General features: G+C 40.4%; 53 protein-coding genes, 2 pseudogenes and 1 riboswitch (1 of these 56 only partly in view). Of the genes and pseudogenes, 44 read left to right on the forward strand and 11 right to left on the reverse strand.

The genetic code is table 11. From position 1 onward, the window contains the following. The 5 genes and pseudogenes from ORH16_RS10955 to ORH16_RS10975 all read left to right on the forward strand — a co-directional run. Positions 1–83, forward strand: partial view of a VWA domain-containing protein gene (locus ORH16_RS10955; RefSeq protein WP_265458850.1) — the 3' portion only. The gene continues 4,264 nt to the left of window position 1, outside the view; 83 of the gene's 4,347 nt are visible here — the last part of the coding sequence; its start codon lies off the left edge, out of view; it ends in the stop codon at positions 81–83. After that, the gene (locus tag ORH16_RS10960) at positions 76–1,056 is read left to right on the forward strand and encodes a pilin N-terminal domain-containing protein (protein ID WP_265458852.1); all 981 of its coding nucleotides are present in this window, start codon (positions 76–78) and stop codon (positions 1,054–1,056) included. The genes ORH16_RS10955 and ORH16_RS10960 overlap by 8 nt, the downstream gene beginning before the upstream one ends. A 48-nt stretch (positions 1,057–1,104) precedes the next feature. Continuing rightward, positions 1,105–1,317 carry a hypothetical protein gene (locus tag ORH16_RS10965; protein WP_265458854.1) on the forward strand — a complete coding sequence of 71 codons (213 nt, stop codon included), beginning with the start codon at positions 1,105–1,107 and terminating at the stop codon, positions 1,315–1,317. A gap of 148 nt (positions 1,318–1,465) precedes the next feature. Further along, a complete protein-coding gene (locus tag ORH16_RS10970) occupies positions 1,466–3,040 on the forward strand; it encodes a SpaH/EbpB family LPXTG-anchored major pilin (protein ID WP_265458856.1) in 1,575 nt (524 codons plus the stop codon). A 349-nt stretch (positions 3,041–3,389) separates the two neighbouring features. After that, positions 3,390–4,268, forward strand: a pseudogene (locus ORH16_RS10975) (class C sortase). Here the strand turns inward: ORH16_RS10975 and ORH16_RS10980 are convergent. The 3 genes from ORH16_RS10980 to ORH16_RS10990 form a co-directional block, all read right to left on the reverse strand. Beyond that, complete coding sequence (locus tag ORH16_RS10980; RefSeq protein WP_265458858.1) at positions 4,265–5,770, reverse strand: helix-turn-helix domain-containing protein; 1,506 nt, start codon at positions 5,768–5,770, stop codon at positions 4,265–4,267. The pseudogene ORH16_RS10975 and the gene ORH16_RS10980 overlap by 4 nt on opposite strands. Before the next feature lie 147 nt (positions 5,771–5,917). Further along, a complete protein-coding gene (locus ORH16_RS10985; protein ID WP_265458860.1) occupies positions 5,918–6,241 on the reverse strand; it encodes a DUF1827 family protein in 324 nt (107 codons plus the stop codon). Positions 6,242–6,521: 280 nt separating this feature from the next. Then, positions 6,522–8,777: an ATP-dependent Clp protease ATP-binding subunit gene (locus tag ORH16_RS10990; RefSeq protein ID WP_265458862.1), complete on the reverse strand. Its 2,256-nt coding sequence runs from the start codon at positions 8,775–8,777 to the stop codon at positions 6,522–6,524. Positions 8,778–9,041: 264 nt separating this feature from the next. Here ORH16_RS10990 and ORH16_RS10995 point away from each other — a divergent pair, with 264 nt between their 5' ends. The 5 genes from ORH16_RS10995 to ORH16_RS11015 all read left to right on the forward strand — a co-directional run bounded on the left by ORH16_RS10995 (position 9,042) and on the right by ORH16_RS11015 (position 14,382). Next, positions 9,042–9,257, forward strand: coding sequence for a hypothetical protein (locus tag ORH16_RS10995; RefSeq protein ID WP_265458864.1), 216 nt, complete (start codon positions 9,042–9,044; stop codon positions 9,255–9,257). A 393-nt stretch (positions 9,258–9,650) separates the two neighbouring features. Further along, the gene (locus tag ORH16_RS11000; protein WP_048603058.1) at positions 9,651–9,917 is read left to right on the forward strand and encodes a phosphocarrier protein HPr; all 267 of its coding nucleotides are present in this window, start codon (positions 9,651–9,653) and stop codon (positions 9,915–9,917) included. Further along, entirely contained in the window at positions 9,917–11,650 is a 1,734-nt protein-coding gene (ptsP, locus tag ORH16_RS11005) for a phosphoenolpyruvate--protein phosphotransferase (protein ID WP_265458866.1), read from the forward strand. Before ORH16_RS11000 ends, ptsP begins: the two co-directional genes overlap by 1 nt. Before the next feature lie 433 nt (positions 11,651–12,083). Next, positions 12,084–13,133 (forward strand): glycosyltransferase family 4 protein, encoded by a 1,050-nt coding sequence (locus tag ORH16_RS11010; RefSeq protein ID WP_265458868.1) that lies wholly within the window; start codon positions 12,084–12,086, stop codon positions 13,131–13,133. Between the two features lie 10 nt (positions 13,134–13,143). Further along, positions 13,144–14,382, forward strand: a complete 1,239-nt coding sequence (locus ORH16_RS11015; protein ID WP_265458870.1) for a glycosyltransferase family 4 protein — start codon at positions 13,144–13,146, stop codon at positions 14,380–14,382. A 230-nt stretch (positions 14,383–14,612) separates the two neighbouring features. Here ORH16_RS11015 and ORH16_RS11020 read toward each other — a convergent pair whose 3' ends face one another. Beyond that, on the reverse strand, positions 14,613–15,503 hold the full coding sequence (locus ORH16_RS11020) for an ArsR/SmtB family transcription factor (protein ID WP_265458872.1): 891 nt from the start codon (positions 15,501–15,503) through the stop codon (positions 14,613–14,615). Positions 15,504–15,759: 256 nt separating this feature from the next. On the opposite strand from ORH16_RS11020, the gene ORH16_RS11025 reads away from it, so the two are divergent. The 14 genes and pseudogenes from ORH16_RS11025 (at position 15,760) to ORH16_RS11090 (ending at position 31,223) form a co-directional block, all read left to right on the forward strand. Further along, positions 15,760–17,100, forward strand: a complete 1,341-nt coding sequence (locus ORH16_RS11025) for an ABC transporter substrate-binding protein (RefSeq protein WP_265458874.1) — start codon at positions 15,760–15,762, stop codon at positions 17,098–17,100. A gap of 104 nt (positions 17,101–17,204) precedes the next feature. Continuing rightward, entirely contained in the window at positions 17,205–18,116 is a 912-nt protein-coding gene (locus ORH16_RS11030; RefSeq protein WP_265458875.1) for a carbohydrate ABC transporter permease, read from the forward strand. Between the two features lie 12 nt (positions 18,117–18,128). Further along, on the forward strand, positions 18,129–18,962 hold the full coding sequence (locus tag ORH16_RS11035; protein WP_265458877.1) for a carbohydrate ABC transporter permease: 834 nt from the start codon (positions 18,129–18,131) through the stop codon (positions 18,960–18,962). 5 nt (positions 18,963–18,967) lie between these two features. After that, positions 18,968–19,600 (forward strand): DUF624 domain-containing protein, encoded by a 633-nt coding sequence (locus tag ORH16_RS11040; RefSeq protein WP_265458879.1) that lies wholly within the window; start codon positions 18,968–18,970, stop codon positions 19,598–19,600. Beyond that, positions 19,578–21,011: a glycoside hydrolase family 43 protein gene (locus ORH16_RS11045; protein WP_265458881.1), complete on the forward strand. Its 1,434-nt coding sequence runs from the start codon at positions 19,578–19,580 to the stop codon at positions 21,009–21,011. Before ORH16_RS11040 ends, ORH16_RS11045 begins: the two co-directional genes overlap by 23 nt. 2 nt (positions 21,012–21,013) lie before the next feature. Further along, entirely contained in the window at positions 21,014–21,991 is a 978-nt protein-coding gene (locus tag ORH16_RS11050) for a family 43 glycosylhydrolase (protein WP_265458883.1), read from the forward strand. 1 nt (position 21,992) lies between these two features. Next, positions 21,993–23,438 carry an alpha-N-arabinofuranosidase gene (locus ORH16_RS11055; RefSeq protein ID WP_265458885.1) on the forward strand — a complete coding sequence of 482 codons (1,446 nt, stop codon included), beginning with the start codon at positions 21,993–21,995 and terminating at the stop codon, positions 23,436–23,438. 1 nt (position 23,439) lies between these two features. After that, entirely contained in the window at positions 23,440–23,679 is a 240-nt protein-coding gene (locus ORH16_RS11060; protein ID WP_265458887.1) for a DUF6171 family protein, read from the forward strand. 56 nt (positions 23,680–23,735) lie between these two features. Next, positions 23,736–24,938: an arabinan endo-1,5-alpha-L-arabinosidase gene (locus tag ORH16_RS11065; protein WP_265458889.1), complete on the forward strand. Its 1,203-nt coding sequence runs from the start codon at positions 23,736–23,738 to the stop codon at positions 24,936–24,938. Then, positions 24,913–26,151 (forward strand): alpha-galactosidase, encoded by a 1,239-nt coding sequence (locus tag ORH16_RS11070; RefSeq protein ID WP_265458891.1) that lies wholly within the window; start codon positions 24,913–24,915, stop codon positions 26,149–26,151. Before ORH16_RS11065 ends, ORH16_RS11070 begins: the two co-directional genes overlap by 26 nt. Position 26,152: 1 nt before the next feature. Continuing rightward, a complete protein-coding gene (locus ORH16_RS11075; protein ID WP_265458893.1) occupies positions 26,153–28,087 on the forward strand; it encodes a glycoside hydrolase family 127 protein in 1,935 nt (644 codons plus the stop codon). 460 nt (positions 28,088–28,547) lie between these two features. Continuing rightward, the gene (locus ORH16_RS11080; RefSeq protein ID WP_265458894.1) at positions 28,548–29,921 is read left to right on the forward strand and encodes a DUF1576 domain-containing protein; all 1,374 of its coding nucleotides are present in this window, start codon (positions 28,548–28,550) and stop codon (positions 29,919–29,921) included. A 101-nt stretch (positions 29,922–30,022) separates the two neighbouring features. Beyond that, a pseudogene (locus ORH16_RS11085) lies at positions 30,023–30,889 on the forward strand (NAD(P)-dependent oxidoreductase); the annotation flags it as partial. Between the two features lie 103 nt (positions 30,890–30,992). Further along, the gene (locus tag ORH16_RS11090) at positions 30,993–31,223 is read left to right on the forward strand and encodes a YkuJ family protein (protein WP_265458896.1); all 231 of its coding nucleotides are present in this window, start codon (positions 30,993–30,995) and stop codon (positions 31,221–31,223) included. 46 nt (positions 31,224–31,269) lie between these two features. On the opposite strand, the gene ORH16_RS11095 is transcribed toward ORH16_RS11090, so the two are convergent. Genes ORH16_RS11095 through ORH16_RS11105 form a run of 3 tightly spaced genes read right to left on the reverse strand, consistent with a single transcriptional unit; the run spans position 31,270 to position 33,409 of the window. Continuing rightward, positions 31,270–32,100, reverse strand: coding sequence for an amino acid ABC transporter substrate-binding protein (locus ORH16_RS11095; protein WP_265458898.1), 831 nt, complete (start codon positions 32,098–32,100; stop codon positions 31,270–31,272). After that, the gene (locus ORH16_RS11100) at positions 32,090–32,752 is read right to left on the reverse strand and encodes an amino acid ABC transporter ATP-binding protein (RefSeq protein ID WP_265458900.1); all 663 of its coding nucleotides are present in this window, start codon (positions 32,750–32,752) and stop codon (positions 32,090–32,092) included. The genes ORH16_RS11095 and ORH16_RS11100 overlap by 11 nt, the downstream gene beginning before the upstream one ends. A gap of 9 nt (positions 32,753–32,761) precedes the next feature. Then, on the reverse strand, positions 32,762–33,409 hold the full coding sequence (locus ORH16_RS11105; protein ID WP_265458902.1) for an amino acid ABC transporter permease: 648 nt from the start codon (positions 33,407–33,409) through the stop codon (positions 32,762–32,764). A 298-nt stretch (positions 33,410–33,707) separates the two neighbouring features. On the opposite strand from ORH16_RS11105, the gene ORH16_RS11110 reads away from it, so the two are divergent. From ORH16_RS11110 to ORH16_RS11185, 16 genes are all read left to right on the forward strand, one after another. Then, entirely contained in the window at positions 33,708–34,385 is a 678-nt protein-coding gene (locus ORH16_RS11110) for a hypothetical protein (protein WP_265458904.1), read from the forward strand. A 256-nt stretch (positions 34,386–34,641) separates the two neighbouring features. Further along, positions 34,642–34,725: riboswitch (glycine riboswitch) on the forward strand. A gap of 61 nt (positions 34,726–34,786) precedes the next feature. Next, on the forward strand, positions 34,787–35,878 hold the full coding sequence (gene gcvT, locus ORH16_RS11115; protein WP_265458906.1) for a glycine cleavage system aminomethyltransferase GcvT: 1,092 nt from the start codon (positions 34,787–34,789) through the stop codon (positions 35,876–35,878). Positions 35,879–35,922: 44 nt separating this feature from the next. Next, positions 35,923–36,294: a glycine cleavage system protein GcvH gene (gcvH, locus tag ORH16_RS11120; RefSeq protein ID WP_265458908.1), complete on the forward strand. Its 372-nt coding sequence runs from the start codon at positions 35,923–35,925 to the stop codon at positions 36,292–36,294. A gap of 264 nt (positions 36,295–36,558) precedes the next feature. Next, positions 36,559–37,878: an aminomethyl-transferring glycine dehydrogenase subunit GcvPA gene (gene gcvPA / locus ORH16_RS11125; RefSeq protein WP_265458910.1), complete on the forward strand. Its 1,320-nt coding sequence runs from the start codon at positions 36,559–36,561 to the stop codon at positions 37,876–37,878. Between the two features lie 11 nt (positions 37,879–37,889). Then, positions 37,890–39,323 (forward strand): aminomethyl-transferring glycine dehydrogenase subunit GcvPB, encoded by a 1,434-nt coding sequence (gene gcvPB, locus ORH16_RS11130; protein ID WP_265458912.1) that lies wholly within the window; start codon positions 37,890–37,892, stop codon positions 39,321–39,323. Positions 39,324–39,550: 227 nt separating this feature from the next. Continuing rightward, a complete protein-coding gene (locus ORH16_RS11135; RefSeq protein ID WP_265458914.1) occupies positions 39,551–39,991 on the forward strand; it encodes a MarR family winged helix-turn-helix transcriptional regulator in 441 nt (146 codons plus the stop codon). A 9-nt stretch (positions 39,992–40,000) separates the two neighbouring features. Beyond that, positions 40,001–40,969: a beta-ketoacyl-ACP synthase III gene (locus ORH16_RS11140; protein WP_265458916.1), complete on the forward strand. Its 969-nt coding sequence runs from the start codon at positions 40,001–40,003 to the stop codon at positions 40,967–40,969. 61 nt (positions 40,970–41,030) lie between these two features. Further along, positions 41,031–41,261 carry an acyl carrier protein gene (locus ORH16_RS11145; protein WP_265458918.1) on the forward strand — a complete coding sequence of 77 codons (231 nt, stop codon included), beginning with the start codon at positions 41,031–41,033 and terminating at the stop codon, positions 41,259–41,261. Positions 41,262–41,432: 171 nt separating this feature from the next. Then, positions 41,433–42,374: an ACP S-malonyltransferase gene (gene fabD / locus ORH16_RS11150; protein WP_265458919.1), complete on the forward strand. Its 942-nt coding sequence runs from the start codon at positions 41,433–41,435 to the stop codon at positions 42,372–42,374. Then, on the forward strand, positions 42,364–43,101 hold the full coding sequence (fabG, locus tag ORH16_RS11155; RefSeq protein WP_265458920.1) for a 3-oxoacyl-[acyl-carrier-protein] reductase: 738 nt from the start codon (positions 42,364–42,366) through the stop codon (positions 43,099–43,101). The genes fabD and fabG overlap by 11 nt, the downstream gene beginning before the upstream one ends. A 64-nt stretch (positions 43,102–43,165) precedes the next feature. Then, positions 43,166–44,401 carry a beta-ketoacyl-ACP synthase II gene (fabF, locus tag ORH16_RS11160; protein ID WP_265458921.1) on the forward strand — a complete coding sequence of 412 codons (1,236 nt, stop codon included), beginning with the start codon at positions 43,166–43,168 and terminating at the stop codon, positions 44,399–44,401. Positions 44,402–44,517: 116 nt separating this feature from the next. Continuing rightward, positions 44,518–44,994, forward strand: coding sequence for an acetyl-CoA carboxylase biotin carboxyl carrier protein (gene accB, locus ORH16_RS11165; RefSeq protein ID WP_265458922.1), 477 nt, complete (start codon positions 44,518–44,520; stop codon positions 44,992–44,994). A 23-nt stretch (positions 44,995–45,017) separates the two neighbouring features. After that, positions 45,018–45,443 carry a 3-hydroxyacyl-ACP dehydratase FabZ gene (gene fabZ / locus ORH16_RS11170; RefSeq protein ID WP_265458923.1) on the forward strand — a complete coding sequence of 142 codons (426 nt, stop codon included), beginning with the start codon at positions 45,018–45,020 and terminating at the stop codon, positions 45,441–45,443. Positions 45,444–45,449: 6 nt separating this feature from the next. Then, positions 45,450–46,814, forward strand: coding sequence for an acetyl-CoA carboxylase biotin carboxylase subunit (locus ORH16_RS11175; RefSeq protein ID WP_265458924.1), 1,365 nt, complete (start codon positions 45,450–45,452; stop codon positions 46,812–46,814). A gap of 35 nt (positions 46,815–46,849) precedes the next feature. Beyond that, positions 46,850–47,713, forward strand: coding sequence for an acetyl-CoA carboxylase, carboxyltransferase subunit beta (accD, locus tag ORH16_RS11180; RefSeq protein WP_265458925.1), 864 nt, complete (start codon positions 46,850–46,852; stop codon positions 47,711–47,713). Further along, the gene (locus tag ORH16_RS11185) at positions 47,713–48,498 is read left to right on the forward strand and encodes an acetyl-CoA carboxylase carboxyl transferase subunit alpha (RefSeq protein WP_265458926.1); all 786 of its coding nucleotides are present in this window, start codon (positions 47,713–47,715) and stop codon (positions 48,496–48,498) included. The genes accD and ORH16_RS11185 overlap by 1 nt, the downstream gene beginning before the upstream one ends. A 183-nt stretch (positions 48,499–48,681) precedes the next feature. Here ORH16_RS11185 and ORH16_RS11190 read toward each other — a convergent pair whose 3' ends face one another. Further along, positions 48,682–51,156, reverse strand: a complete 2,475-nt coding sequence (locus tag ORH16_RS11190; RefSeq protein ID WP_265459227.1) for a transglycosylase domain-containing protein — start codon at positions 51,154–51,156, stop codon at positions 48,682–48,684. Positions 51,157–51,601: 445 nt separating this feature from the next. On the opposite strand from ORH16_RS11190, the gene tyrS reads away from it, so the two are divergent. The 3 genes from tyrS (at position 51,602) to ORH16_RS11205 (ending at position 54,822) form a co-directional block, all read left to right on the forward strand. Further along, complete coding sequence (gene tyrS, locus ORH16_RS11195) at positions 51,602–52,864, forward strand: tyrosine--tRNA ligase (protein WP_265458927.1); 1,263 nt, start codon at positions 51,602–51,604, stop codon at positions 52,862–52,864. A 98-nt stretch (positions 52,865–52,962) separates the two neighbouring features. Beyond that, entirely contained in the window at positions 52,963–53,862 is a 900-nt protein-coding gene (locus ORH16_RS11200; protein WP_322597302.1) for an AEC family transporter, read from the forward strand. Positions 53,863–53,931: 69 nt separating this feature from the next. Continuing rightward, on the forward strand, positions 53,932–54,822 hold the full coding sequence (locus tag ORH16_RS11205; protein WP_265458929.1) for a deoxyribonuclease IV: 891 nt from the start codon (positions 53,932–53,934) through the stop codon (positions 54,820–54,822). A 66-nt stretch (positions 54,823–54,888) separates the two neighbouring features. Here the strand turns inward: ORH16_RS11205 and ORH16_RS11210 are convergent, their stop codons facing one another. Beyond that, complete coding sequence (locus tag ORH16_RS11210) at positions 54,889–56,166, reverse strand: MFS transporter (protein WP_265458930.1); 1,278 nt, start codon at positions 56,164–56,166, stop codon at positions 54,889–54,891. Between the two features lie 332 nt (positions 56,167–56,498). Here ORH16_RS11210 and ORH16_RS11215 point away from each other — a divergent pair, with 332 nt between their 5' ends. Further along, on the forward strand, positions 56,499–56,849 hold the full coding sequence (locus ORH16_RS11215) for a cyclophilin-like fold protein (protein ID WP_265458931.1): 351 nt from the start codon (positions 56,499–56,501) through the stop codon (positions 56,847–56,849). Between the two features lie 90 nt (positions 56,850–56,939). On the opposite strand, the gene ORH16_RS11220 is transcribed toward ORH16_RS11215, so the two are convergent. Both ORH16_RS11220 and ORH16_RS11225 read right to left on the reverse strand, forming a co-directional pair. Continuing rightward, positions 56,940–57,131 (reverse strand): hypothetical protein, encoded by a 192-nt coding sequence (locus tag ORH16_RS11220; RefSeq protein ID WP_265458932.1) that lies wholly within the window; start codon positions 57,129–57,131, stop codon positions 56,940–56,942. Between the two features lie 21 nt (positions 57,132–57,152). Next, positions 57,153–57,491: a GNAT family N-acetyltransferase gene (locus ORH16_RS11225; protein ID WP_265458933.1), complete on the reverse strand. Its 339-nt coding sequence runs from the start codon at positions 57,489–57,491 to the stop codon at positions 57,153–57,155. Positions 57,492–57,671 lie beyond the last annotated feature (180 nt).

The following is a 57,671-nucleotide window of genomic DNA, read 5'->3' on the forward strand; positions in this document are numbered from 1 at the left end:
CAAGTGCTCTATTAGTCGGCTCGTTATTTATCGGCTGGCTAATTAAGTGGCTTAAAAGAGGGGAGGCTGGTGTTCATGATTAAAAAACTAGCAGGATTATTTTCTGCGATTCTAGTCCTTTTCTTAGCAATTGGCAGTAGCATCTTGCCGCAGGTTGCCAAAGCCGCAGAGGATGGGCAAGTTGAATTAATCATCCATAAACGAATATATCGGGATATCATGATGCCGGATATTGAACCTTATCAAAATACCGGTGTGGAAGTTCCAAAGGAGAATTGGGATGATGAAGATATCACCAATATGGCGATGCCATTTAATGGTGCCAACTTTCTAATCTATGATTTGACGGATTTTTATATGGCTACAGGACAAGATTCAGAAAGTTTCTTAGATGATTTTAACCAGCTATCAATGACAGCGGTTTTAGAACTGATTAAAGAGCAGGATTTCCCACTTGCTGGTGGACCGGTCAACACAGATGTAGATGCAGAATTTGGTGAAGGAATTGGCCGAGTGATGCTGAATCGATACAGCAATGAGAGCGATGCCGTGTATCTAGTAATGGAAACAACACCTGATCCAGATGTGCGTTTGAATGTTGATATTGAAAGACGTTCAGTGCCAATGGTCATGTTTTTACCAATTTTAAATCCGCTGACAAATGTTGAAGAATTGAAACAAATTCATCTCTACACAAAAAATATCGGCTATGTTCGAGATCCGTATTTTTTCAAATATGGAAAAACTGAAGGAAGTCAGGAACTTGGTGTGCCTTTACAGGGTGTAACTTTTGCAATGTATCGCTATGACGACACTGGCAATAAGCTCTACCTTGATGAAAGTGAGGTCAATTCACTGCAAAATGGCTGGACAGAATCTAGTGATCCTTTACAGGATACTAATGTGACAAAATTTGTTTCTGGCAGCGACGGTTTAGTCAGTACCCACCGCTTCTTTCCTTCTGGAACATACTATTTTGAGGAATTAAAGGCGGCTGAGGGCTACACGATTGAAGCGGAAGATCGGCGCATTGAAGTAATTGTTCCTCCTTCATGAGAGGATGAAGCAGGCAATCCGCTCTATGTGACCGTAAATGGTTATCGGATGAATGAAATGATTTCTGGAATGGTGCCGGAGATTTCATATCAAAAGCTAGAACCTCGTGTATACAACTATCGAAATACTAGTGAGGACAAGCCGACACCAACACCAACGGGGACAACGAAAGGGCCGACCAATAGCAAGAAATTTTTACAAACAGGGGAGGTCAAAAGTTCGTTGTTTGTTCTAGGGTTTCTCTTAATGCTACTGGCTTGATATCTTCGTCGGAAAACCAGAACTAGCAAACTCAGATAAGTGTGTGTCAGTTTCCTGTGCAGACCACTCCCTCCATAATGACGAAGAATTTGCACAGGATTCTCTTTAATAACAAAATTTGAATCAGTTAAGAAAGGATGACTAAAGAATGAAAAAGTCGAGAAAAATATTTGGGTGGATTGCCGCTTTGTTAATGCTGTTGCCTCTTTTAGTGGGAACGCTAGCTGTTCGTGGCCAGGCCGAAGAAGTGGGGCCACTTGACAAAATAGATATTACACTTCATAAGCTAGTTTTTGAAAACGACCTTCCAACAGAATTACCAAACAACGGTAAAGAAAATCCTCACATTGGAGGCAACCCATTATCAGGCGCAACCTTTGAGCTTTACGACGTTACCGATGGCTATGCATACGCGGTGAAAGAGTATGGCGTTGAAGAAGCCGTAAGAGAAATGCAAAAAAATTGGAATGCAGATTGGATGAAACTAGCTAATCCAATCGAGACTCAAACAACAGATGATGAAGGAATTGCCTTTTTTGAAAATATCGATACTAAAAATAGTGATCGCGATCGAGTCTTAATGTTTATTGAAAAATCTTCACCTTTAGGCATTACGAAACAGGCTGCACCGATGATTGTGGTCTTGCCTGTAATGCTTCCTGAGGATGATGGTTATAACACAGATATTCATCTGTATCCAAAAAATGCCAAAGTCGACTCAAAAAAAGAGATTATTGAAAACGGCGAGGCAATCGTGCCTAGAGATGATGAATATTTTGATTTTGAAATCGGTAAAGAAATTGACTACAGAATTACTGTTCCAATTCCAGCTAACATCGCTAAACAGAACACAGATGGCACACCAATCATTGAGAATTTTGTAGTTGAAGATACTCCTGAATTAGGTTTAGCATATGTTCCAGGAACAATTAAGGTTAGCGCAGGGTCAAATATTGAATTGTCAAATGATGATTTTGTCTTTACTCCAAAGGATGATAATAAAGGCTGGGCATTAAAATTAAAAACAGCTTTAGAAGATGACAAGGTAAATTTAGACTTGCTGACCAGATTGGACAACGCATCACCAAGAGAAATTACAATCACTTACACAATGGTGATTACTCCGGATGCGGTTCCAGACGTTTTTATTAATAATGAAGCGAAGATTATCATCGAGGATACCACAGGTAATAAATATGAAGAAAATGAAAAACCGCCATTTCCAGTCTTGACCGGTGGATATAAGTTCAAAAAACTTGATGGAACCAGTGAAGTCGGCTTGCAAGGTGCAGAATTTCTTTTGAAAAATTCTAAAGGAGAATATGCACAATTTCTAGATGCTTCTAAAACACCACAAGCAACATATGACAATAATAAAGCTCATTCCATTTCTTGGTTAACTGAGAAAGAGAGCGCAACTAAAATTGTCTCAACTGAAGATACTTTTGCCATTACTGGATTAGCAGAAGGTACCTATTACTTAGAAGAAGTAAAAGCACCTGATGGCTATGTATTACCAGAAGGAAGCAAAAACGTGACAGAATTTAAAGTTGCCAAGGGTAGTTTTGATGAGATGATTCTAGGAAGAATTCCTAACACCAAAAAAGGGGTATTACCAGCAACAGGCGGCATGGGTATCCTACTCTTCTTAGCAGCTGGCTCAGCAATGATGTCTGGAGCATATGTTTGGTATCGCAAGTCTAAAAATCAGCTTGAAGTTTAATACTTAACAGCCGAGAAGGGCAAGATAGCTCGACTTGTGGCAGCAGTTGTTTTAAAACAGAATGGAACTGCGGCGGCGGTAAAAAGTAATTGAGAAGCAAGCTTGCAGGGGAAATGTCTTGGTCCTTACACTTTTTCCTGCAAGAAAAAGACCTGATGATTTTTTCTCTAGGAGTTTCTAGAGTGGCAATCATTTGATGACGAGTTTATTGTTTATCTTTTACAAAAGCCGCTGCCGCAGTTTTTCTAATAGATTGCCTGGCAAATATCAAGCTAACGAGTGGAATCTTATACATAAAGAAGGTGAGAAAATGCGCTGGTTTAAAATTGAATTTATTTTAAAACTCTTGATGGCGTTTTTGTTTTTAGCAGGAGTAGCTGTTTTTTCTTATCCTTTTGTGGTTGATGGAATCAATAATGTCATCGACCAATATCGCATTGCCAGTTATCAAAAAGAAATTGCTGCTGATGAAAAGCAGCAGCAAAAGCTAGCTGAGATGAAGCAGCAAAATGCTGACAGCAGTAAAAAAAGTTACGTGCCGGGTATGGGTGAAGTAGTTGACCCCTTTGAGGCGGCAGTCAGCAACACAATTGATCCCACTAGGGAATATTTTGAAAGTCATACGATTGGTGCAATTTACATACCGGCGATTAATGTTAGTCTGCCGCTGTTCGATGAAACAAATGAGGCACTATTGGAAAAAGGTGCGACTCACCTGAAGGGAACTTCCTTTCCAGTTGGAGGGAACAATACCCATGCGGTGATTACCGGACACACCGGCATTCCTGAAAAAATGCTGTTTACGGATTTAGATAAGCTGAACAAAGAGGATAAATTTTACATCGACGTTTTAGGAGAACGTTTTGCCTATTAGATTTTTGAAATTCAGGTGGTGTTGCCAGAAGAAGTCGAGTCGATTGCAATCAGAGAAGGGGCGGAAATTGTCACTTTATTGACCTGTACGCCATATGGCATTAACAGTCATCGTCTCTTGGTGACGGGCAAACGAATCCCTTATCAGGCGGCGATGAGTCAAGAAATTAAACAAGCCGGCAACTATCATAGGAAACGTTTAATTGGCTTGCTTGTGGGCTTGGCAATTTTTCTAGCAATTTTTGCTTATTGGCTGTCTCGGAAAATTAAAAAATATCGACTGCATCAAAAAAATCCTGCTATCAACCAGCAGGATTCAGAACGTGTGAATGATAAAAAACGGGCATCTATTTAATTAGTGGAATCTGAAAGTTCTTCAGGGGCCAGTAGCTGCAATTTTTTTTGCAGATAAGCTTTTTTCAAGACTAGATAAAGCTCGCTGAGATAATCGTCGCCTTCAAAGCTGTTGGCGACAAAAATCTTTTCAGGAGGAATATCCTCTAAAAAGCTAGGGGAGCTGCTGATGTAAAAATCGCAGCTACGTTCTTCAACATTTGTTAATAATTCGGCATCAACGTAGTTCAAATCATATAGAAAGTTTTGAATTGCGTGGATCACCGCAAAATTCGGACCGGGAATCAGGCCAACTTTTAAACGGGCGGAACTATCGGTAATTTCTAGCTTTGGTAAAATAATCAAAGCGGAAAGATAGATTAAATCCTCCAACCGTTTCCCCAGCCATCTGAATTTTGCGGTTTTACTTTTTTCCTTGAGAAAATGATAAATATGTTTGTACAAAAACGGATAAAAAGTCTTCTGAGATTCGATACGTCCCATCATAAAGGCGGAAAGCAGCGGTACACTAGCAGAGGTCAAATCCTGATTATAGAAAACAACAAATAGATTGGCTTTCATCAGAGTCTGGGCTTCGTCATCAAATTCACCGTTCAATAAGCCACCTTTGATGTCGGCAATCAAATCATTAGCGAGTTCTTTAATATGCAGAATATTATCGTCAAAGGAATGCATCACAAAGGGCAGCCGCGGGTCTTTAATATCAAAATAATTCGGCCAATAAAAAATTGAAAAGCAGAGGTAATCCACTTCGGCAGCCTCGTGGCCGTGATAATCGATATTATCGCCGAAAAGTTGTGGATAAGGATTAGCGATATTAGGAAAATAGAGTTCTTCAAGTTTTTCATCATTGACGAAAAAGCCTTGCTGGTGACGTAAATGAGTGATGGCAGTCATCAATTTCCAGGCCTGTTGATTGGCTTGTTGTAAAAATAGATAGAGAAAATCCGATGGGGTGATGGAGCCGATAAAATCAACATTGGAAATAACATCTGCCCCATAGGAAATAAACCAGCAAACATTGAAATAAAAGACCCGCACAATCTTTTCTTCGCCGCTGATTTTAATTTGCGAGCGATTCATTTTTAAACCGATTTCCTGTAGATATTCTGATAAAGGAGTCAGCTTGCGGGCCAAGGAAGCACGGCTAGTAAAATTTTCCTTTAAGAATACTTCAGCGTTTTTTTCGGGTTCCAATAAAGAGGTCAGTACAAATTTATAAGGTAGACTTTGATTATATAAATAAGAGCGGTACCGCATGTACAAATCTGGATTATTGAAACAAATCAAATTGCCATTTTCATCCCATAGAGATTGAGTAATGCCAATCTTTTCAAGGTCGAATTGGATTTCTTCTAAGAGTGCTTGAAGACGGTTGTAGCTGATAGAAAAATTTTCCCGCAGATTAGCAGGGGTGACTAACGTCTGTTTACCCTTCGTTAAAAAACCATAAATTTGCAATTTTTTGCTTGCGACACTGTCTAGTAAAAGTTGTTCTAGCACGTTTCTCCCCCTCACTTTGCGAAAAACTAACAGTAGCTAAAAACAAATAAATCCACATCTGTTCCCAACAAGACAAAAAGCGACTAGCAGAAGTAGAAGTGGATGGATTTGTTACATAAATTGGATAAGAAAACAAACAGAGATTGTTTAAGAAGCATTGCTTTGGGCACTGGCGATGACTTTAGGAATGGAAATTTCAACTAGACCGGGAATTTCCATTGTGGTAATTTTTGCAGCGTCGTAAGAATTTTGCGGCAGCTTTTTCAAAAAACGCTCTTTGATTTCTGAAACCTCAGAGGGCAGAATATTTCTTTTTTTATTGATTAAAGCAATTTCATTATGTAGCGGAGCTTCCGTAAAAATAACTGTCGTATTACCAGCGGAATAAACTTTTACCACCTGAGCATCCGTTGTTTCCAGCTGATTTTTCACTAGGCGCGCATGGCTGTTGGTGACATTGACAAGTTTCATAGGTTCACCTCCTTGAGTAAGTTGTTAGAGTTTTTAGTAAGCACGGACTCTTATAAGAAAGAGTCATCGTTTAAGAAAGATTTATTTAGAGATGCTGGCTGCTTTTTTAAAGTGCCAGCCATGGAGATTTGACATTTCCATGTGAGTTCCCTATAGCATAATTATAATCATTTTTTAAGAATTAAAAAAGCCTTTTGCTTAAAAAAGTAGCCAACCTCAGTTAAGGTTAGCTACTTTAAGTTAATTTTAAGTGATTTAATCTGTTAGTGATAAATGAAACTTATTCGGCCTCAGGTTTTTCTTTGGCTAAACGTTCTGGCTTAGATGTCACAACAATATTGCCATCTTTGTCCAGTTTTGCTTTTAGCTCATGAATTTCAGGATGTTCTAGATAAAATTCAGCGATACCATCTTCAATTGTGTCTTGGATTGTCCGGCGCAATGGACGGGCTCCCATTTCTGGATTGTACCCAAGATCAACTAATTCTTCTTGAACGTTTTCTGGTACATCAATGTGTAACTTTTGCGGAGCCAACAAGCTGTTGACTTCATTAAGCATCAAGTGAACAATGGCCTTCAAGTTTTCTTTTGAAAGGGCACTAAATTCTACGATACCATCGAAGCGGTTCAAGAATTCTGGCGTGAAGTAATTGTTCAATTGATTTAAAACAGAGCGGGTTACCCCTTCACGGGCAGCACCAAAACCAACGTTGGCTTCGACATTTCCAGTACCAGCATTACTTGTCATAATGATGATAGTATCTTTAAAGCTAACTGTTCGGCCTTGCGCATCAGTCAAACGGCCGTCATCTAAAATTTGTAGGAACATGTGCAGCACATCTGGATGTGCTTTTTCAATTTCATCTAGTAAAATCAAGCTATAAGGATTGCGGCGCACTTGTTCTGTTAATTGACCGGCTTCATCATAGCCGACATAGCCTGGAGGCGAACCAATCAATTTAGAAACGCTGTGTTTTTCCATGTACTCACTCATATCAAAACGAATCATCGAATCTTCTGAGCCAAACATTTCTTTTGCGAGTTGTTTAGCCAACTCGGTTTTACCGACACCAGTAGGGCCGACAAATAAGAAGGAGCCGATTGGCCGGTTTTGTTTCCCTAGACCGACACGGTTACGACGAATTGCTTTGGCAACCTTGTCAATAGCTTCATTTTGACCAATGACATTGGCTTTTAAATCATCTGCCAAGTTAATCAATTGCGTTTGTTCTTTTTCCTTCAATTCGCCAACTGGAATACCAGTCCGTTGTTCGACGATGATTTCCATATCTTTTTCGGTAATCACCGGAGTTTCTTCTTCAGAAACCTGTTTGGATTTCATTTCTTCCAATTTATTAATTTGATCCCGATAATAAGCTGCCTTTTCAAAATCTTCTTCTTGAGAAGCCTTTTGTTTTTGAGCATCCGCTTCGGCTAATTTCCGTTCAATTGTTTTTGGATCAACAAATTGAATCGTCAAATTTTTCTTAGAACCAGTTTCATCTAATAAATCGATGGCTTTATCCGGCAAGAAACGATCTTGAATGTAGCGATTGGATAAGTTTGCGGCAGCTTTGATGGCATCATCCGTGTATTTTACGTGATGATAATCTTCATAGCGGCTTTGCAGCCCCTTCAAAATAGTAATCGTTTCAGCAACAGTCGGTTCATCGACCCGCACTGGTTGCATCCGCCGTTCTAAGGCAGCATCTTTTTCAATAATGCGGTATTCGTTTAAGGTTGTCGCTCCAACCATCTGCAATTCACCACGGGCTAATGCCGGTTTTAAAATATTACCCGCGTCCATATTGCCATCGCCGGCTGAACCTGCGCCAACAATTTCATGAACTTCATCAATAAACAAAATAACATTTTCAGCTGATTTGATTTCTTCAATCAGCTTTTGCATCCGTTCTTCAAATTGACCACGAATGCCTGTACCTTGAACTAATGACGCAACATCTAAACGAATGACTTCTTTTTCCAATAGCTTTTGCGGCACATCGCCGTCGACAATTTTTTGGGCTAGGCCTTCAACGACCGCTGTTTTACCAACACCGGGTTCGCCGATTAGGACGGGATTGTTTTTAGTCCGGCGATTTAAAATTTCAATGACCCGTTGAATTTCTTCATCCCGGCCGACAACTGGATCGACATTGCCTTCTCTAGCTTGCGCTGTGATATTGACGCCGTATTCACCTAATAGGCCGCTAGCTGCACCGGCACCACCACGGGGCGGACGGCCACCGTTATTGTTAAAGTTATTTCCGCCACCAAATTGCGTTGGCGGTGTTTGATCTGGACCGCCTTGTTGTTGCATTTGACGGGACATAGAACGGAAAAAATCATCCAAATTGTTAAAACCAAAGGGATCTTGTTGGGCCATTCTTGGTTGGTTATCAGTTGGATCATTCATCGTTTGATTTTTAATTTTTTGATAGCAGTTTTGGCAGTAATCCATTTGTTTTCTTTGACCATTGACGGTCGCGTATAAATGGATGGTTGCTTCATTAATGCCACAGTTTTGACAAAGCATACGAAGACACTTCCTTTCAAAAATTCCTTAAAAGTCATTTTACTTTTCATCAGAGAAAATGTAAAAGAAAAAGGATGATGGTCAATTTTAGTTACTGACCAAATTTGACCTTTTGTAGTTATTATACGATATTTTCTAAGAAGTGCAAGTATTTGGCTTGGTTTGCTTCTGTTATCAAATGCTTTTTTTGAATTTTATTTTCTGGTTCTTGTCCAATCAGCTTTTTTTATTTATGATAGAAAAAACAAACAGGAGGTGTCAAAGATGTTTGAAAATCCTTTTGCAGAAAAAATAACTGCCTTAAGAGCTGGTGAGCTTTCTGAAATCGTCGTCACCCGGGAAGAATTTTTAGTTTTTCGTGATGTCTGGAAGGAGTTACCAGATAAAAAAGATATTGTCGGTGAAGCGGGATTAGAAGGTAAAATTATTTATCGCTATCAGCCTGAAAGTCAGGTGGCAGCTGAGGAACCGACAGAATAACGTTCAGCAATCAACAGAGGTGTTGCCAGAATTTTTTTTTATTCAAACCTTATTTTAATAGAAATAGATTAAAAAAATTAGAAACAGGAGACGTAAATCCTGACAAAATTTTAAAATTTTTGCTAAGAAAGCAGATAGAAAAAAGCTTGCTGTTATAAAGGGGAGCACTTGAAATCGCCAGAAAAATCAAGTTTGTTTTTAAATAACGGCCTTTCTAAGTTTTTTGTGAAAAATTCCGCAAAAAGCCCTAGAGATTTCCCGAAAATCAATCGAAAATAGTTGTCTCTAGCGTAAAAAAATGGTAATCTTTTAAATTGAAGGGAATTTCTGTTTGAAGACTATTTAAAAAAAGAAAACCCTAACAATATGTAAACTCAAAGGAGCATGTTTATTATGGAAAAAAAAGACTTTCACGTAGTAGCTGAAACAGGGATCCACGCACGTCCTGCAACTTTATTGGTGCAAACAGCTAGCAAATTCAACTCAGATATCAACCTTGAATACAAAGGCAAATCTGTCAACTTAAAATCAATCATGGGCGTTATGTCTCTCGGTGTTGGCCAAGGTTCTGATGTAACTATCACTGCTGAAGGTGCTGACGAAGCAGATGCTATGGCAGCAATCGTTGACACAATGAAGAAAGAAGGACTTTCTGAATAATGGTTGAAATGCTAAAAGGGATTGCCGCAAGTGATGGCGTTGCTGTCGCTAAAGCTTACCTGCTAGTTCAACCTGATCTGTCCTTTAGTAAAGTTTCTGTTGACGATACTGCAGCTGAAGAAGCTCGTTTAGACAAAGCTTTGGCACAATCAACAGAAGACTTGCAAGCGATTCGGGAAAAAGCAGCGCAAAGTCTTGGTGAAGCAGAAGCGCAAGTATTTGACGCGCATTTAATGGTTTTGGCAGATCCAGAAATGGTTGGCCAAATTAAACAAAATATTACAGATAACAAAGTAAATGCAGAATCTGCTTTAAAAGAAGTAACGGATATGTACATTGGCATGTTTGAAGCAATGGACGATAACGCCTATATGCAAGAACGTGCTGCCGATATTCGTGACGTAACCAAGCGGATTTTAGCTCATTTGTTAGGAGTTACGCTACCAAATCCTTCTATGATTAATGAAGAAGTTGTCGTTGTTGCCCATGACTTGACACCAAGTGATACTGCACAATTAGACCGTAACTTTGTTAAAGCCTTTGTCACTGACATCGGCGGACGGACTTCTCACTCAGCTATTATGGCTCGGTCTCTAGAAATTCCAGCAATCGTTGGAACCAAAGAAATCACCGCTAAAGTGAAAGCTGGCGATGTTTTAGCAGTTAACGGCATTGAAGGGGACGTTATCGTCAACCCAACTGATGACCAAGCTGCTGAATTTAAAAAAGCTGGCGAAGCTTATGCGGCGCAAAAAGCTGAATGGGAAAAACTAAAAAATGCGGAAACTGTCACTGCTGACGGCAAGCATTTTGAATTGGCTGCCAACATTGGTACACCAAAAGATTTAGAAAGTGTTCATAATAACGGAGCGGAAGCCATCGGTTTATACCGGACGGAGTTCTTGTATATGGATGCGCCTGATTTCCCATCTGAAGACGACCAATTTGAAGCTTATAAAGCTGTGTTGGAAGGTATGGATGGCAAACCAGTTGTTGTTCGGACAATGGATATTGGTGGCGATAAGGAATTACCTTATTTGAAATTGCCTCATGAAATGAACCCATTCTTAGGCTATCGCGCTTTGCGCATTAGCTTATCAGAATTAGGCGACGATATGTTCCGCACGCAAATGCGGGCCTTGTTGCGGGCTTCTGTTCACGGCAATTTACGCATTATGTTCCCGATGGTTGCGACCTTGAAGGAATTTAGAGCGGCTCGTCAAATCTTTGATGAAGAAAAACAAAAATTAGTCGATACTGGTACGAAAGTTTCGGATACCATTCAAGTGGGTATCATGATTGAAATTCCAGCGGCAGCTGTTTTAGCTGACAAGTTCGCTAAAGAAGTTGATTTCTTCTCAGTTGGCACGAATGACTTAATTCAATACACAATGGCAGCCGACCGGATGAACGAACGGGTGTCTTACTTGTACCAACCTTATAACCCATCAATTTTACGTTTAATTAAAAACGTGATTGATGAAGCTCACGCTGAAGGCAAATGGGCAGGTATGTGTGGCGAAATGGCCGGCGACCAAACCGCTGTGCCAATTTTAATGGGGATGGGCTTAGATGAGTTCTCAATGAGTGCAACATCTATTCTAAAAACCCGCAGCTTAATGAAACGTCTTGACACAACTAAGATGACTGAACTTGCGAATCGTGCTCTTAACGATTGCGATACAATGGAAGAAGTTGTTGAATTGGTCAACGAATACGTGGCTGAAGCTTAAAATGAATTTGAAAGCTCTATTCTTTCTAGCATTTCGCTAGTGAGAATGGAGCTTTTTTTGTTTAATCTGATTTCAAAAAATTACTAAACCTCTTGCAACCGAAAATCTGAAATCCCAGAAAATTAGTACCCATTTTTTGACGTGCATTGTAATATCACCAACCCAGTGTCAGAGATAATTTATGATTTTAAAACAAAAAAATATTCTCTACTCGTAAGTGTCCTTAATTTTCCGACATTTCAGTAAATTTTCAAGCGAAAGCTTCACCTAACAATATTGTTAGAATGATTGTCAGAAATTGAATTATCCTTGATTTAATAGGGTTTTTTATGAAAATATGCTAATTTTTTTGAAAAACATCAGACTTTAGTTTGAGAGACAAAGTAACTTGCTATGCTATAATAACTGTGAACTACTGAAAGGAGGAGCAACCATGAAAGTGCTATTGTATTTCGAAGGTGAAAAAATCTTAGCTAAGTCTGGTATTGGTCGTGCCTTAGACCATCAAAAGCGTGCTCTCTCAGAAGTTGGTATTGAATATACACTTGATCCGAATTGTGAGGATTATGATATTTTGCATATCAACACTTATGGAATTAACAGTCATAATATGGTCGCTAAAGCGCGGCGAATGGGTAAGAAAGTCATTTATCATGCCCACTCAACGGAGGAGGATTTTAGGAATTCCTTCATTGGGTCCAATCAAATTTCGCCACTCGTCAGACGTTATCTAACTAGTTTATATACTCGAGCGGATTATTTAATTACTCCGACCAGCTATTCCAAATCACTTTTAGAAAATTATGGGATTCAAGTACCGATTACCGCAATCTCCAATGGCATTGACTTGGAGGAGTATCGGCCAGATACTCAAAAAGAAAAACTTTTTCGAGAGTATTTTCATTTAGCTCCAAATCAGAAAGTAATTATCTGTGTCGGATTATTCTTCGAACGAAAAGGAATTATCGACTTTGTCGAAATTGCCAGACAGATGCCGGAATATACGTTTATCTGGTTCGGTCATGTTGCAATGATGAGTATTCCTAAAAATATTCGTGATATTGTCAAAGAAAATCATCCTGAAAATGTGATCTTCCCTGGCTACATCAAAGGAGATATTATTGAAGGAGCCTACTCAGGTGCGGATTTATTTTTCTTTCCTTCTTACGAAGAGACAGAGGGTATCGTCGTTTTAGAGGCTTTAGCTAGTCGTCAGCAGGTTTTAGTTAGAGACATCCCGGTCTATCAGGACTGGTTAGTTGCCGGAGAAAATTGTTACATGGGTCAGTCTAATCGTGATTTTCGTCAATTGATTCAAGGAATCGTCGAAGAAGAGCTGCCGTCAACGGTCAAAGCGGGCTATTATACCGCCCAACAACGCAGCATCAGAGAAATCGGTTTTGAATTAAAAGCAGTTTATGAAAAAGTTTTGTACCAAGCGGATTATGCCAAAAAGAAAGAGCAGGTTCTGCAAAAGGGATAGGAGGCGCAACATGCGTATTGGATTTTTTACAGACACGTACTTCCCCCAAGTTAGTGGGGTCGCAACGTCAATCAAAACCTTAAAAGAAGAATTAGAAAAACACGGTCATGAGGTCTACATCTTTACCACTACCGATCCCAATGCCAGCGGAATTGAACCCAATATTATTCGGATGCCTAGCGTCCCTTTTGTTTCTTTTAAAGATCGGCGGGTCGTGGTTCGGGGCATGTGGTATGCGTATCTGATTGCCCGGGAATTAGAATTAGACTTAATTCATACCCATACTGAATTTGGTGCTGGCTTTTTAGGCAAGCTTGTCGGCAAAAAAATGCGCATTCCGGTGATTCATACCTATCACACCATGTATGAAGACTACCTGCATTATATCGCCCACGGCAAAGTGATTCGTCCAGTTCATGTCAAATACTTTTCAAGAATGTTCGTTAATCATTCAACCGGCGTCGTGTGCCCAAGTCAGCGGGTCATTGATAAACTGCGTAGCTACGGTGGCACTTCCCCAATGCGGATTATTCCAACCGGCATTGATGTGCGCAAATTTTCTGGTAGTAAAGTTACTGCTGAGGACACGCAAAAGCTGCGGGCTTCATTAGGCATTACTGAAGATCAGATTATGTTATTATCACTGAGTCGTTTATCTTATGAAAAAAATATTCAAGCCTTAATTCAAGGTTTACCGGCAGTTATTGAAAAACTGCCGCAAGTTAGAATGGTCATCGTCGGCAAAGGACCGTATCAAGAAGGTCTAGAAGAGATGGTCACAGAGTTAAATTTACAAGATTATGTCCAATTTACCGGTGAAATCAGTAACAATCATGTAACCCGCTATTATAAAGCCGCCGATTATTTTATTAGTGCTTCCCGCTCGGAAACCCAAGGCCTGACTTACACCGAAGCGATGGCCGCTGGAACTCAGTCCGTCTTATTAGGCAATGATTATTTAGAACAATTATTAAGCGATGTGACGCTCGGCGTTACCTACAAAACAGAAGCTGATTTTCCAACAGCTTTAGTAGATTACATTCACTCAGAGGTCAAAATGGACCCAGAAGTGTTAGCCAATAAAATGTATGAAATTTCCTCTGAACACTTTGGAGAATCAATTTTAGAATTTTACAATGATATGATTGAATACTACCAAGAACAAAGCTTTGAAAAAGAGTATGAAAAAGAGTTTGATCCCACATTTGAACGTTTAAAAGTAAAATTAACTTCTTTGCGTCAACGCTAAAATAAAAAATACTGCCTATAAAAGGCCCAGCTGTTAGAGCTAAATCTGACAGCTGGGCTTTTTTTAGACAGTTTTTGTTTAAGAAATATTTTTTGTCTAGTAGTAAATTCTATGCAAGGGACAATTTATTCAGTATGCAGATCCGTTCTGGTTTCATCAGCATCTGAGCTTTACAAAATTTCTAAAAGATTAAGTCTCAATAGAATTCATTTTTGTTTTCAAACAGTCGGCTAACTATAAAACATTTTGATTTTGATGTCCTGATCGTAATTACCAAAGCCTTTGCCAAATAAAGTGCAACCACCAACGTGTTCAGCATCTTCCTTGACTTCAATTTTTAAATGCCAAGTATCTTCTGTTGGGGGAATGTCGGAGATTTTAACGTCTGACAGGGGTTCACCGTCCATGTAAGTTCCGTGATCCATAATCCGAATTGTCTTCAAAAGACCGTATTGGTTTAAATTATCAACATACCAATCTGGATTGTATTTGCCGCGAATATCGGCGAAGTCTCCGGGACTAGTCCAAGTTCCCAATTCAATGCCATTTAAAGAAAAAGTAATATCAGAGGGCCAATTATTATTAGAAAAAGGAAACTCAGAAGAAATCTCCATTGAAATTTCCATCATCTCTAATTTTTCTGTCGTTGCTAAAAAGTTTGGTGTCTGGTATTCTACGAAGCCTTTTGTAAACCATAAAATCCGAGCATCCATTCGATGGGGATCCATAAAGTATTTTGGTTCATCAACCGGTCCAATAAATCCTTGCAAAGTAGCTAGTCCGCATGTCGGTTCAACATAATAATTTGTATAATGGCCGACTGGGATTGAATTTTCCTTTGTATCAAAGGCGTTAAAGATTTTTTCAGGGAAATTAATATCAATGTGGTCTACCCGCAGACTGGAAATTTTACTCTGGCCAACTTTTTCAGTCTTGATGATATTCGCTTCTTCCAATTTTTTTACGTGCATGGTGACGATAGCACTACTTAGGCCTAAAGCCTGAGCCAGTTCCTTGACGCTCATTTTATTTTTGGATAGCAGCTGAATAATATTAATTCTGACATTACTCGCCAGCGCTTCGTAAACCTTCAATGAATCCTGATTGATTTCTAATTGCATTTTCCATTCACCTCTATATTAAAGCGATTTCATAATTATGTTAACATATTTATTAATCACTGTAAATAATCAACTTGAATTTATTCATGATTAATAAATATATTAATTAAAATATAAAAATATTTTTGATAATTAGCAAAAATATTGTTGACAGCGTTTGCAATTTGTATTATTGTTTACGTGTAAGTTAGATGTGTTTGCAAATGCGTTAGATTATCTTCAGTGAATTACTATCTAAATAGGAGGAAGTCAAAGGATGAAAATCAAAAAAATACTTTTAGCGGGTGCAGTTTTGGGTTTGGCAGGCTTTACATTATCAGCTTGTGGTGGAGTAAGTTCAAGCTCCAGTGGTGACAGCGATTCTAAAGAACTAACCTTCATGTTCCGTGGCGGTGAAGATGAGAAAAAAGCCTATGAAGCAGCAATTAAACAATTTGAAGAAGCAGAGGGTGTTTCTGTAAAAATTATTGCAACAGATGCCGATCAATATGCTACTAAATTACAAGCAGCTATTTCAGGCGGAAATATGCCTGATGTATTTTATATCGAGCAAGGAAATGTTATGGCTTATGTTGACAATGGTGTTCTACTAGATATCACAGATGAGATTGAAAATTCAGATTTTGATTTAGCTAATGTTTGGGAATATGGTGTTGATAGTTATCGATATGACGGTGAGAAGGTGGGAGAAGGAGCACTATATGGTTTGCCTAAAGATGTGGGACCATTTGCATTAGGCTATAACAAGCAAATGTTTGAGGATGCCGGAATTGCACTTCCGGACAATGATACTCCGTACACTTGGGAGCAATTTGCTCAAGTTGCACAGGAATTGACAAAGGATACTGATGGGGATGGCAATTTAGATCAATGGGGAACAGGTTTCAACGTAAACTGGAGTTTACAGTCCTTTGTTTGGAGTAATGATGGTGATTGGATTAACGAAGACAAAGATACAGTCACTGTAGACACACCAGAATTTGCTGAGGCACTTCAATTCTTTGCTGATTTACAAAATGTTTACGAAGTAACTCCTTCCATCTCAGATTCTCAAACATTAGATACTTATCAAAGATGGATGAATGGTGAGATTGCTTTCTTCCCAGTCGGACCATGGGACATGAGCACATATGCCACCTTAGACTTTGAGTACGATTTGATGCCTTGGCCAGCAGGTTCAACTGGGGTTCCCGCAACTTATGTGGGTTCCTTAGGAATTGGAGTTTCAAGTAATACTGAATACCCTGACGATGCGGTTAAATTGGTTGAGTACCTGAGTGCCTCTGAGGAAGGACAACAGCAATTAGTTGATGCTGAGATTCAAATTCCCAATCTAATTGATATGGCAGAAACATGGGCATCTGATACAGCAACAGTTCCAGCCAATAAAGAAGAATTTTTACAAATTGTGCAAGATTATGGACGGGCGCTACCTGCAGCAACAACTTACAATGCTGAATGGTATGACGAATTCTTCATTAATATCCAACCAGTTTTAGATGGTGATCAGACTGCAGCAGATTATTTGCAGGAAGTTCAACCAAAAATGCAGCAAAAACTTGATGCCGCCTTGCAACAACAAGCAACAGCGAATTAATTTCTGATAGTAGTCAAAAAGCAAGGATTCTTGAAGGATTCCTACTTATATAATTTAGGAATCCTTCAAGTTGTTACTATCAACAAAGAAGTGGAGGTTTATCCATGAAACAATCAGGGGCAAATGTTGCCAGAAAAAGTAAACTGTATGCAAAAGAACATCGAGTTGCTTTCCTTTTTATTTTATTGCCAATTATTGGCTTTGTTCTCTTTTCTTTAATTCCGCTTTTCTATTCAGCCTATGCAGCATTTACAGACTGGAACGGTTTAGGAAGAATGAACTTTATCGGCCTTGATAATTTTATTAATCTATTTAAAGATGAATATTTTTATAAAACAATGTACAACACACTTTATCTAATGTTAGGAATTCCGATTGGCTTAATTCTATCCTTTATGTTGGCATCTGCGTTAAGCCGAGGCATCAAGGGAACAACTATCTTTAGAACGGTTTATTACATACCGGTTATTTCGTCTTTAGCAGCTATTTCAATTTTATGGCAGTGGGCTTATAACGGTGATTTTGGATTAGTGAACCAAGTGCTAGATTTGTTTGGTATCGATGGACCCAATTGGTTGCAAAATGCAACAACAGTTAAACCGGCAATTATTATTATGACAGTCTGGAAAGGTTTAGGTTATTCAATGTTGCTTTATTTAGCCGCTATTCAAAGTGTTCCTAAAACTTTTTACGAGGCTGCTGAATTAGACGGCGCATCCTCCTTCCAGAAATTCAAAAATATTACCTGGCCAATGGTAAAACCCGTTACTTTCTTTTTAGTAGTTACCAATATCATTGGCGGTTCACAAATTTTTACAGAAATTAATATCATGACACCGACTGGCGGTCCTGGTTATAGCAGTGCAACAGTTGTTTGGTATATTTGGCAGAAGGCTTTTGGCAATTGGCAAATGGGATACGCCAGTAGTATGGCGCTGATTTTAGCTGTCCTTGTATTTGCGATTACCGCTTTCCAATTTTATATGAACAATCGCTCAAGCTATAAGATAGATTAGGGGGGAGCAAAGATGAAAAAGAGCAAAATCAGTAGCATCATTATCGTGATAATTTTATCGATTGGTGCCATCGTAATGATTGGTCCCCTTCTTTGGATGGTGTCCACTTCATTAAAAGATCGAACAGGGGTTTTTCAATTGCCTCCGCAATGGATTCCCAACCCTATCAGGTTTGACGCTTATGAGCGTTTGGCCAATCTAGATACCCTTTTTTCAGGGATTAAGAATACTGTAATCGTCTCCCTTTCAGTGACGGTTGTTGGAACAATTACTTCAAGCTTGGCGGCGTTTTCCTTTGCTAAATTAAGGATGCCTCATAAGAATTTACTATTTTTAATCTTGTTAACAGCCTTGATGATTCCTTATCCAGCTGTAATGATTCCGCAATTTATGATGTTTTCAAAAATTGGTTGGGTGGATACATTATTGCCTCTGATTATCCCTGGAATGTTCGGGAATATAACGATGATCTTCTTTTTGAGACAATATTTATCCAATATTCCTGATTCAGTTGTTGAAGCAGCAAAAATCGACGGAGCCGGTTACTTGCAGACTTTTTTCAGACTAATCTTTCCATTGATTCGTCCAGCAGTAGCTGCTCAATTCATTTTATGGTTTATGGGAGCTTGGAACGACTATTTGGCACCATTAATCTATTTGAACAGTCCTGAAAAACAAACGTTGCAAGTTGTTATTGCTAATTTGAATGCAGCTTACGCCATTCAAACGGACTATCCATTAATCATGGCGGCTTCCGTAGTTTCTCTGTTACCAGTATTAATTGTGTTTATTATTTTCCAAAAACAAATCATTGAATCAGTGGCACTTTCTGGTTCGAAGGGATAATTCTTATGACGACAAAATTAATGAAGGGATTAAATGTAATTGTCATTTTAATTCTAGTCAATGTAATGTGGTTGATTGGAACTGCAGTGGGATTATTCATTGCTGGGCTAACTCCAAGTATGGTAGCTGCTGTAAAGATTCTAAGGAATCCTCAGTTATTTGCAGACTATAGCTCATATTTTGAACTGCTTAAACAATTTATCAGAGAATATATCAACGCTTTTCGTGTCTACAATTGGCGAATTTTAATCCCTTCTACAATCGCTTTATTACTTTATTTTGATTTGCTGATTATTCAGGGAAATGAACTGTTGCGGGCAATGCTTCAATGGCCGTTACTTATTCTGGCAAGTTATCTCTTTTTAAGTTTTATTAATTTGATAATGGCTGTGGATATTAGTCAAGAATCATGGATTAAAAAAATCAAATTCGCATTAGTAGCTCCTATCTTATTACCATTACAATCAATTTGCAGTTTACTAATGATTGTTGCATTTTTTGTTTTAGTTCTGGCTTATAATTGGTTATTTTTTGTAGCCATTTCGGTACTGCTTTATACGATGATCAGACTTTTATCCAGCGGCTATGAGCAGAAGGGACTGTTGGTGGTTGCCAATGAAACTTTCGCAGAAATTTAGCAGCTTGCTGTTGGCTACCTTGGCTTTAGCCGGTTGCGCTGATAACCAGCAGGTCACTCAAACTCTTGAAGATCCAGAGTTTGAAAATGTCAGCGTACATGATCCATCTATTATCAAAGATCAGGATGAATTTTATATTGTGGGTTCCCATGCGCAATTTGCGAAATCGACAGATTTGATGCATTGGGAACAAGAATCTAATTCTGTTGCTGAAGATAGTTTATTTGAAAATGTGCGACAAGAATTAGCTGACGAATTTGCCTATGCGAAGACGGACACAATGTGGGCGAGTGATATTTTCGAATCAAAGAATGGTAAATTCTATTTGTATTATTGTTTATGCCAAGGAACATCACCATTAGCAGTTTTAGGCGTTGCAGAATCTGAAAATGTCGACGGACCTTATAAGCAGGTCGAATCATTTTTATATTCGGGAAGTTCTCCTCAGTTTGGGGAGACATATGATGCAACAATCAATCCCAATGTCATTGATCCCCAAGCTTTTTACGATAATGAAGGGAAAATGTGGATGGTTTATGGTTCTTATTCAGGTGGTATATTTATTTTGGAAATGGATGATCAAACAGGCTTACCTGTTGATAGGGATTCCTATGGTACCCATCTAATTGGTGGAAACCATAGTCGTATTGAAGCACCATATATTCAGTATAACGAGCAAAATGAATATTACTATTTGTTTACTTCTTTTGGTGGACTGGATTCATACGGTGGCTATAACGTTCGTGTTGCTCGCTCAAAAAATCCCGATGGACCTTATGAAGATAGCCAAGGAAATCTGATGTCTGAAGTAAAAGGCGCAGAGGGAAGTTCTTTTGACGATACAAGTATTCAAGATTATGGTGTCAAACTGATAGGAAATTTACTCTATGAAAAGGACGATGGCTTAACCAATGCTGGCTACATCTCACCAGGACATAATTCATCATATTACGATGCAACTCAAGATCAATATTATTTGATTTTCCATACTCGTTTTCCAAATGCGGGCGAATTACATGAAATAAGAGTGCATCAGTATTATTTTACTGAAGATGGTTGGCCCATTATAAGTCCTTTACGTTTTGCGGATGAGTCGTTGGCAGACTATTCAAAAAAACAAGTGACAGGTAGCTACTCTTTGATTATCTTCACAAAGGATATATCTGATTGGCTAAATAAGCCTCAGACAATTGAACTAACTTCAAAGCAAACTATTACTGGTGATGTTGCCGGTGAGTGGACATTGTCAGAGGACAATCTGAATCAGGATTCAAGTGTTATCTTGAATGGAAAAAAATATAACGGAAAATTTATTTCAAATTGGGATGAAAATCAGGGACAACAAGTCATGACCTTCAGTGGAATGGCAGATGATGGGATTCCTGTATTTCTAGTTGGAAGAGGGGAATAAGTATGGAAGATAAGTTGCGCATTCAAAATCCCATCGTATTCGAAAGAGCAGACCCGTGGGTTTATTTGCACACAGATGGTTACTATTATTTTACTGGATCTGTCCCAGGTTATCAGGGAATCGAAGTCAGAAGGAGCCGGTCCATAAATGACTTGGAAAATGCTGAAAAAGTTTTGGTTTGGCACGCTCACGACACAGGACCTATGAGTCGCTTAATTTGGGCACCAGAAATCCATTTTTTAGATGGAAAGTGGTATATCTATTTTGCAGCAAGCGATGACGAAGATCTTCGGAATCGACATCATCATCATCGTATGTTTGTAATTGAAAATGCCAACGCCAATCCTTTTGAAGGCAGCTGGCAGGAAAAAGGCCAACTTAAAACGCAATTTGAAAGTTTTAGCTTGGATGGCACAGTTTTTACCTTGAAGGATAAACTCTATTATGTCTGGGCGCAACAAGATCCAAATATTCCAGGAAATTCAAATTTATATATTTCTGAGATGGCCAGTCCTTGGACTTTAAAGGGCAAGCAAACTTTAATCAGCATGCCGACAGAGCCTTGGGAAAAAATCGGCTTCAAGGTTAATGAAGGCCCAGCGGCTATTATCAGAAACGGCAAAGTTTTCATTACTTATTCGGGAAGTGCTACTGATGAAAATTACGCAATGGGATTGTTATGGGCGGATGAAAGCAGCGATTTATTAGATGGTTTCTCATGGCATAAAGAATTAAAGCCGGTCTTTGTCTCTTCAGAAAGACATCATCAATTTGGGCCGGGTCATAATTCATTTACGACTGGTCCAAATGGTGAGGATATTTTAATTTATCACGCACGTCCAGAAAAAAACCAGGAGGGAGATCCATTGAGTAATCCAAATCGGCATGCGATTGCCCAGCAATTTGACTGGAATGAGGCAGGATTTCCGGTCTTCGGTGAACCGGTAGAAAATACTCGAGAATTGGAAGTGAAAAACTAACATGTCTATCAAAATTTTAAACCAAAAATCAGGACCAACAATCAGTAAATATATCTATGGCCACTTTGCAGAACATTTGGGCCGGTGCATTTATGAAGGCCTTTATGTAGGAGCAGATTCGTCAATTCCCAATGTAAATGGCATGCGGACTGATGTGGTGGAAGCGTTGAAAAATATCAAAATTCCTGTGCTGCGTTGGCCGGGGGGCTGTTTTGCTGATGAATATCATTGGAAGGACGGCATCGGTGCCAAAGAGAACCGCAAAAAAATGATTAATACTCATTGGGGGGGCGTTGTAGAAAATAATCATTTCGGAACCCATGAATTTTTTGAATTGGTTAAGCAATTAGAGTGTGAAGCTTATGTCAATGGCAATGTCGGTAGCGGTACGGTTCAGGAAATGTCTGAATGGGTGGAGTATATTACGATGGCCGGCGTTTCACCGATGGCCGATTGGCGCAGAGAAAATGGGCGAGAAGAGCCGTGGGATATGAAATTTTTTGGCGTCGGCAATGAAAACTGGGGCTGTGGCGGCAATATGCGTCCTGAATATTATGCAGATTTATACCGTCGTTATCAAACGTATGTTAGACAATATGGCGACAAAAAAATTTATAAAGTTGCTGGTGGTGCCAATGTTGACGATTATCATTGGACTGACGTTTTAATGAAAAATGCCCATTGGCTGATGGATGGTCTGAGTTTACATTATTATGTGCATCCTCAAGGCTGGGAGAAAAAAGGTAGTGCCCTAGATTTTGATGAAGCAGAATGGTTTGCCACCTGTCAAAAGGCGGATCACATGGATGAGCTCATTACGCGTCACAGCACAATCATGGACCAATATGATCCAGAAAAACGCGTGGGCATCATTGTTGATGAATGGGGCACATGGTTTAGTGCTGAACCTGGCACAAATCCGGGCTTTTTATATCAACAAAATACGATTCGTGATGCAATGGTTGCAGCGATTACTTTAAATATTTTCCATAAACACGCAGAACGGGTGCACATGGCAAACATTGCACAAACGGTTAATGTTCTACAGGCAATGATTTTAACTGACGGCGACAAAATGATTAAAACACCAAGCTATCATGTTTTTGATTTATATAAAGAGCATCAAGATGCTGAGCGGGTGGATTTATATGGAAAGGCACCGGAAACAGTAACATACACTGCTTCGAAAAAAGACGGTGTCTTGCACCTATCTATTTGTAATTTTGCAGTCAGCGGTTCAGAAGAATTGAGTTTTGAGATGGAATCAACAATAAAAGCTGTTAAGTCAGCTCGCTTCATCACGGCTGATAAAATGAATCAGCACAATGATTTTGATACACCAGAAGAAATTACGATTCAAAACTTCCAAGATTTCGCAACAGCGGAGGAAAATCTGACTGTCACAGTTCCGGCGATGAGCGTTATTACGCTAGCAATTCAATTGTAAAATGGCTTGCCGAGGATGCGATATTAAGACGGAAGTGGAGTCAGCCGATGTTGCTCGCTTAATTGCCGAGCAACTGGCTTTAGAAATAAATTTAATTCATCCAGAAATTGCTGAACAACGTAAAACAATTTGTGAAGCTTGCCCGTTTCGTTTTAAAGAAACCTGTGGCAAGTGTGGTTGCTTTTATGAATTTCGGGCAAATTTAGCGAATAAAGATTGTCCAGCTGGTTTCTGGCAATAAAAAATAAGCTTGGGACATCCAGTTGGAGGTGCCAAGCCTTTTTAGTAGGTGAACAAATGGAAGATGTCAGAGGGGTTCATGACCCAACGATTATTGAAGCAAATCAGCAATTCTATTTATTTTCAACGGACACACAACAACCGCCAACTCAAGGTGTGCCAATTCGGATATCGAAAAACTTATCCGAGTGGCATTTTGCCGGTTCTGCTTTAAAAGGAGTGCCGCAAGAAGCACAGGAGTGGAGCCAAGCACAAGGGCTTTGGGCTCCGGATGTGGTTCAAGTCGGTGCAGAATTTCGCATGTATTATTCGGCTTCAACTTTTGGCAGCACAACCTCGCTGATTGGTCTGGCAACAGCTGCTGATCCCAGCGGTCCCTGGACTGATCAAGGGGCAGTAGTTAAAACTAGCTCAAAACTTGCTGACCATAATGCAATTGATGCGAATTTCACTTTGGATCGTGAGGGAAATCAATGGTTAGTCTATGGGTCATTTTTTGGTGGGATTTATTTAGCAAAAATTAATCCGGCAACAGGTAAATTATTAAACTCAGAGGATTACGGAATAAAAATTGCTCAGCGGCCGCAAACAGTTGATGGGGCAATTGAAGGGCCGTTTATTTATTATCATCCTGAAACAGATTATTTTTATTTATTTGTTTCCTTTGATTCTTTAAACGATAGCTATAATATCCGGGTGAGTCGGGCTCGGGAAATCACCGGACCTTATCTTGATTTAGCTGGCCGGAAAATGACAGATTTTGCCTCCCCACCAAGAGAAATTGGTGTTAAACTTTTAGGGAGTTATCAATTTGCTAACGAAAGTCCTGTTTATGGACCGGGGCATAACTCTATCTTAAAGACAACTTCAGGAGAGTTATTTATAGTCCATCATTATCGACGGCGGCCGTTTTCAGATGAATTTTACTTAGGGATTCGTAAACTTTTTTGGTTGGATAATGGCTGGCCGATAGTGGCTGCTGCAACAATTGGTGAAGGTGATGAAATAGAAGATATAAATGTCGCAACAGGAGTTTGGGAAGTGGTGACGTTTGATTATACTGAGACGTTGAAAAAAAGTGTCACCCAAGAAGTAAAAATTAAACAACAGAATGATAAGTATTACTGGAATGAAATGCAAATTATTCCTTATAGTATCAATCAGCAACTTTATTTTTCTGGATTAAATCATCAGGGCGTTGCTGTTTTTGGAAAAAAAGTTAAGGAGGCTAACAATGAAATCACCAAAAGGCTGGAATAGCTGGGATAGTTACGGTGCCTCAGTGACAGAAGCTGAGGTTAAACAAAACGCTGTCTGGTTGCAAGAAAACTTACTAGAATTTGGCTGGGATTATGTCGTTGTCGATATTCAATGGTACGAGCCGACAGCTGATTCTTCTTTGTACCATAATTTTGCCCATTTAACGATGGATCAGTTTGGTCGGCTACAGCCGGCTGTCAATCGTTTTCCATCAGCAGCTGGCGAAAAAGGCTTTAAACCGTTGTCGGATTTTGTTCATGATTTGGGTTTGAAGTTTGGCATTCACATTATGCGGGGGATTCCCAGAGAAGCAGTGCATCAGCACTTGCCGATTTTTGGTATAGATAAAACGGCGGATCAAATTGCTCAAAATAATATTTGTCCGTGGAATGCTGATATGTATGGTGTCGATGTTAGTCAGCCGGCTGGACAGGCGTATTATGACAATCTTATACAAATGTATGCTGATTGGGGCGTTGACTTTATTAAAGTCGATGACATTGCCGATTCAAAAATTTATCACGGTGCCCACAAAGAGGAGATTGCAGCTTTAGCTCAAGCCATAAAAAAATGTGGTCGAGAAATTGTCTTGTCCCTATCACCGGGACCGGCTCATTTAGAAGACGGCAGTTTCTTGCAGCAGCACGCCAATATGTGGCACTTAACTGATGACTTTTGGGACAATTGGCCGCAGCTTTATCAAATGTTTGAAAAATGTGAGCAGTGGGCACCGCTGATTGCAAACGGCAGTTATCCAGATTGTGATATGCTGCCGCTGGGACATATCGGGATTCGTTCCGTTGATGGTAGTGGCGGCAATCGTCAAAGTAATTTTACACCTGCTGAGCAACAGACAATGATGACCTTATGGGGGATTTTTCAATCGCCACTGATGTTCGGCGGTGAGCTGACAGATATGAATGAAATGACTTATCGCCTATTAACGAATAAAGACTACTTAAAAATGCACGAAAGTCTAAACTATCAACGACAAATTTTCCGGGAAAACGAATGGGTTATCTGGTTTGGAAAAAGCGCTGATACTGAGTATTACGCTATTTTTAATTTGGCGGATGAAGAACGCCAGTTACCAGATGACTTACTGTCCGTTTATTTTTCAGGAACAAACTATTTTGATATTTGGCAGGGGGCAACTTGGCAGTCTGGAAAATTACCGGCCCACGGTGCAGCTTTATTACGAAAGGAAAATTAGCATGCGGGAATTCTCATTAAAAGAAATTAAGATGCAGGATGATTTTTGGCGTGGCTATCAAAAATTAGTTGCCAAAGAAACTATTCCTTATCAATATCAAGTTCTAAATGATGAAATTGAAGTGGATGTTCAAGCCGAACGGCAAGACAATAATTTACCAGCCGGAAAAAGTCATGCACTAGCTAATTTGCGAATTGCTGCTGGGCAGGAAAACGGTGAACATTTTGGCTGGTTTTTTCAAGATAGTGATGTGTATAAATGGTTAGAATCATTAGCCTATAGTTTGTTGAACCAATCCGATGCGGCGTTAGAAAAGTTAGCAGATGAAGTGATAGACTTGATTGCAGAGGCGCAAGAGGCAGATGGCTACTTGAACACCTTTTTCCAGTTGACTCGCCCAAATTTAAAATACCGACAATTATATTTTAGCCACGAGTTGTATTGTGCGGGACATCTGATTGAGGCAGCGATTGCTTATGATTTAGCTACCGGCAAAACAAAGCTGTTGGCAATTGCTGAAAAATTTGTCGAGCATATTGCGGCTCATTTTGGAGCTGAGTCACAAAAAATTCAAGGGGCAGACGGCCATCAAGAAATTGAATTGGCCTTGGTGCGTTTGTATGAGCATACGGGAAACCAAGACTATTTAGACTTGGCGGATTTCTTTATCGAAGTGCGGGGGAAAGACCCTGATTTTTATGCAAAGGAAATTGCTGAAAATATCGAATTGGGTTTATCGACTGAAACGCCACTGGTCAATTTAGAATATTTGCAGGCTTATACCCAGCCTAAATATCAAACCCAAGCGAAGGGACATGCTGTACGGATGCTTTACATGGCCAGTGGGATGGCAAAAATTGCCCAGCATACGGCTGATAAACATTTACTAGCAGCCTGTGAAATAATTTGGCAAGACATTGCAGAAACAAAAATGTATATCACTGGCGGCGTCGGCTCAACGGTGCAAGGGGAGGCCTTCACGAGTTCTTATGATTTGCCTAATGAGACCATGTATTGTGAAACGTGCACAGCCATCGCCTTGGCGAATTTTTCCTTTGAAATGTTCAAATTGACAAGGCGGCATCAGTATCTGGAAACAATGGAGCGGGCCCTTTACAATTGCGTTTTAGCCGGCGCCGCAATTGACGGCAAGCATTTCTTTTATGTAAATCCGCTGTCGATTAACCCCGACCATTGTGCTGAAAATCCTGATTTAGGACATGTCAAACCACAACGTCCTGATTGGTTGGGTTGCGCCTGTTGCCCGCCAAATTTTGCCCGGACAGTTGCCAGCGTTCAACATTATTTTTATACAAGAGCTGAAGAAACGCTGTATGTAAATTTATTTGGAGCTAGTCAAATTGTGACGGCTGATTTTCAGTTGCAACAGAAAACTGAATTTCCTTATGACAATCAGATTAGCTTGACTTATCAGGGAATACCGCAAAAAATTATTTTACGGAAGCCAAGCTGGTGGCAAAATCTTGAAGTAAAGACAACTGGAAAGTACCGTGAGTTTGCTGAGTATTTAGAATTTCAAGCGGCAAATAAACTAGAAATTCAGCTTACGTTTTCACAACCAGTTAAAGCTATGATTGCTAACCCCTTGCTTCAACAGGCAATTAACCAGACAGCAATTCAGCGGGGCCCGTTTGTCTATTGTCTAGAGGAGCCGGGAAATGAATTTTCTGTGGAGCTCTGTCATTTGCAGCCAGAAAATTTAGCGGCCGAAGTCTTTGAAACTGCTGATATTTTACCGCGGACGCTGAATATTAAAGTGCAGGGGACTGCTAGTAAACGCTGGCAGGAAAAACTTTTGTACCAAGAATATTTTAAATCTGAAACGGCGGCAGTGTGGCATTTAATTCCTTATCATCTGTGGGGAAATCGGGGATTAACTAAGATGAAAGTGTGGTTGCCGCTACAATCATCTTAATTTTTAATAGTCTGAAGCTTTAGAAAGAGGCAATCTGGCAATTATTAAATTTTTAGTAGCCAAATTTAAAGCTTCAGACTATTTTTGCAAAAAACCACATAAAGAACAATAATTATTAAAAAAAGTGACTATTTTTAGATAAAAAAGATTGCAATGTAAAACGTTTTCTTAGTATAATCAAAGAGAACTCGGATTTGTATAATTTCGCTGAAACGACATTTATTGCCTGTTCCAGCTTTTTTTATGTCTCTGTGGGTTTTAGTAAGAGTCAGCTAAACTTGAAAACGGACGCTTTATCTGTGAATAAAAATGACAAGCCTGTTGGCGAGTAAATTTTCTACATACATAACCGTTTTTAAATCAAGCGACTGTTCACGTTCAATCTATGTCCAAAATAAACCATTTGTTTACAAATAAAAAGGAGGTGCAATGGAAAAAATTTATCTCAATAGGAGGTTCTATGGAAACTAACTTTAGCCAGAGAATCGCTATTTTCAAAAGAGGCGATTACTTTGACAATCAAAAATTAACTGTCATTTTTACGACAGTCTACACATTATCTTTGCTAGCTTTTGGCATGATCCTGTCAAAGCCGCTGGAAATTCTCAAGGGTCTCAGCAAAATATTTAATTCCCCCAGTCACTTAATTACCGACTATTTCGCATTGACTAACTTTGGAAGCGTTTTTATAAATAGCGGGTTATTGACGCTGCTGAGTTTGATTATTGCAATTCGCATTAAAGTGCCAATGGATACAAAATTTGTCGCAGCTATTTTTTCCGTCTCCGGCTTTTCATTTTTCGGGAAAAACTTATTCAATTCGCTGCCAATTATCATCGGCATCTGGCTGTATTCAAAAGCCGTCAATCAACCTCTTAATAAACATTTCAACACGGCCTTATTCGGCAGTTCACTTTCGCCTGTGATTAGCTATCTAGCTTTCGGTCTAAAGTTACCATTAGCAGCAGGGATCTTCGTCGGCTTAATCGTCGGTATCTTAATGGGCTTTTTCCTACCGCTCTTAGCGGATCATTTCTTTCATTTCCATAAAGGCTACAATTTGTACAATGTTGGCTTTGCTTCAGGAATTATCAGCATGTTTATCATGGGTGTGCTCACAATTTTCGGACAAACGGTTGAAACAGTCAATCTAATTTCCGACACTGCTCAACAACCAATTTTAATTTTTTTAATCGGACTTTGTCTAACGATGATTTTAGTCGGCGCTTTGAATTATCATATTGAAGTTGGCAAAAATCAAAAAGTCTTTGACCGGGAAAAACATCATGTGGCTGTCGGCTTAATCAACATGGGCGCCTTGGGAATTTTTCTGATTGCCTATATCATCCTGATCGGCGGTGATTTCAACGGGCCAATTCTCGGCAGCATCTTGACCATCATCGGTTTTGCGCCTTTAGGCATACGCGTAAACAAGGCTTGGCCAATCCTTTGTGGCGCCTTTTTAGCGAAACTATTCGGCATTGTTGACATCGCTAGCTGCAGTGCAATCATGTCTGCGCTATTCGCACTAGGGCTGACACCATTGAGTCGACGGTTTGGTATTTTTGCCGGCATGATCGCTGGAGTGTTGCACATTTCGATTGTCGGCAATATCTTTTTCCTGCATGGCGGCTTAAACCTCTATAATAATGGCTTTACCTGTGGCTTCGTGGCAGCTTTTCTGTTGCCGATTTTTGAGTATCTTAAAACTAGCCAGCTTTTTATAAAAGTTGCCAGACAAGGGCTGACTCTTCAAACTACTATTAAAAGAATTCCAGGAGAGCTATTTAAACGGCTAAAAATTAATATGAATATTAAAAAGCGTTTGTCATAAAAACGCTGAGTTTTCTACCTTTCCCTTTGCCAATAATTTCATCTGGCGTATACTAAAATGGTACAAAAAAATGTGAAAAATAATCAGTAGGAAAGGAAGTTTGGCAAATGAAAATTGGTTTTATCGGAACAGGTGTCATGGGGGCGGCAATTGTCCGCAACTTGATGGCAGCAGATTATTCTGTCAATGTTTATAATCGGACGCAAAGTAAGACAGATGCGCTTGTAGCGGAAGGGGCAGTCTGGTATGACAACCCTAAAGAAATTACGGCGGCCAGCGATGTTGTCTTTACGATGGTTGGTTATCCCAGTGACGTTGAAGAAACTTATTATGGTCCAGTGGGCATTTTTGCAACGGATGTAACGGGTAAAATATTAATTGATATGACGACTAGTACACCAACTTTGGCTGAGAAAATTGGCAAAACGGCAGCTGAAAAAGGTGGTGAAGCGCTGGATGCACCAGTTTCTGGTGGCGATGTTGGTGCCAAGAATGGGACGCTGACCATTATGACAGGTGGTTCAAAAGAAGCTTACGATGTAGCCTTGCCAATCTTTGAAAAAATTGGCAAAACAATTTCCCGCCAAGGAAATTCTGGAGCTGGTCAACATACCAAAATGGCCAATCAAATTATGATTGCTGGTACGATGTTAGGTATGTCAGAAATGCTGGTGTATGCTAAGGCTGCTGGTTTAGATTTGCAGGATGTTATGGCAGCATTAGGCGGCGGCGGGGCAGCCAATTGGTCGATGCAAAATTATGGCCCACGGATTTTGAAAAATGATTTTGAACCGGGCTTTTTCATTAAGCATTTTATTAAAGATTTGCGGATTGCGTTAGATGAAGCAAAAAAAATGCAGCTTGATTTGCCGATGACGACCTTAGCCGAAAAACTTTATGACCGACTGGCCAACGAAGGCTTGGAAAATGAAGGAACGCAGGCGCTGATTAAGTATTGGTGGAAATAATTGCCGATTATTTTAAGAAATTACTCAAAACTGTAGAAATGTAATGCATGTTGCAGACTCTTTTGATACAATAATACAGAAATGATAAGGAGGAGGCGCCTGTATGAAACATTCACAACTGGTGGCAATTATTAAACGTCTTGAAGCGATGACGGAAGCCACAGATAACGAAGTACAAGTTCGCCGTTTTGAAAAAGACGGAGTTGAAAAATGTACGGTTACCTATGATCAATCCACAGATACTTTTGAACTTACTGAAAGTGACAGCAATCAAAGCTATCAATTTGATAATATTGATATTGTAGCCATGGAAATTTATGATTTAATTCAATAAAACTTTCCAAAAAGAGCAATTCCTACGTGTGAGGAATTGCTCTTTTTCATTTCGGCGAAACGTCTTCACCAAACCATTTATCTGAGATTTCTAAAAATTTCCCATTACTCTGCAAAGTTTTTAAGGCATCATTAATTTTGGCTACTAAAGTGGTGTCTGTCTTTCTAGCACCGACCGCAAAGTCCTCAGTCACAAAGCCGCCCTCCAATAAATTATAATTCTCCAAATCACCAGTTTGACTTAAATAATAATTGGCGTAGACACGGTCAATTAGAAGGCCATCAATTCTTTGATGTTCTAAATCAATAAAGGCTTCATTAAAGCTGCTGTACAAAACAGCATCCTCATCGGCCACCAAATTTTTTAGAATTTCCGGCTGCTGGGTGAAGGCATCATAGCCAGAGGAACCTGTTTGTGCCCCTAAGACTTTGCCCTGCATATCGGTAAAGCTTGTAATGCCGGAATCTTTGCGGGTAATTAAAACCTGATCGTTTTCCATGTAGGTATCAGAAAATAAGACTTTCTCTTCACGGGCGGGTGTCACCGAGTAGCCGTTCCAAATTAAATCTATGGTGCCATTGGTCAGCTCCATTTCCTTTAAGGACCAATCAATCGGTTGAAAATCTACCTCGATGCCGTATTCCGCAAAAACGGCAGTCGCCAAATCAACATCAAAGCCAACTAGATAGCCGTCTTGATCACGAAATCCCATTGGCACAAAGGTATCATCTAAACCGATAGTGACTTTGCCGCTGTTTTGAATCGTTTCCCAAGTGTCACCGTTTGTATTTTTTAAGATACCGCAGCTGCTGAGAAAAACCAGCAAAAGTAATAGCAGGCTGCCAAAAATTTTTTTGCTGCGGATTTTATTTTTCATTGTCACTCAGCTCCTCAGTCTCTAGTGGCTGAACCCGCAACAGTTGATCTCCAATATGTTCAGCAAAATCCCAGTCATGGGTTACGACGATTTGCGTCATCTTGGCATTTTTCATCGACAAAATTAATTGCTCCACCTGCTGGCGCAATTCCGGATCAAGGGCGCTGGTGGGTTCATCATAGGCGAGAACTTTTGGATTCATGGAAAGGGCCCGAGCTATCGCTAGCCGCTGTTTTTGCCCGCCGGATAATTGAAAAGGATAGCTTGTTAATAAATCCTCGATGCCTAAAAGTTGAGCTAACTCACGAGCTTCTGCCTCGCTAGCATTTTTGTCTTTTTTTAAAACGAGTTTAGGCGCCAAAGTAATATTCTCTAAAGCATTTAGATGCGGGAATAATTGGAAATCTTGAAAAACGACACCGACAACCTGCTCTGTGGGATTGCCGTCAGCCAAATTATATGAAGTGCCATCTAAAACTAATTCGCCGCTGTCTGCGGATTCTAAACCGGCTAAAATTCGCAGGAGGGTAGTCTTGCCGCCGCCGGAGGGACCGACAATTGCCAAAATTTCTCCTTCAGGAATTTCCAGATTTAAATCACGAATCACATTTTTGCTGCCGAAACTTTTGTTGATATTTTTTAAAGTAATCATGGTAAACTCCTAACGATAATAATTTAAGCGGCTCTCGACTTGTTTTAAAAGGACTGTCAAAAGTCCCGTCATCACTAAATAAATCACACCGACACCGATTAAGGGCAGCAAAGTTGCATCCCGTTCCATTGCGATTTGGCCAGCTCGCATCACATCGCCCAACCCTAAGATGTAAATTAAAGAGGAATCCTTGACCAAATTGATGACCTCATTGCCGACTGAGGGCAGGACAATCTTAAAAACTTGCGGAATAATAATTCGGCACACCGTTTGAAAGCTGGAGAGGCGTAGGACCTTAGCCGCCTCGTATTGCCCCTTTGGTATCGATTGAATTCCACCACGGAAAATTTCTGCAAAATAAGCGGCATAGTTGATAATAAAAGTGACCACGGCAGCATCAAACCGGTCACTGAAGACAATACCGATACTCGGTAGACCATAGAAAACAAAGATTAATTGCAATAGTAAGGGAGTTCCCCGCACAATCCATACATATAATTGCAGTAAATAGTTCAAGGGCTTAAATTTGATTGCTAAACCGAATGACAGCAGCAGGCCTAAAATCAGTGAACCGACTAAAGTCAATCCGAATAGCTGTAGCGTAGTCACCGCGCCCCGCAATAATTGGGGCATCACGCCTATTAAATATGAAAACATCGCAAATCCTCCTAAAATTTACCCAGACGAATGTAAAATGAAAACTTAATTTTTTTGGAAAATGAAAATCTTCTCAGATAATTTTTGCCGTCACTTTGCCATCTAGCTCACTTATTATACATAATATTAAAATTAAATTAAAGAATAAAATTTCCTTACAGAGAAATTTTCAGAAAAAAGAATAAAAAATTTGGCGACACTATTGGTAATTCTGTTTATTTAATTTGTTCAAACTGTCGAAATTATTTAAATTAGAGGTAACAAGTGCTTGAGAAAACAGAAAAGCGGAGGATGAAAAATGGCACAGGCTCTAGTGGAAACAATTTTTGATGTATGTTATTTGGTGGGGGTTATTTCAGTTGGTATCTTGATGGCAACCAAAGGAAGAAATGAAAGTATTGTTAAAAAATTTGGCTTGATGGCAATTTTACTGGGAGCAGGAGATTCTTTTCACCTAGTTCCCCGAATGTATGCCTTATGGACAACGGGTTTAGAGGCTAACGCTGCGGCTTTAGGAATCGGCAAGTTTATCACCTCGATTACGATGACGATTTTTTATTTGATTCTCTATTACATTTGGCGGGAATACTTTGCTATTAAAGGAAGAAATGGGTTGACCATAAGTATGTGGGCTCTGACTATTATCAGAATTGCTCTGTGTCTTTTGCCGCAAAATGCTTGGCTGGATTATCAACAGCCGTTGCTATTTGGTATCTTACGCAATATTCCTTTTGCCGTGATGGGAATTATCATCATTGTGATTTTTGCCCAGGAGGTTAAAAAACAAGAGGATAAGATTTTCAGATTTATGCCGTTAGCGGTAACACTCTCCTTTGGTTTTTATGTTCCGGTGGTCTTATTCAGCAGCAGTCTGCCGTTATTGGGAATGCTAATGATTCCTAAAACCTTGGCATATGTCTGGGTGGTGCTCATGGGCTGGCAGTTATACAAACAGAGTCAAATGGTCCTAAATTAAGTCAACCTGAAACTTCACTATTTAGTTAGTTGGAGTTTCTTTTTTTTATAAAAGCAGACCTTATCACCAATTCCTTAAAATTTTTTTAAGCATTTTTAGTGAAAAAAATCCAAAAGTTATTTAAAATAGAAGTAACTAGTTCCATTATCAAATATATTGGGTGAGGGTTATGGGAGAGAGCTACTTTGGCGCCGAAGGAATAAATCGAGTTGCGCAGAACAACTCGATGAAGATCTCAGGCAAAAGGACCGTAATCTGACAAACCTCTGGAAAGTGCACATACACCGAAGGAGCAATCTAGTTTAGAGAATCTCTCAGGTCAATCAACAGAGGACGACTGCATATTTTTTTATGCTGTCGTCCTTTTTTGCTGGCTAAAAATTGAAAGCGAGGGGAAGACCATGCCAAAACACACACCGTTATACGAGGAGCACAAAAAAGCTGCCGGAAAAATGGTGGAATTTGCCGGTTATGAATTGCCGGTGCAATATCCAACAGGGGTCATCAAAGAACATCTGGCTGTGCGGGAAACCGCCGGGCTCTTCGATGTCTCCCACATGGGGGAAGTAATTTTTGAAGGAACAGACGCACTAGCCAATTTGCAGCAGCTTTTGACCAATGATTTTTCAACATTGGCAGTTGGCAAGGTACGTTACACCTTGATGTGTAACGAGGACGGTGGTGTTTTAGATGATTTACTGGTCTACCGTTTAAATGAAGACAAATTTTTAATTGTCTTAAATGCTGCTAATAGAGAAAAAGATGTCGCTTGGATGGAAAGTCATTTGTTTGGTGATGTGAAGTTTGCCGATATTTCTGATGAAGTAGCGCAAGTTGCTTTGCAAGGGCCTGTGGCAAAAGAAATTTTGAGCCAGTTGACAGCTAGCGAAAATTTGCCCGAAAAATATTATTCCTTTAAAGAAGGCGTTTTACTCGCTGGTGTCAGTTGTTTAATTTCTCAAACAGGTTACACCGGCTCATTTGGTTACGAAATATATTGTCAGGCCAGTGACGCTCTTAAATTGTGGCAGGCTATTTTACAGGCAGGTTCAGAGTTTGCATTAATTCCAGCTGGCTTAGCGGCCCGTGACACTCTGCGTTTGGAAGCTGCGATGCCGTTGTACGGACATGAGATGGATGAAACCATCACTCCGTTTGAAGCTGATTTAGGCTTTGGCGTGAAGCTGGCGAAGGCTGATTTTATCGGCAAGCAGGCTTTGACTGATAAGGAGAAGCCAGAAAAAACTAGAGTTGGATTGGAAGTTGTTGGCAAGGGTATTGCTAGAGAGCATGTCGAAATTTTTGCTAAAGATGGTCAGCCAATTGGTCAAACAACATCTGGCACAATGAGTCCTTATTTGAAGAAAGCCATTGCCATGGCTTCAATTGATCGAAATTTTGCTGAGAACGGCACGGAAATAGAATTACAGATTCGCAACAAGTGCGTGCCCGCTGTCATTGTTCCACTGCCTTTTTATAAACGGCCTAAATAAGTAATCATTTTTTATTAATTCATAAAACGAAAAGGGGAAAAAACATGAGCGAAATTAAATTTACAAAATCCCACGAATGGATCAAAATTGACGGTGACTCTGCGAAAATCGGCGTGTCTGACTATGCCCAAGGCGAATTAGGCGACATTGTCTACGTAGACCTGCCGGACATCGGCGATGAAATCAAAAAAGGCGCCAACTTTGCCGATATCGAGTCTGTTAAAACCGCCTCAGAAATTTATTCACCAGTCAGCGGTGTAGTTGTTGCCATCAATGAAGACTTGGAAGACGCTCCAGAATCAATCAATGAAAAAGCCAACGACACATGGATTATCGAAGTCGGCCAATTAGGCGATTTGGAGGATTTATTAACCCAAGAAGAATACGACGCCTATTTAAAAGAAATTGATGATTAGAAGTTTAATACCTTAATTTTGAGTTAGGATGCCAGTTCCACTTTTCACAGTTCTGTATAAAGCTAGCAGTTTAGTGGGATGGTATACGGAATGAAAATCAAATTAATTTTGAAAAAATTATTACCTTAATATGAATGAGGATGCCAGTTCCACTTTTGACAGTTTGCAAACAACAAGCAGTTTAGTGGAATGGTATACGGCGCGAAAATCAAACTAAATTTCTGAAAGAAATTTATTACTTAAAAATGAGTTAGGAGGCATATCATGGCAAATTATATCGGCACCACCTCTGCAGAACAGCAGAAGATGCTTCAAAAAATCGGCCTCAATCAGTTAGAGGATTTATTTAAAGAAATTCCTGAGGCGGTTAAAGTAAGTCACTTGAATTTACCAGCTGGAAAAAGTGAACGGGAAGTCCGTCAAGCAATGAGTCAGTTGGCCCACAAAAACCAAGTTTTTCCAACAGTTTTTAGAGGCGCTGGAGCATATCGTCATTATATTCCGTCAGTTGTTCAGCAAATTGCCAGCAAAGAAGAATTTATGACCGCTTATACGCCGTACCAACCGGAAATTAGCCAAGGAATTTTGCAATCGATTTTTGAATATCAAACGCTGATTTGTGAGCTGACAGGGATGGAAGCGGCGAATGCTTCGGTGTATGATGGAGCGACGGCGGCAGCTGAAGCGGTGAATATGTGCACAGATAAGAAACGGAAAAAAGTTTTAGTAGCAGCAACAATGCATCCGATGACGATTGCAACGATTGAAACCTATTACCGTTATCGCGATGTCGAAATCGAATTAATTCCAGAAGTTGATAACCAATTGGATATTGCAGCTTTGAAGGAGCAATTGGATGCAACTGTTGCCTGTACGATTGTCCAGCAGCCAAATTATTGGGGAGCTTTGGAAAATGTCGAAGAAATCATTTCCCTGACTCATGATAATCAGAGTAAGGCAGTTCTTTCCGTGAACCCGATGACCAATGCACTGTTGAAATCTCCAGGGGAACTTGGCGCTGATATTGCGGTGGGAGAGGCCCAGCCTTTAGGTTTACCACTAAATTTTGGGGGTGCCTATATTGGCTTTATGGCTACTAGCAATAAAATGATTCGTAAACTGCCTGGTCGGATTGCCGGACAAACAGTTGATAATCAAGGCCGCCGAGCTTTTGTTTTAACGTTGCAGGCCAGAGAGCAGCATATTCGTCGTGAAAAATCTAATTCCAATATCTGTTCCAATGTAGCCCACTGTGCCCTGACTGTCTCAATTTATCTTAGCACAATGGGACCAAACGGTTTGACAAAAGTGGCTCAGCAATCCTATGACAAGGCTCATTATTTTGCAGCTGAGCTGGCAAAAATTCCCGGAATCAAAATTTTAAGTCAAAACTTTTTCCACGAATTTGTTACAGAAATGCCAATTGATGACGAAATTTTATTAGCAGAATTAGCCAAACAAAATATCTTAGGCGGCCTGCCTACAGAAAAAGGCTTGCTCTGGTGTGCAACTGAAATGAATACAAAAGCAGAAATTGATTTGGTGGTAGCCGCTGTTGACCAGATGATTTCTGAGAAAGTTTAGGAGGTGCCACGATGAAATTAGTTTTTGAAAGAAGTATTCCCGGTTACGAAACGGATTGGCTAGGCGCTAGCGATGTGCCGGGCAGCGCAATTCCCGAAAATTTGCGGCGCCAGACTGACTTGCATCTGCCGGAACTTTCTCAAAATGAATTAAGCCGCCATTATACGCAACTGGCTAAAGAAAGTTTTGGTGTTAACGATGGATTTTATCCCCTCGGTTCTTGTACGATGAAATATAATCCAAAAGTCAATGATGAAGTGGCCGGCTTGGAGGGCTTTAAAGAGATTCATCCGTTGCAGCCAGTTGAAACAATTCAAGGTGCTTTAGAAGTGATGACTACGGCTGAAAGCTGGTTAAGTGAAATCAATGGCATGGATGCGTTTACTTTTCAACCAGCTGCTGGGGCTCATGGTGAGTTAACCGCTTTGCTGATGATCAAAGCCTATCACGAGCTCAACGGAGACCACCACAGAACCAAAATTATTGTGCCGGATTCCGCTCACGGAACGAATCCCGCTAGTTCGGCGATGGCCGGCTTTGAAACTGTCAATATACCGTCAGATGAATTTGGCTGTGTCGATTTAGAGACTTTGAAGGCAGCGGTTGGACCTGATACTGCCGGCTTAATGTTGACCAATCCAAATACGGTTGGAATTTTTGATCCGAACATCACGGAAATTACAAAAATTGTGCATGATGCTGGTGGCTTAAATTACTATGACGGTGCCAATTTGAATCCGATTATGGGGATTGTGCGCCCAGGGGATATGGGCTTTGATGTTGTTCATTTAAATATTCACAAAACTTTTTCAACTCCCCACGGTGGCGGCGGCCCCGGCATGGGACCTGTCGGCTGCAAAGCAATTTTAAAGGATTTTCTGCCGGATTATTATCCAGTTGAAACGAATGGAACTTGGGCCTTCACCACACCAAAACATACAATTGGTCAGGTCAAAGGCTTTTACGGTCATTTTTCAATCTTGACGAGAGCCTTGACCTACTTGCTGACGCTTGGTGGTGATGGCATCACCGCTTCAGCCAAAGCGGCTGTTTTAAACGCAAACTATTTACTTCATGGGCTTAAGGAAAAATATCAAGTCCCCTATGGCGACCATTGTATGCATGAATTTGTAATAAGTTTAAGTCAGTTGAAAAAACAAACAGGTGTAAGTGCTTTGGATATGGCGAAAGCTTTATTGGATTATCAAATGCATCCGCCAACCATGTACTTCCCGCTGATTGTTCCAGAGGCGTTAATGTTAGAGCCGACAGAAACTGAATCAAAACAAACTTTAGATGAAGCAATTCAAATTTTCTTGGATCTGTATGACCAAGCTATGGAAAATGGTGAAGTTTTCCATGAGTATCCATTGACGACGCCAGTCGGCCGAGTGGATGAGGTAGGGGCTGCCCGCAATCCACAAATTCGCTATCTCTTTGATTAAATCTTAAAAAAAGTTAAAGCTTCTCAAAAAAGTTTCACAATCAAACTAAATTGAATAAGTTTGAAATGCTGATTTTGCATAGGTTTAAAAGAATGCGACGGGTTTTTGACAATTATTTCTTGAGAATGTCTAGAAATTATTGTTAAAATCCTATTGCATTTTTTTTTTTAGTAAGATATAGTTTGAACATCAAATGATTTGATAATCAAACTAATTGGTGGTGGACCATGGAACCGAATTTAGAAACAGTCAACGACTATTTAGTAAGCATCTTTAATGATATTTTGACAATTGAAGAATCGGAATTAAAAAAGTCGCGATTCGATGATGTCTCGATAACGGAGATGCACACGATTGAAGCCATTGGCATGTATCGCAAAAAAACCACTTCCGAAGTTGCTAAAGAATTGTCGATTACCGTTGGGACCTTGACGACGGCAATCAATCGTCTTGTCAAAAAAGAGTATGTCGAACGCATCCGCAGCGAAGATGATCGCCGAGTGGTGAAGCTGGGACTTACCAAAAAAGGAAAACTTTTATTCCGAGTGCACCAGCACTTTCATCGGCAAATGGTGAAAAATATTTTGACAGGAATGGAAAAGGATGAAGAGACGGCGTTGTTAAAAGCGTTAAAAAACCTTCATGATTTTCTGCATTCTTATAAGTGAGGATCACGGATGAAAAATTATGCAAAAATTACTGCTACTGCAAGTTATGTGCCGGCTAATCGGGTAACCAACGATCAGCTTTCCGAAATGATGGAGACCTCAGATGAATGGATAACCAGTCGGACAGGCATTCACGCTCGTCATATCACGACTGGCGAAGATACTTCGGATTTATGTATCCAAGTTGCTGAAAAACTTATCGCTGAAACTAATTTTCCAGCAGATAGTTTAGATTTTATTATTGTTGCAACCATGTCACCAGATTATACCTGTCCTTCAGTGGCCTGTATGGTCCAAGGAGCAATTGGAGCTACGCAAGCCTTTGCTTTTGATGTAACGGCTGCTTGTTCGGGATTTGTCTTTGGCTTAGCCACTGCTGAAAAATTTATTCGCGGCGGCTATCAAAGAGGACTAGTTATCGGCGGCGAAACCACTTCAAAATTATTGGATTGGGAGGACCGCAGCACCGCTGTTTTATTCGGTGATGGCGCCGCTGGAGTCGTAGTTGAAGCTAGCGATGTGCAACATTTTCACCGAGAATTGTTGGCCTCTGATGGCACAAGGCAAAAGAGTTTGACGGCCGGTAAGAAAAATTTTGACAGTCCCTTTTGGCAAGAGCCACCGACAGATGAGTATTTTTTACAGATGAATGGTCGCGATATTTTCGATTTTGCTACGAGAGATGTTGTTAAAAACATTTCAGCAGTTGCGGCAGAAGAAAAAGATACGATTGATTATTATTTATTGCATCAAGCAAATGAGCGGATTATTGATAAAATTGCCCGCAAGTTGAAGGTACCACGAGAAAAATTTCTCACCAATATGGCTGACTATGGCAACACGTCAGCAGCTAGTATCCCACTTTTATTAGATGAAGCCGTGCAAGCCGGCACCATCCAGCTGGGATCAAATCAAAAATTGATGTTAACGGGTTATGGCGGTGGCTTAACCTGGGGAAGTCTCCTGGTCACCGTTTAGGACCGTTTGCATATACAGAGCACTGCTCAAGAAAACTAACAAAACAATCGGAGGATTTATTATGGTATTCGAAAAAATTCAAGGCATCATTGTAGAAGAATTAGGTAAGGACGCTGAAGAAATTCAATTGACAACAAACATCCAAGAAGACTTGGAAGCAGACAGCTTAGACCTTTTCCAAATCATCAATGAAATTGAAGACGAATTCGATGTGAAAATTGAAACGGAAGACGGTATTGCAACCGTTCAAGACTTAGTTACTTATGTTGAAAAACAATTAGCAGAAAAATAAAAAATTAGTGGGACTGTGACATAAGTTAACGGCCAAAATGTTCTGAACACGTTTAAGCTTTTGTGATGGCTGGATTCTATGCCCGGCTGTCACAAAGGCTTGAACCAAAACATTTTTGCTAAATTATGTCCCAGTCCCTACTGCTATTTTGCTGATGAGAAAGGAACTACCATGAAAACAGCCTTATTATTTAGTGGACAGGGTGCTCAATATCCCGGAATGGGAAAAGAATTATACGAACAAGAAAAAATTGTTAAAGAGACTTTCACTGAAGCCAGCGATAGCTTAGGCTACGATGTCGCTGAATTATGTTTCACTGAAAATGAACGTTTAAATCAAACAGAATTTACCCAACCAGCAATTTTGACTGTCTGTGTAGGATTTTTGCGAGTATTGCAGGAAAAAGGCATTACCTACGATGCGGCCGCCGGATTGAGTTTGGGAGAATATACAGCTTTAGTTGCTAGCGGAGCGTTGAGCTTTGCTGATGCAATCGCCTTGATTGCCAAACGCAGTCAATATATGGCAACCGCCGCACCAAAAGGCGTCGGTAAAATGATGGCGGTCATGAACACACCAGTGGAAGTAATTGAAGAAAGCTGTCGGGAGGCTAGCCAATTTGGCATCGTCTCACCAGCGAATTACAATACGCCACAACAAATCGTAATTGGCGGTGAAGTAGCAGCGGTTGATAAGGCGATGGAAATTTTAACTGCAAAAGGTGCAAAACGAATGATGCCCCTTAATGTCAGTGGACCTTTCCACACAGCCTTACTAAAACCTGCTGCTGAAAAATTGGCAGTAGCTTTAGAAGACGTGACGTTTCACGATTTTAAAGTGCCGGTTGTCAGCAATACGACCGCTCAAGTGATGGAAAAAAATCAAGTCAAAGATTTATTAACAAGGCAAGTCATGTCACCGGTGCGCTTTTACGAAAGTGTTACAACTTTGCAGGGCTTAGGCATCGACACGATGATTGAAGTTGGTCCCGGCAAAACCTTGACCGGCTTTTTGAAAAAAATCGATAAGACAATCCAACACAGCCGCGTTGAGGATAGTAAAACCCTCGCTGAAACGCTAGTGCTGTTATCAGGAGGAAGCAATGGAAATTAAGGATAAAAATGTTTTTATCACCGGCAGTACCCGAGGTATCGGCAAAGCTTTGGCCCACGCATTTGCTAAGGCGGGCGCCAATATTATTTTAAATGGCCGCAGCCAGATTTCAGATGAACAAGTTGCTGAAATCACTGCCCATGGCGTGAAATGTATCGGAGTTTCTGGCGATATTGCTGATTTTGATAACGCCGCTAGCATGCTGGCAGAGGCGGAAGCTAATTTAGGCCCCGTGCATATCTTAATCAATAACGCCGGCATCACCGATGATAAATTATTAATTCGCATGAAAGCTGCTGATTTTGAAGAAGTTATCAAAATCAATTTGACCGGTACTTTTAACATGACTCAGCACGCTTTGAAGAAAATGATGAAGCTCAGAGAAGGCGTGATTATCAATTTGGCCAGCGTTTCTGGATTGATGGGCAACCTTGGACAAGCTAATTATGCTGCTAGTAAAGCCGGCGTTGTCGGTTTTACAAAATCCGTCGCCCGAGAAGCTGCTGCCCGTGGGATTACAGTCAATGCGATTGCCCCAGGTTTTATCGAAACAGATATGACAGAAGTTCTCTCTGACAAGGTCAAAGAACAGACGGTTGAACAAATTCCTTTAAAACGTTATGGCAATGTTGAAGAAGTTGCCCAAACGGCTTTGTTTTTAGCACAAAATCAATATATCACCGGTCAAGTTATCAATGTTGACGGTGGCTTAGTGATGAACGGCTAAAAAATTAGCAGGTTTGCTACCTGAATTTTTGAAAAATGGATTACCTTAAATAGGAGGAATAAAAATGACACGAGTAGTGATTACTGGTTACGGTGTCGCTTCGCCGATTGGCAACGATGCTGAAACCTTTAAAAATAATTTAAAAGCCGGTACTAACGGTATTGGTCCGATTACTAAATTTGATGCCAGCGAAACCGGCATTTCTTTGGCGGGGGAAGTCAAAGATTTTCCTTACGATAAACATTTTATTAAAAAAGATGCCAAACGGATGGACTGGTTTTCCTTATATGGAATCTATGCAGCTTTAGAAGCGATGGAAATGGCTAATTTGAAAGCCGAAGATACCGATGCAGACCGCTTCGGTGTCATGGTAGGTTCCGGTATCGGTGGACTGCCAACGATTCAAGATCAAGTCACTCGGATGAATGAAAAAGGCCCACAACGGGTTTCACCAATGTTCGTGCCGATGTCGATTGCCAACATGGCTGCCGGCAATATCGCTTTGAAAGTTGGCGCAAAGGGAATTTGTACAGCAATTGTCACGGCCTGTGCCAGTGGAACGCATTCGATCGGTGAAGCCTTTAGAAATATCAAACATGGCTATCAAGATGTTATGTTGGCTGGTGGTGCTGAAGCTTCAATTTGTGAAATCGGCATTGCCGGTTTTGCTGCTTTAACGGCTTTATCAACGGAAACAGACCCAGCAACTGGTTCTAGACCTTTTGATGCTCATCGCAGTGGTTTTGTGATGGGGGAAGGTGCTGGCGTATTCCTTTTAGAATCTTTAGAGCATGCTGAAAAACGTGGCGCCACTATTTTAGGTGAAGTTGTCGGTTATGGCGCAAACTGTGATGCGTATCATATGACTGCTCCGACACCGGATGGCTCAGGTGCTGCTAAGGCAATGAAGTTGGCAATGGCTGAAGCGGGGATTACTCCGGCTGAGGTTGGTTATATCAACGCTCATGGAACAAGCACGCCAACAAATGACGTAGCTGAATCTAAAGCTATTAAGCTAGCTTTAGGTGACGATTATGCAACACCATATGTTAGCTCAACTAAATCAATGACGGGTCACTTATTAGGTGCAGCTGGCGGAATTGAAGCAGCAGCGGCCTTAGTTGCTTTGCAGGAGCAATTTATTCCACCAACCATCAATGTAACTGAATTAGACCCAGACGTTGAAGTTAATGTAGTCATTAACGAAAGCAAACCAGCTGAGATTACTTATGCTTTAAGTAATTCACTTGGTTTTGGTGGTCACAATGCGGTTCTTTGCTTGAAGCGTTGGGAAGCTTAATTTATATTTTATTTTTTCCGGGTCTAAGGTGTCTAGTGCATTTTAGTTAGAAGTCTTTAGACCCGTTTTTTGCAATTATTTTTTGAAACTGTGTAGACAGTGAGGAGCAATTATTCATGAATATTAATGAAGTCAAAGATTTATTAAAAAGTTTTGACCAATCCAGCCTGACAGAGTTTGACTTAAAGGAAAGCTCTTTTGAATTATATATGAACAAAAATGACATGACCCGTGGCCAGCAAACAACTGTTGCTGTGACAGAAACACCGCTAGTGAGTTCACAACCGATACCCGCACCACCGGCAGCTGAGGTGATTGGTAGCAATGATGGACCGACAGAAATGTTCGTTGTGGAATCTGGTACCGAAATTGTTTCACCAATTGTTGGTGTCGTCTATCTTTCACCTTCACCAGATCAAGGGAACTTTAAAGCAGTCGGCGACACTGTAAAAAAAGGTGACATTATTTGTATCGTGGAAGCGATGAAGGTCATGAACGAAATCACTAGTGAAATTGACGGCGTGGTCGCTGAAATTCTAGTGGAAAATGAAGCCGTGGTAGAATTCGGCCAACCGTTATTCCGCATTCAATAAACTACTCAAAAAGGATAAAGCAAATGAAATTATCAATTGAAGAAATTAAAGAAATTATTCCCCATCGTTATCCAATGCTTTTGATTGATGGCGTGGAGGAGTTAGAAGAAGGCAAGCGAGTCGTTGCCAAGAAAAATGTCACCTTCAATGAACAGGTGTTTCAAGGACATTTTCCCGGTAATCCAGTAATGCCCGGCGTTTTAATTTTAGAAGCCTTAGCGCAGGCTGGAGCTGTTGCTTTATTGTCATTGCCAGATTTTAAAGGCAAAACCGCTTATTTTGGCGGTATCGACAAAGCTAAATTTCGTCAGAAAGTGGTGCCCGGCGACACCTTAATGTTAGAAGTTGAAATAATTAAAGTAAAAAAAGTAGCTGGCATCGGCAAAGGGATTGCCTATGTAAACGGCAAAAAAGTTGCCGAGGCTGAGTTAACTTTTATGATTGGATAGGTGTCTATGTTTACAAAAGTTCTAATCGCCAACCGAGGAGAAATTGCTGTGCGGATTATCCGTGCTTGTCGTGAGATGGGCATTGCGACGGTCGCTGTTTATTCAGAGGCGGACCGTGAAGCGCTTCACACCCAGTTAGCAGATGAAGCAATTTGTATTGGACCGGCCAAAGCGACCGATTCATATTTAAATATTCAACAGGTTTTAAGTGCTGCGATTGTAACAAACGCTCAGGCGATTCATCCCGGTTTTGGTTTTTTGTCGGAAAATAGCCGCTTCGCATCAATGTGTGAAGAATTAAATATTACCTTTATCGGACCAAAAGGCGCGACCATTGATGCAATGGGCAATAAGATTAATGCCCGCACGTTAATGCTAGAAGCCAATGTGCCAGTAATTCCCGGCAGTGATGGTGCTGTTGCCAATGTCGAAGAAGCTTTGAAAATTGCTGAAGAAATTGGTTATCCAGTGATGCTAAAAGCAGCAGCCGGTGGTGGTGGAAAAGGCATTCGTAAAGTTTTAACGGCTGAGGAATTGCCGCAGCATTTTCAATCCGCCAGTTCAGAAGCCTTAGCCGCTTTTGGCAATGGCGATATGTATTTGGAAAAAATTGTCTATCCGGCTCGTCACATCGAAGTCCAAATTTTAGGGGACGCCTTTGGCAATATCATTCATCTTGGTGAACGGGATTGCTCTTTGCAACGGAACAATCAAAAAGTTTTAGAAGAATCCCCTTCGGTTGTCATCGGCAAGCAAAAGCGTCAAGATTTAGGCGCAGCGGCGGTTCGAGCAGCGCAGGCAGTGAAGTATCAAAATGCTGGCACTATTGAATTTTTGATGGACGAAGCAGGCGATTTTTATTTTATGGAAATGAATACCCGCATCCAAGTGGAGCATCCGGTAACTGAAATGGTGACAGGTGTTGACTTGGTTAAAAAGCAAATTGAAATTGCGGCTGGGTTGCCCTTAGAATTGCAGCAGGCCGATATTTGTTTTAGCGGTCATGCGATTGAATGCCGCATCAATGCGGAAAATCCGGCCTTTAATTTTGCTCCTTCACCGGGAAAAATTAAAAATTTATTACTGCCAAGCGGCGGTATGGGACTGCGGGTGGACAGCGCTATGTATTCAGGTTATACTATTCCCCCGTATTACGATTCGATGATTGCAAAAGTGATTGTCCACGGTGAAAGCCGCTTTGAAGCCCTGATGAAGATGCAGCGGGCTTTAAGCGAGCTGGTGACAGAAGGTGTCGTCACGAATGCGGAGTTTCAATTAGACTTGATCAGCCATCCCCAAGTTTTAGCTGGTGATTATGATACAGCCTTTTTACAAGAAACCTTTTTACCAAACTGGTCACCAGAGGATTAAATTAATCTGGGCTGAAAAATGAAGGAGGCGTGAAATTGGCGCTGTTTAAAAAGAACAAAAATTATATTCGCATCAATCCCAATCGTCCCGGACAACCTAGCAGCAAGCCGGAGGTTCCCGATGATATGTTCGCCAAATGTCCTTCCTGTAAACGAACTATTTACACAAAGGATATCGGCACGGAAAAAATTTGTCCTTATTGCGGTTACAGTTTTAGGATTAATGCTTGGGAGCGTTTAGCCTTAACCGTTGACAGCAAAAGTTTTCGAGAATGGGATACGGAGGTCGAAACCAAAGATCCACTAGCTTTCCCAAACTATCTTAGTAAAATTGATCAGCTGCGGGAAAAAACTGATTTGCATGAAGCCGTGGTCACAGGAAAAGCCAAGATTAATGGGAATTCGGTGGCGATTGGTGTTATGGACGCCAATTTTATCATGGGCAGTATGGGTACCGTGGTCGGTGAAAAAATTACCCGTCTCTTTGAAAAAGCGTTGGCAGAAAAATTACCAGTCGTGATTTTCACAGCCTCTGGCGGCGCTCGGATGCAGGAGGGGATTTTTTCTTTGATGCAGATGGCGAAAATTTCTGCGGCGGTCAAACGCCACAGTAACGCTGGACTGTTATATATTACGGTCTTAACCGACCCAACGACGGGCGGTGTGACCGCAAGTTTTGCGATGGAAGGCGACATTATTTTAGCGGAGCCGCAAAGTCTGATTGGCTTTGCCGGTCGGCGAGTTATTGAGCAAACCATCAAACAAGAATTGCCAGAAGACTTTCAAAAAGCAGAATTTTTGTTGGCTCACGGTTTTGTCGATCAAATCGTACCGCGAACAGAATTAAAAGAGCGTTTAAGTGAGTTATTAATCATGCATACAATGGAGGGGTGGAACTAATGGCTTTAACTGCAAATGAAATTGTTCAATTAGCCAGAAAGCAGGACCGCCCCACCAGCTTAGATTATTTTGAAACGATTTTTGAGGACTTTCAAGAGTTTCATGGCGATCGTTTATTCGCAGACGATAGTGCGATTGTCGGTGGTGTCGCTAAATTAGCCGGCAAGCCGGTGACGGTGGTTGGCATTCAAAAGGGTAAGGATTTACAGGACAATATCAAGCGGAATTTTGGTGCTCCTAATCCGGAAGGTTACCGCAAAGCGTTGCGATTGATGAAACAAGCAGAGAAATTCAAACGACCGGTGATTACCTTAATCAATACAGCCGGGGCTTTTTGTGGCGTCGGTGCTGAAGAACGGGGCGAAGGGGAAGCTATCGCTAAAAATTTGATGGAAATGTCAGATTTAAAGGTTCCGATTATCGCCATCATTATCGGTGAAGGCGGCAGCGGTGGCGCCTTAGCATTAGGCGTTGCAGATGAGGTCTGGATGATGGAGCATAGCATATATGCCATTTTATCACCAGAAGGCTTTGCTTCCATCCTTTGGAAGGATGGCTCACGGGCGGCAGAAGCAGCTGAGTTGATGAAAATCACAGCCAATGAGCTACAGGAGATGGCTGTGATTGAACGGGTGATTCCAGAAACCTTTAACGGCGAAGCTTTGCCACAAGATAAAATTAACCGTTTGATGCAAAAGGCTTTAATTGAAAAATTGACAGAATTAAGTAAAAAGGATACAGAAACACTGTTGGCTGAACGTTATCAGCGTTTCCGTAATTTTTAAATTAGAAATATATATTAAAGAGGCTGTACAATTAGTTAAAACAGAGCCGAACTTTACGAACACTATCCAGTAAAAATCACTGGATAGTGTTCATTTGCGACAAGGGCCTACTGGACCACAGTTGCAAATATAATATAGTTCGGCTTTCATCTGTTAAAAACTAACCGTACAGCCTTTTTTTGCTTATTCGGTATTATTGCCCTCAGTAATTGTATTATCTGCCGGGGTTTCTTCTTCAGTATTATTGTCGTCAGCTTCGGTGTTATCATCGCTATCGGCATCATCGCTGTCGTTATCTGTGGTAGTTGAATTATTTGAGTTAGAACCACTACTTCTGGAGTCTGAGGATGAGGTTGTCGAACTAGCCGTGTGCTGCGCCCAATAACTTTGATAATTTTCCGTGGTGCCACCAATACCAAAATTGTAGCGGCTATTGGCAATAGTTGCTCCTGATGCCCACAGTGAGGTCACTAAGCTGCCAGGATCTGAATAACTTTTATTCTCATAGGTAAAGTTGCCTTTTCTTAAACCCGTCACATCTGACACTTGGACAGATTGAACATCAGAAGCTAAAGAAAATTTCTGATCAGCACCAAAGACGCCACTGTTGGTTTGATAGAGGCGATTGACCATATAAGCTAAAAAGTTACCGCTCCTAACGCCCGAGTAACCATAGAGGGCACTGTTATCATCTTTACCGGACCAATTGCCAATGGTAATCGCCGGTGTCTGCACAATTAACCAAGAATCGGTATTATCCTCTGTAGTCCCGGTTTTTCCGGCCCAATCAGCTTGCCCAATCGGCGAGTTTAACCCGGTTAAAATTCCTTTAAATGACGTCGTCTGAGCTGCTGTAATGACGCTTTCCATTAAATTATTCATAATGGAAGCGGCAGATTGACTATACACTTGAACAGGATCGGCTTGATGCTGATAAATCACATTGCCGGCGTTGTCGACAATGCTTTCCACTAAATAACCTTCTAAATAATTACCGCCGTTCGCTAATGTTTGATAAGAATTTACCATATCCAAAACGGTAACAATTGAAGTACCTAATGGAGCAGATTCCGTGTTCCAGTCGCCATTGTCAGGAAAATTCATTTTGGATAAATAATTTTCATAGACATAATTAGCGCCTAAAGTATCTTGGATTTCTTGGTAAGTATGATAGGCCGCCACATTATCTGAGGCCTGCAGTGCTGCCCGAGTCGAAAGAAAATTACCGACACCGGAAACTCCATTGGCATTTTGAATCACTTGGTCGTTGGTATCATACTTAACTTCATAGCTGGCAATTTTTGATTCGGTTCCAATCAATCCTTGATCGACGGCGGGACCATAGGCTAAGACCGGTTTGATTGTCGAACCCGGCTGCCGTTGAGTAGTTAAGGCATGATTATTTTGATTTGTTGAATAATCTAAGCTACCGAGAAAGGCTAAGATTTTTCCGGTGGTATTGTCCATCATAACGGTTCCCGTTTGAACTTCATTGCCGGAACCATCTTGGAGCATGTAGCCATAATCAATGGCTGCTTGTTGCATGGAGTCGTACAATGACTGGTCAATTGTCGAAGTAACGGTGTAGCCATTGTTTTCAATTTGTCTTTCGGCTCTAGTTAAATATTGATTCATATTAGTTGATTCTTGATAGTCTGTTTCGGACAAACCATCATTTAAAGCCAACTGTTCAGCTAAGACATTGATAGCCTCATCCATCACCGAATAGTAAAGAAAATCCCGGTCATCGGTTTCGGCAGTAGCCTGTGGTAAAAAGTCAGCAGCCAAATCATAGTTTTTGGCATCATTATAATCCGCTTCAGAAATCAGACCTTCTCGATACATTGCAAATAATACTTCGTCCTTACGCTCTAATCCGGCTGAATAATCTTCCTTCAAAGCGCCGCCTTGCGTGTAAGGACTGTAAACAATTGGGCTTTGAGGCAAGCCAGCAATAAAGGCGGCTTGGGCTAAGTTGACCTCAGCAGCACTGACACCAAAAATGCCTTCTGCGGCTTCTTGAACACCGGCAATATTTTGCCCCCGATTATTACGGCCAAAAGGAGAAACATTTAAATAGGTCGTGACGATTTCATCTTTGGTATAAAATTTTTCGGCCTGAGCCGCCAATAAAATTTCATTGGCTTTTCGGTCAAAGGTCGTTTCATCCGTTAAGACTTGCTGCTTAATCAATTGTTGCGTCAGAGTTGAACCACCAGAAGAACCTAAGCCGGTGACTTCAGAAATCAAAGCCCGCAAAACGGCTTTTGGCACAAAGCCGGAATGTTCATAAAAATTTTCATCCTCGACACTGACAATTGCATCTTTTAATAAGCTAGAAATTTCTTCTGATGAAACGGTTGTTCTTAATAAATCTGAACTGATGGTGGCAATTTGGCTGCCATCAGCATAGTTTAAATAAGATGTTTCCGTGATATTTCCAAAGGCCCGGTCAAAATCATCCCGTTCCATTAAACTGGTATCTGCTACTAGTGAGGCGAAATAACCAGCCCCGATTCCTGCTCCTAATGCGCCTAGAAACAAAAGAATGACAATCACAAAGACAAAAAGTGATTGGAAGATGCCTAGCGTCACATTTGTAATAAACCCAGCTTTTTTTTCAACTTTTTTGAGCTGTTGCTGTTGCTCATGATCCATTGGCAAAAGCTTTTCCCTCCTTGCAAAGACTTGAGAATTCCCGAAAAGTAAATAAAAGTCTTCATGGTATTATAGCAAAAATCAAAATAAATGAATAGGTTTGCGGACAAATAGGTCTATTCCAAAAAAAAATCGCATTTTCCCGCTAGATTCTAGACTTTCCCCTTTTATTTCGCAGCTATTTCAGTTAATATGAATAAGTATGTACAGCGTGGCTAAAATCTTTTGCAGTACCTTTTTTCAGACGGTTTCAGCGGTTTTTTAGAACTGTCTTGCAGATTTTATCGATTGTTGTTTGTTTTACGCTGAGGTATTGCAAGCTTCTAACGAAAAGAACTGGCTATTGAAGGCCACGGCAGGGTAGGATTTTTCAACTGAAAACAGCGGTAATAGCCACAAACTTTTACCAAAAATTAATAACTTAGCTAAACTAGGAGGAAATAACATGAGTTCAGGCTTTTTTGAAGAATTAAAGCTGCGGGGCTTGGTTCATCAAGTCACTGACGAAGACGCACTAACCAAACAATTAAACGAAGAGTCTGTCAAGCTGTATATCGGCTTTGATCCGACTGCTGATAGTTTGCATATCGGGCATCTATTGCCGATTTTAACTTTGCGTCGTTTCCAACAAAATGGTCATGTGCCGATTGCCTTAGTCGGCGGTGGTACTGGCATGATTGGCGACCCGTCATTTAAAGACCAAGAGCGTCAATTAAACACCTTAGATACTGTCAAAAATTGGTCAGCTAGTATTAAAGATCAGCTGTCACGTTTTATTGATTTTGAAGATCAGAAAAATCCAGCATTGGTGGCCAATAACTATGATTGGTTAGGGGAAATTAGTTTAATTGAATTTTTGCGGGATGTCGGTAAAAACTTTACGATTAATTACATGATGAGTAAAGAAAGTGTGAAGCGCCGGATTGAAACCGGGATTTCCTACACTGAATTTGCTTACCAATTGTTACAGGCCTATGATTTTCTAAAATTATACGAAACCCACGGCTGCCTGTTGCAATTAGGCGGCAGTGACCAATGGGGCAATATCACTTCGGGAATTGAATTATTGCGCCGGGAAAAAGAAGTCCAAGGTTTTGGCATGACCATGCCGTTAATCACCAAAGCAGACGGCACAAAATTTGGCAAAACAGAGGGCAATGCAGTGTGGCTTGATGCCGAGAAAACCTCCCCCTATGAATTTTATCAATTTTGGATTAACACCGATGATCGGGATGCCGTGAAATTTTTGAAATATTTCACTTTCTTGAGTTTGACGGAGATTGCCGCAATTGAAGCGGAGTTTACAGCTGCGCCAGAAGGCCGAGCTGCTCAAAAAGCTCTAGCTAAAGAGGTGACGAGTTTAGTTCACAGCCCAGCGGCCTACGAACAAGCGGTCCATATCTCGGAAGCTCTTTTCAGCGGAGATATCAAAGGATTAACAGCTGAAGAAATCAAACAAGGCTTTAAAGATGTGCCTAGCTATGAAGTGCAGACTGATGAGAGTTTGAACTTAGTTGATTTGTTGATTGCTTCTGGAATTGAAGCTTCTAAACGTCAAGCCAGAGAAGATATCCAAAACGGTGCGATTTACCTTAACGGTGAACGCCAAACTGATTTAGCTTATCAGCTAGCCGACAGCGATAAAATTTCCGGTCAATTCACTGTTGTTCGTCGAGGAAAGAAAAAATATTTCCTATTGAATTTTTAAAAAGCAGATGAGTGTCGCTTAAGAAGGAAAAAGGCTGGGAATTTTAACTCCCAGCTTTTTCTATTTTCTATTATATGGAGGAAAATATTTTGGCTGTTGTGTTAATGAACGCTTTTGCGTTGTTTACCATTATTATTTTTGGGTATCTATTAAAACGCTGGAATCTGTTAGCCAAACGAGACGGCGATATCATTTCAAAAATTATTATTAATTTAACGCTGCCGGCTGCGGTAATTACCAATATGTCGACTTTGGTGATTGAACAAGGGCTGTTGATTTTAGTTTTGATAGGTTTCTTGTTTAATGGGTTGATGGTCTTGATTGGCTATCTGACCACCCGCAAGCAACCGATAGAAGCAGAACGACGTTTTGTGATGTTCAGCAGTTCGGGTTATAATATTGGCAATTTTGCTCTGCCTTTTATTCAAAGCTTTTTGCCGGTGGCGGTCCCTTATCTGGCGATGTTTGATATCGGCAATAGCATTATGCTTTCTGGTGGGACGACAATCTTTATCGATCGACTAGAAAAAGTCAAAGATGATTTCTCTTTGTTGAAGATTTTAAAACGTCTATTTGCTTCTGTTCCTTTTACAACCTATGTTTTAATGTTACTGATTCGCTTACTGTCAATTAATTTACCGGCTTTTGTTTTATCCGTAACAGAAGTTGCTGGCAGTGCTAACACCTTTTTATCGATGCTGATGATTGGCTTGTATCTGGAGTTGGTCTTACCGAAAGCCTATCAAAAAATTGTCGTGAAGGTTTTAGCTACTCGTTATGGCGGTGGCATTGTGATGGCAATAATTATTTTTCTTTTGCCAATTCCCGCCATGATGAAAACTGTTTTGTGCCTGCTTTGTCTAGGTCCAGTGCCGACTTTCGGGGTAATTAATTCAGTAGCGGCTGGGATGAAGGCTGAGGCGGTTGGCTTTGCTTCTTCAATTAGTTTTCTAATCAGTTTTGCACTGATGACCGGCGCTTTAACTATTTTACTCTAGCAGACAAAAAAGTTGAGTTGCAGCAGGTTTTTGGTTAGTCTAAATGAAAACAGAAAAATGGAGGACAAGATGTTAATTGGATCACACGTAAGTATGAGCGGCAAAAAAATGCTCTTAGGGGCAGCTGAAGAAGCGGCTAGTTATGGTGCTAGCACCTTTATGATTTATACCGGAGCGCCACAAAATACCCGCCGGAAAGCAATCGATGAAATGAACATTCCCGCTGGCGAAGCCTTTATGGAAGAGCACAATCTTTCTAATATCGTGGTGCATGCTCCGTATATTATTAATTTAGGCAATACAATTAAGCCGGAAAATTTTGGTTTTGCAACAGAATTTTTGCGGGCTGAAATTGAACGGGCCGAAGCGTTAGGTGCCCGCCAAATTACTTTGCATCCAGGAGCCCATGTGGGTGCTGGTCCGGATGCGGCAATCCAGCAAATTGTTAAAGGTTTAAATGAAGTCTTGACGAAAAATCAAAAAGCTAAAATTGCTTTAGAAACGATGGCTGGTAAAGGGACTGAGGTCGGTCGCACCTTTGAAGAATTAGCACAAATTATTGACGGTGTGACATTAAATGAAAAATTATCCGTAACCTTTGATACTTGCCACACCAATGATGCCGGATATAATATCAAAGAAGACTTTGAGGGTGTATTAACAGAATTTGATAAGGTCATTGGCTTAGAGCGCCTGCAGGTTTTGCATATCAATGATTCAAAAAATCCTCAAGGCTCCCACAAAGATCGCCATGCCAATATCGGTTTTGGCACGATTGGCTTTGATGCACTGAATAAAATTGTCCACCATGAAAAATTTAGTGATGTTCCTAAAATTTTGGAAACGCCCTATGTCGGTGAGGACAAGAAAAATAAAAAAGCTCCTTATAAATTTGAAATTGAAAGTTTCAAAGAACAAACCTTTGATCCTGATTTATTAGAAAAAATCATGAATAGTTAATAAAAAAGACTGCTTTGTTATCGCCAACCTTAAAACTAAGGCCGGTTAACAAGAGCAGTTTTTTTTTTATTCAGTTGAATCCTTCAAGGAGGAATTTTCGGCCAATTTTTCCTGAAGTTGACGATCATAATTACGAGCAGCCGGGACCAGCCAAGTTGCGACACCACAGATGAGGGTGCCAAGCCCAGCAATCATAAACAGTTTTTCTACCCCTAAAAAATCCGCCAGCGGTCCGGCAAAAATTAAACCGACGGGTCCAGTTAAACTGATTAAAGAGTTTAAAACTCCTAAAATTCTTCCCAATTGCGCTGCTGGATGGCTTTGCTGAATCATTGCCATCAACATCGTGTTAAAAAATGGCGTGGCGATGCCAGCAAAAGCGTTTAATCCAACAAACCATAAAAAGCCCGTTTGGTTGCCTGGTAAAATACCGCCTAAACCAGTCGTGACACCAATTACGATATAAGAAATTAACACCGGCAGCATGCGATTTTTCCAATTTCCAAAAAAGCCAATTAGACTGCCGCCTAAGAGCATCCCCACCGAATAAATGACTTCCACTAAACCAGCTTGGCCAACAGTGCCATTAAAATATTGCATGGTCATCAGCGGGTACATGCTGGCAGCCGGCATATAGATTAGCGTGAAGGCCGCACCAATTAACGTGATGTACCACAGACCGCGATTGCTGATAAGTTTTTGAAAACCAAATTTAGTATCGGCTAAAAGCTGAATTTTTTCTCCCTGAGAGACAACTTTAGGAATCCGCACTAAAATCATCAAACTGACGCCGAAAACCGCACCCAATACATCCAACAAAATTAACAGATTTATCGGCACAACAGCATAGAGAAAAGCCCCTAAGGCAGGAGCGATAATAAAATTAGCAGATTGGACCATGCCTAATTGACCATTGACTTTGGTCAGCTGGTCTTCTGGAACCATCATGGGCAAAATGGATTGAATTGTCGGCATTTGAAACGTTTGAGCCACCGAGCGCATCAACAGAGAAACAAAGACCAACCACAAGGGAAAATGATTTGCCAAAGTACCGGTAATAGCCAAAATAACGGCAAAAATTGCCACAACAATATCGGTGAAGATTAGCAGACGTTTTTTATCCCAACGGTCAATTAGTGGGCCGACAAAAGGTGAGAGCAAAACCATCGGCAGCATACCTAGTAAGGTAGCCAAACTTAAAACTGTTGCCGAGCCGGTTTCTCGGGTCAAATACCAAATGATTGCATATTGGACAATCATACTGGTGATTCCAGAAAGAAATTGCCCGCTTAAAAAAATATAAAAATTTTTGCGCCAACCCTTTAAATCAAAATTAGTTTCCATAAATAACTCCTTAGGTGAATTAATTTAAGTTTAGCATAGCCAAAAGCCTTTAAGAAAGCTCTTTTAAAAAGAAGTATTGGCAACCTGTTATAAGTAAAGAATTTATGGATTGTTTAAAGATGGCTTGCTTTAAATAGAGTGAAACTTTTTAAAAGTTTTGTTTTTGACCATCCACTGCTTGAGGCCATACTCTTTTCACTGTTTCTCGAGAAAGTAGACTTGATATTCTTACTACACAAAATTTTTTATTCTTTTACGGCAAAATACTTGCCTTAGAGTTCACTTCAAGTTGTATTCTTAGTTTATAAAGAGTTTCAGGGAGGTTTGTAGCAATGGCACAAACAAATATTTATATCGGCAAGCAAAAGTTACCTTTAGAATTATTGGATAGTCAAAGTGTGGCTGAATTTATCGCCACAAGTCCGGCAACAATCTTTTTTGAAAAAGATTGCCAAGCACAATTTCGAGCTCAAGCCAATGCAATCTCTCAAAATGGTCGAGTGATTGAAGAGGTGAGCGCCGGTGATTTATGTTATGAACCAGCAAGTTTACGTTTATGGCTGTTTACCAAGAGTCAAAAGCTGCCTAAGGATCGGCTATTGATTAAATTAGGCACCACTCAACAAGGTTGGCGAGCAGTGGAGGAAGAGCCAGAGTTGCTGCTAAATAAAGTGATTGAATAAATAAGAAAAGACTTTAGCGTTGTACCGCCTCCCAAAAAATTTGTTTTTTGGGAGGCGGTATTTTTATGCTCTAGTCTTTTTTTGTACTCTTTAGCAAGCTATTTTTCCAGTCTCAGGCTGATTTTCTTCAGCAGAATCAGTTTGAGAACTAGCTTTTAATGCCTGGCGGTGGGAATCGTGTAAAACATTGGAGACAAATGCGCCATAATATTGGTTTTTTAATTCTAATTCAATTTTGATTTTTTCTTCTTCAAGTAAGTTTCTAGTTTTTCTTTCAGTCATAGTAGCTGCTCCTTTTTTTAGTTAGACGGCCTGCGTCAGGTAAGCCTTTTTTCCAAATAGAATTGGCCTATTGCCGCTATTGCGGTTAGTTAAGAAATCTTCAATGAAGCGAATTAGCCGTTGTTCGACAAATTTATTTTCAAAATCCGGAGTGACGGCAATTTCACGAATTCGTCCCATTGAATTGGTAAAAATCTGTAAAGAGGCGGTGCCGACAATTTGCTGTTGATATCTAGCGACAAAGGTGATGTACTTTTGTTCTTTCAAATAATTAATTTTATTGGGACTGGTTTGTTTTCTGAGGGAGACTGCTTCAAAAAAATCTTTGCTTAACGGTGTGGTTAATTGGATAGATAGCATCGTCTTCATCCTTTCTTGGCTGTTGATGTTTATAGTGTACAAGTTGGAGTGGACTCGAAGTCAATAGGAATGCTCAGAAAAATTTCATTTTATTTTCAGCAGGTTTTTATCTTTCTAAGTTTAATGGTAATTGCGATGTGGAGGGCATAGCAAAAGTTTGCTTCGGTTTGTTATACTGAA

Source organism: Enterococcus sp. HY326, assembly GCF_026157065.1.
In the GTDB taxonomy this organism is placed as follows: Bacteria; Bacillota; Bacilli; order Lactobacillales; family Enterococcaceae; genus HY326.

Coding starts and splice junctions, on each gene's coding strand:
- ORH16_RS10960 (WP_265458852.1), top strand. CDS start 76: ATGATTAAAAAACTAGCAGGATTATTTTCTGCGATTCTAGTCCTTTTC.
- ORH16_RS10965 (WP_265458854.1), top strand. CDS start 1,105: ATGAATGAAATGATTTCTGGAATGGTGCCGGAGATTTCATATCAAAAG.
- ORH16_RS10970 (WP_265458856.1), top strand. CDS start 1,466: ATGAAAAAGTCGAGAAAAATATTTGGGTGGATTGCCGCTTTGTTAATG.
- ORH16_RS10985 (WP_265458860.1), bottom strand. CDS start 6,241: ATGAAACTTGTCAATGTCACCAACAGCCATGCGCGCCTAGTGAAAAAT.
- ORH16_RS10990 (WP_265458862.1), bottom strand. CDS start 8,777: ATGCTTTGTCAAAACTGTGGCATTAATGAAGCAACCATCCATTTATAC.
- ORH16_RS10995 (WP_265458864.1), top strand. CDS start 9,042: ATGTTTGAAAATCCTTTTGCAGAAAAAATAACTGCCTTAAGAGCTGGT.
- ORH16_RS11000 (WP_048603058.1), top strand. CDS start 9,651: ATGGAAAAAAAAGACTTTCACGTAGTAGCTGAAACAGGGATCCACGCA.
- ptsP (WP_265458866.1), top strand. CDS start 9,917: ATGGTTGAAATGCTAAAAGGGATTGCCGCAAGTGATGGCGTTGCTGTC.
- ORH16_RS11010 (WP_265458868.1), top strand. CDS start 12,084: ATGAAAGTGCTATTGTATTTCGAAGGTGAAAAAATCTTAGCTAAGTCT.
- ORH16_RS11015 (WP_265458870.1), top strand. CDS start 13,144: ATGCGTATTGGATTTTTTACAGACACGTACTTCCCCCAAGTTAGTGGG.
- ORH16_RS11020 (WP_265458872.1), bottom strand. CDS start 15,503: ATGCAATTAGAAATCAATCAGGATTCATTGAAGGTTTACGAAGCGCTG.
- ORH16_RS11025 (WP_265458874.1), top strand. CDS start 15,760: ATGAAAATCAAAAAAATACTTTTAGCGGGTGCAGTTTTGGGTTTGGCA.
- ORH16_RS11030 (WP_265458875.1), top strand. CDS start 17,205: ATGAAACAATCAGGGGCAAATGTTGCCAGAAAAAGTAAACTGTATGCA.
- ORH16_RS11035 (WP_265458877.1), top strand. CDS start 18,129: ATGAAAAAGAGCAAAATCAGTAGCATCATTATCGTGATAATTTTATCG.
- ORH16_RS11040 (WP_265458879.1), top strand. CDS start 18,968: ATGACGACAAAATTAATGAAGGGATTAAATGTAATTGTCATTTTAATT.
- ORH16_RS11045 (WP_265458881.1), top strand. CDS start 19,578: ATGAAACTTTCGCAGAAATTTAGCAGCTTGCTGTTGGCTACCTTGGCT.
- ORH16_RS11050 (WP_265458883.1), top strand. CDS start 21,014: ATGGAAGATAAGTTGCGCATTCAAAATCCCATCGTATTCGAAAGAGCA.
- ORH16_RS11055 (WP_265458885.1), top strand. CDS start 21,993: ATGTCTATCAAAATTTTAAACCAAAAATCAGGACCAACAATCAGTAAA.
- ORH16_RS11060 (WP_265458887.1), top strand. CDS start 23,440: ATGGCTTGCCGAGGATGCGATATTAAGACGGAAGTGGAGTCAGCCGAT.
- ORH16_RS11065 (WP_265458889.1), top strand. CDS start 23,736: ATGGAAGATGTCAGAGGGGTTCATGACCCAACGATTATTGAAGCAAAT.
- ORH16_RS11070 (WP_265458891.1), top strand. CDS start 24,913: ATGAAATCACCAAAAGGCTGGAATAGCTGGGATAGTTACGGTGCCTCA.
- ORH16_RS11075 (WP_265458893.1), top strand. CDS start 26,153: ATGCGGGAATTCTCATTAAAAGAAATTAAGATGCAGGATGATTTTTGG.
- ORH16_RS11080 (WP_265458894.1), top strand. CDS start 28,548: ATGGAAACTAACTTTAGCCAGAGAATCGCTATTTTCAAAAGAGGCGAT.
- ORH16_RS11090 (WP_265458896.1), top strand. CDS start 30,993: ATGAAACATTCACAACTGGTGGCAATTATTAAACGTCTTGAAGCGATG.
- ORH16_RS11095 (WP_265458898.1), bottom strand. CDS start 32,100: ATGAAAAATAAAATCCGCAGCAAAAAAATTTTTGGCAGCCTGCTATTA.
- ORH16_RS11100 (WP_265458900.1), bottom strand. CDS start 32,752: ATGATTACTTTAAAAAATATCAACAAAAGTTTCGGCAGCAAAAATGTG.
- ORH16_RS11105 (WP_265458902.1), bottom strand. CDS start 33,409: ATGTTTTCATATTTAATAGGCGTGATGCCCCAATTATTGCGGGGCGCG.
- ORH16_RS11110 (WP_265458904.1), top strand. CDS start 33,708: ATGGCACAGGCTCTAGTGGAAACAATTTTTGATGTATGTTATTTGGTG.
- gcvT (WP_265458906.1), top strand. CDS start 34,787: ATGCCAAAACACACACCGTTATACGAGGAGCACAAAAAAGCTGCCGGA.
- gcvH (WP_265458908.1), top strand. CDS start 35,923: ATGAGCGAAATTAAATTTACAAAATCCCACGAATGGATCAAAATTGAC.
- gcvPA (WP_265458910.1), top strand. CDS start 36,559: ATGGCAAATTATATCGGCACCACCTCTGCAGAACAGCAGAAGATGCTT.
- gcvPB (WP_265458912.1), top strand. CDS start 37,890: ATGAAATTAGTTTTTGAAAGAAGTATTCCCGGTTACGAAACGGATTGG.
- ORH16_RS11135 (WP_265458914.1), top strand. CDS start 39,551: ATGGAACCGAATTTAGAAACAGTCAACGACTATTTAGTAAGCATCTTT.
- ORH16_RS11140 (WP_265458916.1), top strand. CDS start 40,001: ATGAAAAATTATGCAAAAATTACTGCTACTGCAAGTTATGTGCCGGCT.
- ORH16_RS11145 (WP_265458918.1), top strand. CDS start 41,031: ATGGTATTCGAAAAAATTCAAGGCATCATTGTAGAAGAATTAGGTAAG.
- fabD (WP_265458919.1), top strand. CDS start 41,433: ATGAAAACAGCCTTATTATTTAGTGGACAGGGTGCTCAATATCCCGGA.
- fabG (WP_265458920.1), top strand. CDS start 42,364: ATGGAAATTAAGGATAAAAATGTTTTTATCACCGGCAGTACCCGAGGT.
- fabF (WP_265458921.1), top strand. CDS start 43,166: ATGACACGAGTAGTGATTACTGGTTACGGTGTCGCTTCGCCGATTGGC.
- accB (WP_265458922.1), top strand. CDS start 44,518: ATGAATATTAATGAAGTCAAAGATTTATTAAAAAGTTTTGACCAATCC.
- fabZ (WP_265458923.1), top strand. CDS start 45,018: ATGAAATTATCAATTGAAGAAATTAAAGAAATTATTCCCCATCGTTAT.
- ORH16_RS11175 (WP_265458924.1), top strand. CDS start 45,450: ATGTTTACAAAAGTTCTAATCGCCAACCGAGGAGAAATTGCTGTGCGG.
- ORH16_RS11185 (WP_265458926.1), top strand. CDS start 47,713: ATGGCTTTAACTGCAAATGAAATTGTTCAATTAGCCAGAAAGCAGGAC.
- ORH16_RS11190 (WP_265459227.1), bottom strand. CDS start 51,156: ATGGATCATGAGCAACAGCAACAGCTCAAAAAAGTTGAAAAAAAAGCT.
- tyrS (WP_265458927.1), top strand. CDS start 51,602: ATGAGTTCAGGCTTTTTTGAAGAATTAAAGCTGCGGGGCTTGGTTCAT.
- ORH16_RS11205 (WP_265458929.1), top strand. CDS start 53,932: ATGTTAATTGGATCACACGTAAGTATGAGCGGCAAAAAAATGCTCTTA.
- ORH16_RS11210 (WP_265458930.1), bottom strand. CDS start 56,166: ATGGAAACTAATTTTGATTTAAAGGGTTGGCGCAAAAATTTTTATATT.
- ORH16_RS11215 (WP_265458931.1), top strand. CDS start 56,499: ATGGCACAAACAAATATTTATATCGGCAAGCAAAAGTTACCTTTAGAA.
- ORH16_RS11220 (WP_265458932.1), bottom strand. CDS start 57,131: ATGACTGAAAGAAAAACTAGAAACTTACTTGAAGAAGAAAAAATCAAA.
- ORH16_RS11225 (WP_265458933.1), bottom strand. CDS start 57,491: ATGCTATCTATCCAATTAACCACACCGTTAAGCAAAGATTTTTTTGAA.